This window comes from Perspicuibacillus lycopersici (assembly GCF_025660475.1).
Taxonomy (GTDB): Bacteria; Bacillota; Bacilli; order Bacillales; family Caldibacillaceae; genus Perspicuibacillus; species Perspicuibacillus lycopersici.
This window is the reverse complement of the sequence record NZ_JAOUSF010000003.1, coordinates 692,059-749,729: the sequence shown is the minus strand read 5'-3', so window position 1 is coordinate 749,729 and position 57,671 is coordinate 692,059. Positions and strand designations below refer to the sequence as shown.

At 35.6% G+C, this 57,671-nt stretch carries 52 protein-coding genes and 1 other annotated feature (1 of these 53 running past the window's edge); of the genes, 39 read left to right on the top strand and 13 right to left on the bottom strand.

Going from position 1 to position 57,671, the window contains the following annotated elements:
* Window positions 1–43 precede the first annotated feature (43 nt).
* Complete coding sequence (locus OEV98_RS11835) at window positions 44–973, top strand: diacylglycerol/lipid kinase family protein (protein WP_263073493.1); 930 nt, start codon at window positions 44–46, stop codon at window positions 971–973.
* 279 nt (window positions 974–1,252) lie between these two features.
* Window positions 1,253–2,026, top strand: coding sequence for a phosphotransferase family protein (locus OEV98_RS11830; RefSeq protein WP_263073492.1), 774 nt, complete (start codon window positions 1,253–1,255; stop codon window positions 2,024–2,026).
* Window positions 2,027–2,094: 68 nt separating this feature from the next.
* Here OEV98_RS11830 and OEV98_RS11825 read toward each other — a convergent pair whose 3' ends face one another.
* On the bottom strand, window positions 2,095–2,373 hold the full coding sequence (locus tag OEV98_RS11825) for a YtzH-like family protein (protein WP_263073491.1): 279 nt from the start codon (window positions 2,371–2,373) through the stop codon (window positions 2,095–2,097).
* 181 nt (window positions 2,374–2,554) lie between these two features.
* Between OEV98_RS11825 and trmB the strand changes: the two genes are divergently transcribed.
* The 3 genes from trmB to OEV98_RS11810 all read left to right on the top strand — a co-directional run bounded on the left by trmB (window position 2,555) and on the right by OEV98_RS11810 (window position 5,323).
* The gene (gene trmB, locus OEV98_RS11820; RefSeq protein WP_263073490.1) at window positions 2,555–3,199 is read left to right on the top strand and encodes a tRNA (guanosine(46)-N7)-methyltransferase TrmB; all 645 of its coding nucleotides are present in this window, start codon (window positions 2,555–2,557) and stop codon (window positions 3,197–3,199) included.
* A gap of 186 nt (window positions 3,200–3,385) precedes the next feature.
* Window positions 3,386–4,255 carry a YitT family protein gene (locus OEV98_RS11815; protein ID WP_263073489.1) on the top strand — a complete coding sequence of 290 codons (870 nt, stop codon included), beginning with the start codon at window positions 3,386–3,388 and terminating at the stop codon, window positions 4,253–4,255.
* 225 nt (window positions 4,256–4,480) lie between these two features.
* Window positions 4,481–5,323 (top strand): YtnP family quorum-quenching lactonase, encoded by an 843-nt coding sequence (locus OEV98_RS11810; protein ID WP_263073488.1) that lies wholly within the window; start codon window positions 4,481–4,483, stop codon window positions 5,321–5,323.
* 108 nt (window positions 5,324–5,431) lie between these two features.
* Here OEV98_RS11810 and OEV98_RS11805 read toward each other — a convergent pair whose 3' ends face one another.
* Entirely contained in the window at window positions 5,432–5,743 is a 312-nt protein-coding gene (locus OEV98_RS11805; protein ID WP_263073487.1) for a PepSY domain-containing protein, read from the bottom strand.
* Between the two features lie 197 nt (window positions 5,744–5,940).
* Here OEV98_RS11805 and OEV98_RS11800 point away from each other — a divergent pair, with 197 nt between their 5' ends.
* From OEV98_RS11800 to murC, 8 genes are all read left to right on the top strand, one after another.
* Window positions 5,941–7,014, top strand: coding sequence for a M42 family metallopeptidase (locus OEV98_RS11800; RefSeq protein ID WP_263073485.1), 1,074 nt, complete (start codon window positions 5,941–5,943; stop codon window positions 7,012–7,014).
* A gap of 126 nt (window positions 7,015–7,140) precedes the next feature.
* The gene (locus OEV98_RS11795) at window positions 7,141–7,659 is read left to right on the top strand and encodes a DUF84 family protein (protein WP_263073484.1); all 519 of its coding nucleotides are present in this window, start codon (window positions 7,141–7,143) and stop codon (window positions 7,657–7,659) included.
* A 194-nt stretch (window positions 7,660–7,853) separates the two neighbouring features.
* Window positions 7,854–8,375: a hypothetical protein gene (locus OEV98_RS11790; RefSeq protein ID WP_263073483.1), complete on the top strand. Its 522-nt coding sequence runs from the start codon at window positions 7,854–7,856 to the stop codon at window positions 8,373–8,375.
* Window positions 8,376–8,722: 347 nt separating this feature from the next.
* The gene (locus OEV98_RS11785; protein ID WP_263073482.1) at window positions 8,723–9,043 is read left to right on the top strand and encodes a thioredoxin family protein; all 321 of its coding nucleotides are present in this window, start codon (window positions 8,723–8,725) and stop codon (window positions 9,041–9,043) included.
* A gap of 36 nt (window positions 9,044–9,079) precedes the next feature.
* Entirely contained in the window at window positions 9,080–9,889 is an 810-nt protein-coding gene (locus tag OEV98_RS11780) for a DUF1444 domain-containing protein (protein ID WP_263073481.1), read from the top strand.
* Window positions 9,890–9,893: 4 nt separating this feature from the next.
* Complete coding sequence (gene ytpR, locus OEV98_RS11775) at window positions 9,894–10,502, top strand: YtpR family tRNA-binding protein (RefSeq protein WP_263073480.1); 609 nt, start codon at window positions 9,894–9,896, stop codon at window positions 10,500–10,502.
* Window positions 10,503–10,654: 152 nt separating this feature from the next.
* Entirely contained in the window at window positions 10,655–13,405 is a 2,751-nt protein-coding gene (locus OEV98_RS17790; protein ID WP_317633810.1) for a DNA translocase FtsK, read from the top strand.
* Between the two features lie 274 nt (window positions 13,406–13,679).
* Window positions 13,680–14,996: a UDP-N-acetylmuramate--L-alanine ligase gene (murC, locus tag OEV98_RS11765; RefSeq protein WP_263073479.1), complete on the top strand. Its 1,317-nt coding sequence runs from the start codon at window positions 13,680–13,682 to the stop codon at window positions 14,994–14,996.
* Between the two features lie 64 nt (window positions 14,997–15,060).
* On the opposite strand, the gene OEV98_RS11760 is transcribed toward murC, so the two are convergent.
* Both OEV98_RS11760 and OEV98_RS11755 read right to left on the bottom strand, forming a co-directional pair.
* On the bottom strand, window positions 15,061–16,176 hold the full coding sequence (locus tag OEV98_RS11760; protein ID WP_263073478.1) for an aminopeptidase: 1,116 nt from the start codon (window positions 16,174–16,176) through the stop codon (window positions 15,061–15,063).
* Window positions 16,177–16,394: 218 nt separating this feature from the next.
* Window positions 16,395–18,323, bottom strand: coding sequence for an endonuclease MutS2 (locus OEV98_RS11755; protein WP_263073477.1), 1,929 nt, complete (start codon window positions 18,321–18,323; stop codon window positions 16,395–16,397).
* 609 nt (window positions 18,324–18,932) lie between these two features.
* Between OEV98_RS11755 and OEV98_RS11750 the strand changes: the two genes are divergently transcribed.
* The 5 genes from OEV98_RS11750 (at window position 18,933) to ccpA (ending at window position 23,232) form a co-directional block, all read left to right on the top strand.
* Window positions 18,933–19,394, top strand: coding sequence for a DUF948 domain-containing protein (locus OEV98_RS11750; RefSeq protein ID WP_263073476.1), 462 nt, complete (start codon window positions 18,933–18,935; stop codon window positions 19,392–19,394).
* An 11-nt stretch (window positions 19,395–19,405) separates the two neighbouring features.
* Window positions 19,406–19,831 carry a YtxH domain-containing protein gene (locus OEV98_RS11745; RefSeq protein WP_263073475.1) on the top strand — a complete coding sequence of 142 codons (426 nt, stop codon included), beginning with the start codon at window positions 19,406–19,408 and terminating at the stop codon, window positions 19,829–19,831.
* Window positions 19,832–19,868: 37 nt separating this feature from the next.
* Complete coding sequence (ytxJ, locus tag OEV98_RS11740; protein WP_263073474.1) at window positions 19,869–20,195, top strand: bacillithiol system redox-active protein YtxJ; 327 nt, start codon at window positions 19,869–19,871, stop codon at window positions 20,193–20,195.
* Between the two features lie 125 nt (window positions 20,196–20,320).
* Entirely contained in the window at window positions 20,321–21,847 is a 1,527-nt protein-coding gene (locus OEV98_RS11735; protein WP_263073473.1) for an FAD-dependent oxidoreductase, read from the top strand.
* A gap of 380 nt (window positions 21,848–22,227) precedes the next feature.
* Window positions 22,228–23,232, top strand: a complete 1,005-nt coding sequence (ccpA, locus tag OEV98_RS11730; protein ID WP_263073472.1) for a catabolite control protein A — start codon at window positions 22,228–22,230, stop codon at window positions 23,230–23,232.
* Between the two features lie 93 nt (window positions 23,233–23,325).
* On the opposite strand, the gene OEV98_RS11725 is transcribed toward ccpA, so the two are convergent.
* A complete protein-coding gene (locus OEV98_RS11725) occupies window positions 23,326–24,486 on the bottom strand; it encodes an acetoin utilization protein AcuC (protein WP_263073471.1) in 1,161 nt (386 codons plus the stop codon).
* A 167-nt stretch (window positions 24,487–24,653) separates the two neighbouring features.
* A complete protein-coding gene (locus tag OEV98_RS11720; RefSeq protein ID WP_263073470.1) occupies window positions 24,654–25,286 on the bottom strand; it encodes a GNAT family N-acetyltransferase in 633 nt (210 codons plus the stop codon).
* A 185-nt stretch (window positions 25,287–25,471) separates the two neighbouring features.
* Between OEV98_RS11720 and acsA the strand changes: the two genes are divergently transcribed.
* On the top strand, window positions 25,472–27,187 hold the full coding sequence (gene acsA / locus OEV98_RS11715) for an acetate--CoA ligase (protein ID WP_263073469.1): 1,716 nt from the start codon (window positions 25,472–25,474) through the stop codon (window positions 27,185–27,187).
* A gap of 146 nt (window positions 27,188–27,333) precedes the next feature.
* On the opposite strand, the gene OEV98_RS11710 is transcribed toward acsA, so the two are convergent.
* A complete protein-coding gene (locus tag OEV98_RS11710) occupies window positions 27,334–30,165 on the bottom strand; it encodes a transglycosylase domain-containing protein (protein ID WP_263073468.1) in 2,832 nt (943 codons plus the stop codon).
* A gap of 188 nt (window positions 30,166–30,353) precedes the next feature.
* Window positions 30,354–30,593 (top strand) — a binding site (T-box leader).
* Window positions 30,594–30,678: 85 nt separating this feature from the next.
* Here OEV98_RS11710 and tyrS point away from each other — a divergent pair.
* The 4 genes from tyrS to OEV98_RS11690 all read left to right on the top strand — a co-directional run bounded on the left by tyrS (window position 30,679) and on the right by OEV98_RS11690 (window position 35,000).
* Window positions 30,679–31,941 carry a tyrosine--tRNA ligase gene (gene tyrS / locus OEV98_RS11705; protein ID WP_263073467.1) on the top strand — a complete coding sequence of 421 codons (1,263 nt, stop codon included), beginning with the start codon at window positions 30,679–30,681 and terminating at the stop codon, window positions 31,939–31,941.
* A gap of 194 nt (window positions 31,942–32,135) precedes the next feature.
* A complete protein-coding gene (locus OEV98_RS11700; protein ID WP_263073466.1) occupies window positions 32,136–33,191 on the top strand; it encodes a fatty acid desaturase in 1,056 nt (351 codons plus the stop codon).
* Between the two features lie 86 nt (window positions 33,192–33,277).
* Complete coding sequence (locus OEV98_RS11695; RefSeq protein WP_317633809.1) at window positions 33,278–34,384, top strand: sensor histidine kinase; 1,107 nt, start codon at window positions 33,278–33,280, stop codon at window positions 34,382–34,384.
* Between the two features lie 16 nt (window positions 34,385–34,400).
* The gene (locus tag OEV98_RS11690; RefSeq protein ID WP_263073465.1) at window positions 34,401–35,000 is read left to right on the top strand and encodes a response regulator transcription factor; all 600 of its coding nucleotides are present in this window, start codon (window positions 34,401–34,403) and stop codon (window positions 34,998–35,000) included.
* Window positions 35,001–35,063: 63 nt separating this feature from the next.
* Here the strand turns inward: OEV98_RS11690 and rpsD are convergent, their stop codons facing one another.
* Window positions 35,064–35,666, bottom strand: coding sequence for a 30S ribosomal protein S4 (gene rpsD, locus OEV98_RS11685; RefSeq protein ID WP_263073464.1), 603 nt, complete (start codon window positions 35,664–35,666; stop codon window positions 35,064–35,066).
* Between the two features lie 532 nt (window positions 35,667–36,198).
* Here rpsD and OEV98_RS11680 point away from each other — a divergent pair.
* Window positions 36,199–38,049, top strand: a complete 1,851-nt coding sequence (locus OEV98_RS11680) for a sensor domain-containing diguanylate cyclase (protein WP_263073463.1) — start codon at window positions 36,199–36,201, stop codon at window positions 38,047–38,049.
* Between the two features lie 65 nt (window positions 38,050–38,114).
* Here the strand turns inward: OEV98_RS11680 and OEV98_RS11675 are convergent, their stop codons facing one another.
* On the bottom strand, window positions 38,115–38,603 hold the full coding sequence (locus OEV98_RS11675) for a GAF domain-containing protein (RefSeq protein ID WP_263073462.1): 489 nt from the start codon (window positions 38,601–38,603) through the stop codon (window positions 38,115–38,117).
* Window positions 38,604–38,787: 184 nt separating this feature from the next.
* Here OEV98_RS11675 and refZ point away from each other — a divergent pair, with 184 nt between their 5' ends.
* The 14 genes from refZ (at window position 38,788) to OEV98_RS11605 (ending at window position 53,804) form a co-directional block, all read left to right on the top strand.
* The gene (refZ, locus tag OEV98_RS11670; protein ID WP_263073461.1) at window positions 38,788–39,393 is read left to right on the top strand and encodes a forespore capture DNA-binding protein RefZ; all 606 of its coding nucleotides are present in this window, start codon (window positions 38,788–38,790) and stop codon (window positions 39,391–39,393) included.
* Between the two features lie 267 nt (window positions 39,394–39,660).
* Window positions 39,661–41,367 (top strand): septation ring formation regulator EzrA, encoded by a 1,707-nt coding sequence (gene ezrA, locus OEV98_RS11665; protein WP_263073460.1) that lies wholly within the window; start codon window positions 39,661–39,663, stop codon window positions 41,365–41,367.
* A gap of 234 nt (window positions 41,368–41,601) precedes the next feature.
* The gene (locus OEV98_RS11660; protein ID WP_263073459.1) at window positions 41,602–42,747 is read left to right on the top strand and encodes a cysteine desulfurase family protein; all 1,146 of its coding nucleotides are present in this window, start codon (window positions 41,602–41,604) and stop codon (window positions 42,745–42,747) included.
* A 2-nt stretch (window positions 42,748–42,749) separates the two neighbouring features.
* Window positions 42,750–43,958: a tRNA uracil 4-sulfurtransferase ThiI gene (gene thiI, locus OEV98_RS11655; RefSeq protein WP_263073458.1), complete on the top strand. Its 1,209-nt coding sequence runs from the start codon at window positions 42,750–42,752 to the stop codon at window positions 43,956–43,958.
* Window positions 43,959–44,122: 164 nt separating this feature from the next.
* A complete protein-coding gene (locus tag OEV98_RS11650; RefSeq protein ID WP_263073457.1) occupies window positions 44,123–44,323 on the top strand; it encodes an alpha/beta-type small acid-soluble spore protein in 201 nt (66 codons plus the stop codon).
* A gap of 214 nt (window positions 44,324–44,537) precedes the next feature.
* Window positions 44,538–46,136 (top strand): amidohydrolase, encoded by a 1,599-nt coding sequence (locus tag OEV98_RS11645; protein WP_263073456.1) that lies wholly within the window; start codon window positions 44,538–44,540, stop codon window positions 46,134–46,136.
* A 21-nt stretch (window positions 46,137–46,157) separates the two neighbouring features.
* The gene (sppA, locus tag OEV98_RS11640; RefSeq protein ID WP_263073455.1) at window positions 46,158–47,168 is read left to right on the top strand and encodes a signal peptide peptidase SppA; all 1,011 of its coding nucleotides are present in this window, start codon (window positions 46,158–46,160) and stop codon (window positions 47,166–47,168) included.
* 10 nt (window positions 47,169–47,178) lie between these two features.
* On the top strand, window positions 47,179–47,739 hold the full coding sequence (locus tag OEV98_RS11635) for an RDD family protein (RefSeq protein WP_263073454.1): 561 nt from the start codon (window positions 47,179–47,181) through the stop codon (window positions 47,737–47,739).
* A 354-nt stretch (window positions 47,740–48,093) separates the two neighbouring features.
* A complete protein-coding gene (locus OEV98_RS11630) occupies window positions 48,094–48,780 on the top strand; it encodes a DUF2953 domain-containing protein (RefSeq protein ID WP_263073453.1) in 687 nt (228 codons plus the stop codon).
* A 15-nt stretch (window positions 48,781–48,795) separates the two neighbouring features.
* Entirely contained in the window at window positions 48,796–49,278 is a 483-nt protein-coding gene (gene ytfJ, locus OEV98_RS11625) for a GerW family sporulation protein (protein WP_263073452.1), read from the top strand.
* Between the two features lie 224 nt (window positions 49,279–49,502).
* A complete protein-coding gene (tpx, locus tag OEV98_RS11620) occupies window positions 49,503–50,003 on the top strand; it encodes a thiol peroxidase (RefSeq protein ID WP_263073451.1) in 501 nt (166 codons plus the stop codon).
* 154 nt (window positions 50,004–50,157) lie between these two features.
* A complete protein-coding gene (locus OEV98_RS11615) occupies window positions 50,158–51,147 on the top strand; it encodes a class I SAM-dependent methyltransferase (RefSeq protein ID WP_263073450.1) in 990 nt (329 codons plus the stop codon).
* Between the two features lie 385 nt (window positions 51,148–51,532).
* On the top strand, window positions 51,533–52,723 hold the full coding sequence (locus OEV98_RS11610; protein ID WP_263073449.1) for an acetate kinase: 1,191 nt from the start codon (window positions 51,533–51,535) through the stop codon (window positions 52,721–52,723).
* 241 nt (window positions 52,724–52,964) lie between these two features.
* Complete coding sequence (locus OEV98_RS11605) at window positions 52,965–53,804, top strand: EcsC family protein (RefSeq protein WP_263073448.1); 840 nt, start codon at window positions 52,965–52,967, stop codon at window positions 53,802–53,804.
* Between the two features lie 193 nt (window positions 53,805–53,997).
* Here OEV98_RS11605 and OEV98_RS11600 read toward each other — a convergent pair whose 3' ends face one another.
* The 3 genes from OEV98_RS11600 to OEV98_RS11590 all read right to left on the bottom strand — a co-directional run bounded on the left by OEV98_RS11600 (window position 53,998) and on the right by OEV98_RS11590 (window position 55,735).
* On the bottom strand, window positions 53,998–54,171 hold the full coding sequence (locus OEV98_RS11600; protein WP_263073447.1) for a DUF2197 domain-containing protein: 174 nt from the start codon (window positions 54,169–54,171) through the stop codon (window positions 53,998–54,000).
* Between the two features lie 21 nt (window positions 54,172–54,192).
* Window positions 54,193–54,822 (bottom strand): TetR/AcrR family transcriptional regulator, encoded by a 630-nt coding sequence (locus OEV98_RS11595; RefSeq protein ID WP_263073446.1) that lies wholly within the window; start codon window positions 54,820–54,822, stop codon window positions 54,193–54,195.
* Between the two features lie 463 nt (window positions 54,823–55,285).
* Complete coding sequence (locus OEV98_RS11590) at window positions 55,286–55,735, bottom strand: universal stress protein (protein WP_263073445.1); 450 nt, start codon at window positions 55,733–55,735, stop codon at window positions 55,286–55,288.
* Window positions 55,736–55,951: 216 nt separating this feature from the next.
* Here OEV98_RS11590 and ald point away from each other — a divergent pair, with 216 nt between their 5' ends.
* A complete protein-coding gene (gene ald / locus OEV98_RS11585) occupies window positions 55,952–57,073 on the top strand; it encodes an alanine dehydrogenase (protein WP_263073444.1) in 1,122 nt (373 codons plus the stop codon).
* A gap of 55 nt (window positions 57,074–57,128) precedes the next feature.
* Here the strand turns inward: ald and OEV98_RS11580 are convergent, their stop codons facing one another.
* Window positions 57,129–57,671, bottom strand: partial view of a M24 family metallopeptidase gene (locus tag OEV98_RS11580; protein WP_263073443.1) — the final stretch only. The gene runs 555 nt beyond the window's last position; the window shows 543 of its 1,098 coding nt (coding positions 556–1,098); the start codon falls outside the window, past its right edge; the stop codon is at window positions 57,129–57,131.

The following is a 57,671-nucleotide window of genomic DNA, read 5'->3' as shown; positions in this document are numbered from 1 at the left end:
GTGGCCATGTAATTTATTTTATAGAAGAAGTTGAGTTGATTATATGAATCTATATTTTATAGTAAATCCAGCTGCAAAAAATGGGCAGTCGATGAAAATATGGAAAAAAATCGAACAGAGCGTAAAATCCAATCAAATTCCCTTCGAGGTATATTTTACAAAGCAACGCGGGGATGGAAAAACAATTGCAAGAAGCATTCTGGAAAATACCAATAATCCAGTCACTATTGTTCCTGTTGGTGGAGATGGGACAGTAAACGAAGTAGTAGATGGGATTCATCCGTTCAATCACGGTATTCTAGGGTTTATTCCGGCAGGATCAGGTAATGATTTTAGCCGAGGCTTTTCCTTGCCAAATCATCCAAAACAAGCATTTCAGCGGTTATTACTTTCTATAAAAAATCATTCAGAGAAGAAATATGATATTGGACAATTCACAATTGACCAGAAAAAAGGGATATTTATCAATAATTTAGGCTGTGGTTTCGATGCGCAAATTGCGATTCATGCGAATCAATCGAAGCTAAAGCAACGATTAAATCGTATTTTTTTAGGAAAGCTTGTATATGTTTTTTATTTGATAAAGGAGCTATTAACATTCCAACCTTCTAAATTAACAATTCAAGTGGATGGCAATACTACAGCCTTTGACAAGGCGTGGTTTGCAACGGTTTGTAATCATCCATTCTTTGGTGGAGGAATGAAAATATCGCCAGCTTCGAAACCGGATGATGGTCAATTCGAAGTCATTGTCGTTCATAATATTTCACGAATGAAAGTATTAAGTGTATTTCTTACCGTTTTTTGGGGTGGGCACACGAAAATGAAAGAAGTCTCTATTTTAAAAGGAAAAAAGGTAACAATTCTTAATGAAGCTTCCTTTCCAGTCCATGCAGATGGTGAGGAAATTGGTAAATCGACTATTGCCATTAGCATTCATTCGGAGGCAGTATCGATTCTAGTAAATGAATGATTCTTCTGTTTTAACGTTTTAAATTCTCATAAATAATAGATAACTAGAAGAAACGTATTTTTACCTTGACGTAACGGTTTTTAAAATTATACAATCAAAAAGTCACTATTTATTTTTTTGAAATGAAAATAATTCGATGTTTACTATCTATGAAGTTGTCATCCTGTATTATAATGGTATTAGTTGGCAATTTTTCCATTAAGTTTTTTTTACAGATGCAATGGATTGTGGAACAATAAAAGCTATTAACAACATGTAAGCTAATTGAAGGTGAAAACGGTGAAGCATATGCTGGACAATGGTTGGGAAATTTATCCTGCTGGCGGTGTAACAGGAGAAGCATTTTATGCTTTTCATGACAATCAAAAATTATTTTTAAAAAGGAATTCATCCCCATTTTTAGCGGTGCTTTCTGCAGAGGGTATTGTGCCAAAATTAGTTTGGACAAAACGTTTAGAAAGTGGAGATGTAATTACTGCACAACAATGGATTACAGGTAGGAAACTTGAGCCAAACGATATGAATGGTGAAAAAGTTGCAAAGCTGTTGAAAAAAATCCATCAATCCCAACCCCTATTATCTATGCTTCGACGACTAGGAAAAACACCGGTTCATCCTGATATGCTTTTAATCGAATTAGAAAACCAAATGGATCAAGCGCTTCAATTAAACGATACCATTGCGAGAACTATCCGATATTTAAATAAACTGTTACCAACTGTTCAGCGAAATACATTGACTGTGTGCCATGGGGATGTAAATCATAATAATTGGATGCTTACCGATGAAGGACAGCTTTATTTGATTGATTGGGAAGGTGCAATAATTGGCGATCCAGCAATAGATATTGCTCCATTATTGTATTGGTACATTCCAGAAGATGAGTGGGAAGGCTGGCTTCACAATTATGGGATTACACTGAATGACCAGTTACAAACTAGGCTAAAGTGGTATGTTTTATACCAAACGCTTTGCTCAATTCAGCTCTATAATGATAAAGGGAAGCTTGAGGAAAGTCTCTTTTGGATTCAATATTTGGAAACATTACTATAAAATTGTTTACAGCACTTATAAAAAGTAATGATATTTATAAAAAAATGCCCACGTGCGTGGGCTATTTTTTATGAATATTGTCCGATGGTATCTACCCAATCGGAAAGCTGATCCTGGTGCGATTCAATATGTGTATTTAAATCTTGTGTATACTTTCCACTTTGTCCGTAGGAATAGACTTGATTTAAGATTGATTTAGCTTCGGTGCTTACATTTTCGTTTACCATTAATGATTTCACAAGACGTTCGATCTGTTCACATTCGGAAACAGAGCCACAGCAATCTTCTTGATGATTCTGTAAAATATCTTTCAATAAATTCAATTGGTCCGTATGATTTATAGGCATAGTCATCACCTCTTATTTTTGTTACAATTCTATATTGTGGAATGAATGATATTTTATACTTATAATCAAGAAGAAAAACATGCTATCGTGTGAAGCTTTAACTAAATCAACCAATTTATTGTGTAAATATAGTTATTATAACAGTAGCATTGTTGTGCAAAATAATTAATGAGGTGGAAAGATGCGTTTACGATATAAACCAGGGGCAAAAGAAAGATTAATGAGTTATCCCCAATATGTCATTTATAATGTGCAAGAAAGAAAAGGGAAATGGCAAGAATTATTTGGTAATGACCATGAAATTCATGTGGAAATAGGTACGGGAAAAGGCAAATTTCTTACAGAAATGGCAAAAGCTAATCCGCATATTAATTATATTGGAATAGAAGCTTATGATAGTGTCATTATCTCTGCGTTAGACCGTCTAATTGAAGCAGATCTTCCCAATTTGAAATTATTAAATTTGAATGCGAATAAACTAGAGGATTACTTTGCATCTGGGGAAATTTCACGTATTTATTTAAATTTCTCCGATCCATGGCCAAAAAATAAACATGCAAAGAGAAGATTAACCTACAAGAGCTTCTTAAAAATGTATGAAAATGTGCTCGTGCCTCAAGGAGAAATTCATTTTAAAACCGATAATCAAGCACTTTTTGAATTCTCACTCGTAAGCTTTTCACACTATGGAATGAAGTTGAATTATATAAGCTTGGATTTGCATAATAGTGATTTTGAGGGGAATATAATGACCGAATATGAAGAAAAGTTTTCATCCATGGGTCATCGAATTTATCGCTGTGAAGTTCAGTTTCCGAAAAAATAGTAGTTGAATGAGAAAAACAACGGTAGAAGCTGACCGTTGTTTTTTTTTGTGAAAAAAAAAGACAACGGTTGGAAAAGATAAACAATTCCAGAATAATGTTTAGAAATGAGCACTCTGCTTTCCTTATCAAGAAATTTAGTATTTAATAGTAAATAGAAAGTATTTTTTTAGAAAGTAGGAATTTATATGGTAGAAAACTTTGATGGAAAAAGTAAACCTATTGAAATCTTCCGTAATTATTTTTTTATTACTGTTGGAGCATTGATATTTGCTTATGGTTTAGAAGCTTTTCTAGTCCCTAATCAAGTCATCGATGGTGGCGTTGTTGGTATTTCCCTAATATTACAAGAAATTACAAAGCTCTCTTTTAGTATTTTTCTTGTGTTATTAAATTTACCGTTTTTATTTATCGGTTATAAACAAATCGGAAAGTCTTTTGCATTTCAAAGTTTGTACGGCATTGTTTTAGCCGCTATTTTTACTGAATTACTCCATCATGTGCATCCGATTACAGAAGATCCACTACTTGCAGCAGTGTTCGGAGGAGTCGTACTCGGTGTTGGGGTAGGGATTGTTTTAAGAAATAATGGTGCATTAGACGGTACCGAAATATTAGCAACTTTAATTAGTAGTAAAAGCTCTTTTTCGGTTGGACAAATCGTAATGTTCTTCAATTTGTTCATTCTCGGAAGTGCAGCATTTGTATTTAATATTAACAGTACATTTTATTCACTTATTGCATATTTTATTGCATTTAAAATGATTGATATCGTAATCGTTGGTTTAAATGAGTCGAAGGCTGTTTTAATTATTAGCGATCATTATCAAAGCATTGGCGATGCGCTATTAAGTAGATTGGGTCGAACGGTTACTTATTTGGCTGGAGAGGGTGCATATAGTGGCGAAAAGAAAAAGGTCATTTATTGCGTTATCACTCGGCTAGAAGAAGCGAAATTACGAGCTATCGTCCATCACTTTGATCCCGGTGCCTTCCTTGCTACCTCAGATGTTAGTGACGTTAAAGGCGGGCAATTCAAGAAAAAAAATATTCACTAATACGAACACATACAGAAGAATACCTTTTAGTAGAGGTATTCTTTCTTTATGTATTTGCTACTAGATATAGCTATTAGAGTAGGAGGTATTCAATTAACTTTATAAATTTGCATATATTGCAGGAATTTTTATGTAAAGAGAAGAAAATAAACGATGCACAATATTTTTAGTAAAGGAATGAATCCTTTAGATATATTATTTTACTACAATGGAGGGGAAGAGCACTTGGAATCTTTACAAATAGGGAAAATTAAATTGACGTGGTTAAATGGTGGGGTCACACATTTAGATGGTGGTGCAATGTTTGGTGTAGTACCGAAACCATTATGGACAAAAAAATATGAAGTAAATGATAGAAACCAGATTGAGCTTCGAACAGATCCGATTTTAATCGAAGTAAATGGTAAACGGTTTCTTATTGAAGCAGGAATTGGGAATGGAAAGTTATTGGAAAAGGAAAAACGCAATTATGGCGTAACAGCTGAATCAAAAATTCATGAATCGCTTCGTGAATTAAATTTAACTGTGGAAGATATTGATGGAATCATAATGACACATTTACATTTTGATCATGTCAGTGGTTTAACGACTCCGCAGGATGATACATATGTTGCAACATTCCCTAATGCAAAAATCTATTGCTCCAAAATTGAATGGGATGAAATGCGAAATCCAAATATTCGATCAAAAAGTACTTATTGGGTAAGAAATTGGCAAGGAATCGAAGAACACGTCATTCCATTTGAGGAGGAAATCGACATTTATCCTGGCATCCGAATGGTTCACACCGGTGGACATAGTGATGGACATGCTATTGTTATTATCGAATCAGAAGGAGAAATGGCTGTTCATTTAGCCGATTTACTACCAACCCATGCACATCAAAATCCATTATGGGTCATGGCATATGATGACTATCCAATGAAATCTATTGCGGAAAAACAAAAGTGGATTCCGTTTGCCGTTAATAAAAATGCTTGGATAACATTTTATCATGATGCAGTATATCGAGCGTTAAAATGGGATCAAGCTGGGAGAATTACCGAATCAATAGCGATACGAAAATAATCATGTTATCCTTTACAATACTCCCCTTAAGTACAGCTATGAATAGGGAAAATACAGTAGCATTTTAGGGGAGTTTTATGCTGATTGGATAATTGTCGTCAAAATTGTTTAAACTTCTGAGAGCTCTAGAATACTGCCTGATTTTGCATCTATTACAAACTCATAATCGGTTTGTCTGTTTTCATCTTCTCGTGTAATACCGCCTCGGTAAACTTGATAAGCGGAAGCATTTTTTTCGAGTGTTTCTGGTTTAGTCATAATCCAAGATCCAATAATTTTTCCATTATCTTTTAACATATTTTTCATATTTTGTAAAACTTCTTCGGATGAAAATAGATGGTTCCTTGCAACTATAGACTTTGTTAATAAGCTAGCTGCAACACCTGCTGCAACACCGATAATAAGACCTTTAAACTTCATAAAAATCCCTCCTCGTTCGAGTATAGCAAATTCATTACAGTTTTAAAATACAATGATTAGTTAATCAAATTTCCTGGCAGGTATATATGGATTGATGCGTAAGTTCATACGATTTTATCTAGCGAAGTTGACAAAAGTTCTGTAAAATAAAAAATGTACATACTATTTCGGATATCTAAAGGAAAAGAGGGAATCGCGTGAATCAAGAAACTTTAGAGTTGTTTAAGACGCTAACGGAATTACCTGGAGCTTCTGGTAATGAGCATTTAGTTCGTAAGTTTATGAAAGAACAGCTTAGTAAATATGCAGATGAAGTCATACAAGATGGATTAGGTAGTGTTTTTGGAGTAAAACGTGGATCTGAAAATGGTCCGACTGTAATGGTTGCAGGACATATGGATGAAGTTGGATTTATGGTAACCTCCATTACCGAAGCAGGTTTACTTCGTTTTCAACCATTAGGTGGCTGGTGGAATCAAGTTCTTTTAGCACAAAGAGTACAAATTATTACAGATAACGGACCAATTTATGGAGTCATTTCATCCATTCCGCCACATTTATTGGATGAAGAGACAAGAAAACGGCCGATGGACATTAAAAATATGTTAATTGATATTGGAGCAGATGATAAAGCAGATGCACAAAAAATCGGTATCAAACCAGGGCAACAAGTTGTACCTGTTTGTCCATTTACCCCTCTTGCCAACCCGAAAAAAATTATGGCGAAGTCTTGGGATAACCGTTATGGCTGTGGTCTTTCCATCGAGTTACTAAAAGAATTACAAGGTGAAACACTTCCAAATACATTATATTCTGGAGCTACTGTTCAAGAAGAGGTTGGCTTACGTGGGGCAAGAACTTCTGCTTACATGATTAAACCAGATATTTTCTTTGCATTAGATGCAAGTCCTGCAAATGATACGACTGGAAATAAAAATGAATTTGGTCATCTTGGTAAAGGTGCGCTACTAAGAATTTATGATCGTTCCATGATTACTCACAGAGGTATGCGTGAATTTATTCTAGATACTGCCGAAACCAACAATATTAACTATCAATACTTCATTTCACAAGGTGGTACAGATGCAGGTCAAGTTCACCTAGCAAATGAAGGTGTACCTAGTGCAGTAATCGGTATTTGCTCTCGCTATATTCATACAGCTGCATCGATTGTTCATGTGGATGATTACGCAGCAGCGAAAGAATTATTAGTGAAATTAGTAAAATCATGTGATCAAACAACCGTAGATTCCATAAAACAAAATGGTTAATAAAAATATATAGACATATGCAGAGGCAATCGGTGTATCTGATTGCTTTTGTTATGAGAGATTATATGCACCATATAATGTTATCCACGGATTGTAGAAAGATAAAAGAATGAAAGAGGAAGTAATATGAAAATTGCTGTTGGTACAACAAATGAAGCAAAACTGCAAGCGATTCAAAATGTCTTTTCATTAACAGATTCCATTTTCGAATGTAAGGTTGCATCCAATGTCAGTGAGCAACCATTTTCCGACGAGGAAACGATTACTGGTGCAATCAATCGTGCCAATAATGCGTTGCTTGAGGTTGGAGGGGATATCGGTATTGGCTTAGAGGGTGGTGTTACGGAAACCTCTTTTGGGTTAATGCTTTGTAATTGGGGTGCACTCGTTCAAGCAGATAATTCAAAAGCTCCGATTATTGCTGGCGGGGCAAGAATTATTTTGCCTGAAGAAATTAGTACCCGTTTACGTAATGGAGAAGAACTAGGACCAGTGATGGATGATTTTTGTCAAAAAGAAAATATTCGTTTCCATGATGGGGCAATCGGTATATTTACGAATGGACAAATTAACCGAATATTGATGTTTACCCAAGTAGTACAATCTTTAAAGGGACAATTCGAATATCAAATAACAAATAGCTAATAATAATGAATAAGCGTGCGAAACGAAAGCACCAAGACCTACGGGATATCATTTTCGAATGTTGGTTTGTTATGCAAAAATAATAGTAAAATGATGTTAAGAAAATTTAATTTTTACTTGCTACTATTGCTTAATAGAATGTATTATGGAAATGGTGCTTATCCTCTAAGGTGGAGAAAGAGAGGGTAGATGTTATGTTTAAAACAAAAAATACTATTTATTTACTTGTACTATTACTATTACTAATATTGACCGCTTGTTCTGCCACTATTTCAGAGGAACAAGATAAAGCAAAGGAAAATGCAGTAGAAGCGTTTGAAGCGAATAATATCAATCCAAATAATTCTATCGAAAATTTTTCAGTATACCTGCCATCAGGTATGGATGTTGACGAATCGGATCCGAACAATATTGTATTAAGCAATGGATCCAAGCTTTACTTATTATTTATTAATCCGAACGAAAATGAATCTAGTAAGGTAATTTATGAAACCACCTTAAACAGTACCGAAAATATCCGTCTCAAAGAAACCTTTGAAAAGGATAATAGATTTGGATTCATTATTATTAATGATGTAAGTGAAGATTTATACGAGTTAACGGTCGGAATCGGTGGAACGAAATTAACAACCGAAACAGATGCCGCAAACATTGCACATGAAGCAAAGCTAATGATGGAAATCGTTTCTTCGATTGAATTTGACAAGGCAGAGTAATCTAGCTAATGCAATGTATTCGACTTAAACAATAAATTATCATTAGGAAAGGGATGTCTCTTAGTAGTAATTACCTAGGACACATCCCTTTCTTTTGGAGATAAAAACTAAGTTCGAGAGAATTTCTAATATTGCGTCAGGTTAAAACTATAGGAAAACTCTATCTTTAATATATTAATTCGTTTCTGTGGAAACTCAAGGAAACGTTTGTTACTATCAGTATAGTATCAGTAAAGGGAAGCTTATTTGAACTCCCTTTTGTCTTGTATTAAATAACAGCCTATATGAAATAGACGAAACGAAAGTACTGACTATTATTCAAATAATATATTTTGGAGGGATTTATTGTGGAACAACTAACATCAATGGAACAATTTGAAACATTAAAAAATGAAGGAATCACTGTGTTTGTATTTAGTGCAAACTGGTGCTCCGATTGTCGCTTTATGGAACCATTTATGCCAGAAGTAGAAGCGAAATTTAACCAAATGAATTTTATTAAAGTGGACCGAGATCAATTCATCGATTTATGTGCGGATTTATCTATTTTCGGAATCCCTAGCTTTGTTGCATTCCAAAATGGAAAAGAAGTTGGCCGGTTTGTTAGCAAAGACCGTAAGACACAAGAAGAAATCGAAAGCTTCTTGAACGATTTAGAAATTCAATAAGCTTCAGTATGTCAGAGAAAAAAGTGGTGAATTCTAGTGAAAATGACAGTTACAAAGTTAAGAAAGCTTCTGGAGGAACGACTCGAGCAGGATGATCGAAATCTTGTATTTGACCGGGAAAAAGAGAGCTTACGAATTGAAGATAAGCAATCGAAAAAAGGACTAACAGTTTCCTTACCACCAGTTATCGCCAAATGGGAAAATCAAAAGGATGCTGCCATTGAAGAAGTAATTTATTACGTAGAAGAAGCATTGAAAGCAATGAATGGAACGCAAACACTAGCTGGTAAGGAAAATAAAATTTTTCCTGTCATTCGTTCGACCTCCTTTCCGAAAAAAACAGAAGCTGGAGGAAAATTATTAATCGATGAACATACGGCAGAAACTAGAATTTATTATGCAGTAGATTTAGGAAACACCTTTCGATTAATTGATGAAAAAATGCTAGAAAAGGAAAAATGGGATGCACAAGAAATACGGGAGATGGCTAGGTTTAATGTTCGCTCCCTACCTTGCCCGTTAAAAAAAGATACAGTAAGTGAAAATGATTTTTATTTCTTGAATACGAATGACGGTTATGACGCAAGTCGTATTTTAAATGAGTCATTTTTAAATGAAATGAAAGAGAAAGTAGAAGGTACATTAGCAATTTCAATCCCACATCAGGATGTATTAATTTTTGCAGATGTAAAAAACCAAACGGGATATGATATATTAGCACAAATGAGTATGAGCTTTTTTACAAACGGACATGTTCCGATTACTTCTCTATCATTTTATTACGAAAATGGCAAATTAGAGCCGATTTTTATATTGGCAAAAAATAGACCTTCCAGGAAGGAGTAAACAAATGAATATATTTTACAATAAAGAAGGCGTTGGCGATACATTGCTAATCAACATAGCTTCTGCTGATCAAGAAAGCATTTCACATGAAAAACACGGGGATGTTGTCCGGATATTCCATGAGCAAACAAAGGAAACGGTAGGTTATAATCTGTTTCAAGCAAGCAAGTATGTGGAATTAGGGAATGTTAATGGCCAAGTTGAATTAAGTGAAGAACTAGTAGAGCAAATTAATACCGTTTTACAAGCCAATGATTTTACAGAAAAATTAGTGGCAGATTTATCACCTAAATTTGTTGTTGGACTTGTAAAGGAAAAAGAAAAGCATCCAAATGCGGATAAATTAAGTGTATGTAAAGTCGATATCGGTGCCGAAACATTGCAAATCGTTTGCGGCGCTCCAAATGTGGAGGCAGGGCAAAAGGTTGTCGTAGCTAAAATTGGTGCTGTTATGCCAAGTGGATTAGTAATTAAACCTGCAGAGTTAAGAGGGGTGGCATCTAGCGGAATGCTTTGCTCTGCTCGAGAATTAGAATTACCAAATGCTCCACAAGTTAAAGGTATTTTAGTACTAGCAGACGATGCTCCGATAGGTCAGCCCTTTCAATTTTAGCCTATATGAACCAATTTGTTTTGCTTAATATCATACAAAATGTATAACAGCCTCGCTTTTATGCGAGGTTCTTTTTTGCTTATTTTTCTTTACATGTATTTATAGTAAAATAATGATACATGTTTTTTGAGGATAGAAAGAGTGGTAATTATATGGATTGGAAAAAGTGGTTCTCTTTTCACAATGAAGATGAGAAAAGAGAAGAACATGAGAATACAAAAAATACGAGTCATAAAGAAATGGAAACAAGGATTGCCTATCAGTACCCGAAAGGAAAATATTCTATTTCCATGGATACAGATATAGAAGAACGAAAAAAACGAGTGATGAATAGTCGAACAAATGCGAGCTATCATCGGGGCAACAACAATATGCGAGGGGAAGCACAAGAGATAAATAAATTATTAGAAAAGAGAAGAGAAAAAAGACTAGATCAACCTTTATCCCATCCGCTAGTGGAAGAAATAGACAAGCAAACGGAAGAACCACTTCCTATTTCACTAGAAAAGAATAAAGAAATTGTAAAGCAGCAAGGACCGAAACGTCCATTTCGCCCAACAGAAATTCCGTCACCTATTTATGGATTTAAGCCTCGAAAACGGCAGAGAAAAGAAATCGTCGAATATGAATTGACAACTTTTACCCCAGAAGCAAAAAGAGAAGAATCGCGAGAAGTTCCTAACACAGTATTTGTTCCGGAGAGCGCTTATGAAAATATTGCGTTTCGTAATATAAATAAAAAAGAACAAGAGATTATGGGGCGAAAGCTATCTACTGAATCGTTCCTGGACGATACAGAAAATAGGACAAGTGTTCTAGAAGAAACTGCTCCTCCTATCGATTTTGAGATACCAGTAGAAACGACGCAAAGCTCGATGCTTTCCAATACAAAAGAACATGAAACAGAAGCTGTAACAAAAATAGAGTACATAAACGATAATCCAATAGCTGAGGAATCTCCCGAAAGTATAATGCTTCCACAAGATGATGGGGAAAATCGTCAAACAAACTTACCTTCCGTTGCTTTGGATTCAAAAGTAGAGGAACTTCCTGCGGTTGCTGAACAAATCGAACAAAAGCAGGAGGAGCAAGTTGATTCATTACCAATAGTAGAAGAAAGTAATTTCAAAGAAGAAGCACCTCATCCTCGTCGAGAAAGAAAACATGTTCCGTTTAATGTGCTCATGCTAAAAAAAGACAGAGAAAGCTTACAACGTAAGACTCAGGAAAATAATGTGCCTATAAAACATAAGAACAATCGAACACTGTCAGAACTAGCGGCTACAGTGGAGGAGAAGCCACAGGATATTATAAATCGGGTAGAGTCTCGTGAGAATCGTGAGGATGATTCCATAAACAAGCATCTGAAAGAAATGAATGCAAAGGATCTGAGCATATTTGGAAATGAACAAATAATACCTCCTTTGGATAATGCTATGCCCGTTGAAGCAAATACTATAGCTGCTCAAGAAAAGACACTGCTTGTAAATGCACAACGAAATTATCAATTTGCAGAACATACTTTATTAGAGCAGCCGATAGAGCGAACTTCAAATGAAGGTTGGTTAAACAGTCAGGCTGAAATTTTAAATAATACACTACACAGTTTTAACGTTGGTGCAAATGTGGTAAGTGTATCTGAGGGACCAACTGTTACACGTTTCGAGGTCTCGCCAGATTTAGGTGTAAAAGTAAATAAAATTACTAATTTAACCGATGACCTAAAATTAAGTCTAGCTGCTAAAGATATTCGTATGGAGGCACCAATTCCTGGTAAGCATACGATTGGCATAGAAGTACCGAATAAAGTGAGTAGACCAGTTTATTTACGGGAAATAATTGATCAAGATATATTTACGAAAGCAGAATCTCCATTAACGGTCGCCTTAGGATTAGATATTGCCGGAAAACCAGTCATTACTGATTTGAAGAAAATGCCACATGGATTGATTGCTGGTGCAACAGGTTCTGGTAAAAGTGTTTGTATTAACACCTTTATCGTTAGCTTATTATATAAAGCAAGACCAGATGAAGTGAAATTATTATTAATTGATCCAAAGATGGTGGAGTTAGCCCCATACAATGATATTCCACACTTAATCAGTCCTGTAATTACCGATGTAAAAGCAGCAACTGCTTCGTTAAAATGGGCTGTTGAAGAGATGGAAAGACGATACGAATTGTTTGCAGCAGCTGGAGTTCGGGAAATTGGGAAATATAACGAAAAAGATGTAGAAGGAAAGCATCAGCTTCCATATATTGTAATAATCATTGATGAATTAGCTGATTTAATGATGGTTGCTCCTGCAGATGTTGAAGAAGCCATTTGCCGAATTGCCCAAAAGGCTCGAGCTTGTGGGATTCACTTATTAATTGCTACCCAAAGACCTTCTGTTGATGTTATTACTGGCTTGATTAAAGCAAACGTACCGACACGAATTGCGTTTTCGGTTTCTTCGCAAATTGATTCACGTACAATAATTGATATTAGCGGAGCGGAGCGATTACTTGGGAAAGGCGATATGCTGTTTTTAGATAACGGAACTTCGAAACCGACACGCTTACAAGGACCATTCATTTCCGATGAGGAAATTGAAAAAGTAGTGGAACATGTTCGCGGACAGGGTAAACCACAATATTTATTTGAGCAGGAAGAATTAATTAAGAAAAGTGATTTTTCTGAAACTGATGAGCTGTTATTAGAGGCTTGCGAATTCGCCTTTCAACAAGGGAATATTTCCACTTCTAGTTTACAAAGACACTTCCGAATTGGGTATAATCGTGCCGCACGGTTAATTGAATTAATGGAAGACAAAGGAATGATTACCGAATCAAAAGGTAGTAAACCACGTGATGTATTACTAACTGAACAAGACTTAGAAGAGCTTCAAGAATTAATGTAGAAAGCAGCGATTTTTCTAGAAATATCGGGTAGTTTTTTAGCTATTTAACAGAAGTTTGCAACATATTTGTCATATAGGTGACTATATATAGTAAGGGAATTTGCATAGTTTTTTTTTACAGAAAATGCTATAATGTTTAAATGTGAACTGGAAAATATGTAGAAAAAGAACTAAATTTACATGAATTTATGAAAATGTCATAAGGCATTTGGGCACATGATTCATATAATACATTTATAAGGTTATATAGTGACTTTGTTGGAGGTTTTAACATATGACGATTTATCATTTTGTTGGGATAAAGGGTTCTGGTATGAGTCCTTTAGCACAAATTCTTCATGGTATGGGATATACAGTCCAAGGATCCGATATAGAAAAACATATATTTACACAAGTAGCATTAGAAAAAGCAGGGATACCGATATTTCCCTTTTCAGAAGACAATATAAAACCAGGAATGACCATTATTGCGGGAAATGCTTTTCCAGATACTCATGAGGAAATTCAAAAAGCATTAGAATTAGGACTTCCAGTGATTCGTTATCATCGTTTCTTAGGAGACCTTCTTCAAAGATTCACAAGTATTGCTGTGACAGGCGCACATGGGAAAACATCGACAACAGGATTGTTATCCCATGTAATGGAAGCTGCAAAACCAACCTCTTATTTAATTGGTGATGGTACTGGAAGTGGGGAAAAGGATGCAGATTATTTCGTTTTTGAAGCATGCGAATATCGTAGACACTTCTTATCGTACTATCCTGATTATTGCATTATGACCAATATCGATTTCGATCACCCTGACTATTATGCAAATGTAGAGGATGTCTTTTCAGCTTTCCAAGAAATTGCCTGGCAAGTGAAGAAGGGAATCATTGCTTATGGTGATGATGAACATCTGCAAAAGATTCAAGCAAAAGTACCGGTATTATTTTATGGATTTGGTGAGGAAAATGATTTCCAAGCAAGAAATGTGGAGGTTACTCCGGAAGGAACAACCTTTGATGTTTTTGTAAGAAATACATTCTACTCCTCCTTCTTTATCCCGACATTTGGAAATCATAATGTATTAAATGCTTTAGCAGTTATCACCATCTGTCATTATGAAAATATTGATGTTGCCATCATCCGTGAACAATTAAAAACGTTCCATGGCGTGAAAAGACGCTTTACAGAAAAGCAATTTGGTTCACAAATTTTAGTGGACGATTATGCACATCATCCAACAGAAGTGAAGGCTACAATTGATTCAGCGAAACAAAAATATCCAAATAAAAAAGTGGTTGCAGTTTTCCAACCACATACGTTCACACGTACGCAAACTTTCTTGAATGAATTTGCGGAAAGCTTAAGAAATGCGGATCAAGTATTTTTATGCGAAATTTTTGGTTCTGCTAGAGAAAATCACGGGAAATTATCTATTAAAGATTTACAAGAAAAAATTGAAGGTGCACAAATATTGGATGAGACAGATCCATCCCCACTTGTAGCATATAAAGACAGTGTATTGCTATTTATGGGAGCAGGGGATATACAAAAATTCCAAGAAGCGTACGAACAATACGTAGAAAAAGAAAAAATAGATATATAAACAAAAAAGGACTTAGCAATGCCATTTATTATGGATGCTAAGTCTTTTTTAGAATACAAGAATGTTATTTTAGATTTTCAGGATTTAATCCTTCTAATTCAGGGATTACGAATAATCCGTCTTTACGAATGAGAATATCATCGAAATAAATTTCTCCACCACCATATTCTGGACGTTGAATTAATACCATATCCCAGTGAATATTGGAATGGTTTCCGTTATAGGCATTTTCGTAACATTCTCCAGGCGTGAAATGAATACTTCCAGCAATTTTCTCATCAAATAAAATATCCTGCATTGGCGTTAAAATATATGGATTTACCCCGATGGCAAATTCCCCAACAAAACGTGCGCCTTCATCTGTATCGAAAATTTTGTTAATCCGTTCTGTATCATTTGCAGTAGCTTCGACAATTTTTCCGTCTTTAAAGGTTAGTTTTACATTTTCAAAGGTAAAGCCTTGATAAGGGGATGGCGTGTTATAGCTTATTGTACCATTAACCGAGTTACGTACAGGAGCGGTATACACTTCGCCGTCTGGAATATTTGCCTCGCCAGCACATTTAATTGCAGGTATATTTTTAATGGAAAACGTTAAATCTGTTCCAGGTGATATAAGGCGAACTTTGTCCGTTTTATTCATTAAATCCACTAAACTGTCCATAGCTTTACTCATTTTTGCATAATCAAGATTACATACATTAAAGTAAAAATCTTCAAATGCCTCTGTGCTCATTTTTGCAAGCTGTGCCATATTGGAAGTTGGATAACGTAACACGGTCCATCTTGTTTTTGGTACACGAATTTCTCGATGTACTTTTTTGCCAATAGTATTTCCTTCGATCTTCATTTTTTCATCAGGAACATCTGCTAATTCATTAATATTGTTACCTGCACGTAGTCCGATGTAAGCATCCATTTCGGACATTACATTCGCTTCAAATGCAGCCATCAACTCATATTGTTCCTCTTGTGCACCTAGTAAAAGGCTACGATTTACTTCGTGGTCCTTTAGGGATACAAATGGATAGCCACCTGCTGCGTATGATTCTTTAACAAGTGCAGTTACTAGCTCTTTTTGTAAACCAAAGTTCTCAATTAATATTTTTTCCCCTTTTTGTAAACCGATGGAGTAATTAATTAAATTTTTTGCGAGTTTTTCTATTCGTGGATCTTTCATAATATCCCTCCAATTATGTATTAATAACTATAAGTGTTCCCAATTACGAGAAACCACTACTATAAACAACCATAACGCGAAATATTATTACTTGCAATATTATTTTGATAAGTACAGTTTCAAAATTACAAAGTATGGGTATTCATTGTGAAATTGAGTAAGAGATGGATGCCCCACGTCCATCTCCTTACTTGAGGGAAATCAGTCGAAATGGATTCCTATTCCTCCTCTAACCAAACATCTTCCACATATTTTCTTTTTAGTTGCTTGCTAATTTTCCGATATTCTTTTGATTTAAAAATAATATCAAAATCATAATCTTCAGGATAAAGCTCGGTTCCTTTTATGAATAGTTTTAATCGTTTGTGACTAATGGTTCTTTTTTCTTGACGAACCTGTACAACATATTTTCCATATGCATCAGGTCCTTGATAAATAATTCCTGTTTCATTTGTCTCTGTTAGAATTACATTATCTCCTTGCTCAAAAATGGAGTCATGAACCGGAGGAAGATCCACCGTTTTTTTTGCTAATGATTTTCTAGCATATTTATTAACCGCAATTTGTTGCTGAAAATAAGCATCAGTTACCTTTTGATCATGGTGGAAATTTCGACAGGTTTTATATGTGATTTCATGAGCTTTTTCAATTAGCTTCGGGTGTAGTCCAAGTTTGCTTGCAATTTCAAACGCTTGGCTCCTTCCGCTTTGCCCTAATAAAAGCTTATATGTCGGCCGTAATGTATTTATATCAAATTCCATTGTTCCATTTAAAAAGCCTTCTGTTTGATCAGCGAATTCCTTCATCTCACTATAATGGGTAGTTGCAAATAATGTAGCTCCCTTTTGATAAAGCTGTTCTAAAATGACAATGGCAAGTGCCATTCCTTCTCCGGGATCGGTACCAGATCCAAGCTCATCAAGCAATACAAGGGAGCGATCATTAGTAGCTCGTAATATATCAATAATGTTTACTAACCGTGAGCTAAATGTACTTAAATTTTGTTCGATGCTTTGACCATCCCCAATATCTACAAATATATGCTGATAGATCGCTATTTTGCTACCTGCTTCGGCAGGGATCGGCAAGCCTGCTTGTGCCATCATCGTTAATAAACCAATTGTCTTCAATGTTACTGTTTTTCCGCCTGTATTTGGGCCGGTAATTACTAATGCACGATGTTCTTCTCCAAATAAAAGGGTCAAAGGAACTGCGTTTTCCTTAAGCATCGGGTGTCGTGCCTCTTTTAAATGAATAGTATAATCCTCTGTTAATATTGGAGGCTTTGCATCAATACTTCTACTATATTTTGCTTTCGCAAATAGAACATCATAGTAATGCATCGTCTCGATTGCCAGATTTATCGCCTCTTCATTTGCTAACAGCTTCTCTGTTAATTCAAATAAAATTCGTTCCACCTCTTCTTCCTCTGCTACCTTCATTGTTTGTATTTCTTCTTGCATATCAGCAAGCTCGATTGGTTCAATAAATACAGTTGCTCCAGAAGCAGAGGTATCTAGTACATTTCCTTGGATTTTCGTTCGGTATTCTCTTTTTACAGAGAGCGTTAAATGACCACTACGCTCTGATACAATTTTATCTTGAAGATAATCTGCATACTTTTTGGATTTCATCAATTGGTTCGCTTTTTCTTTTACTTTATCTGTAAGGATGGATAGCTGCCTTCTTAAATAGGCTAGCTCACTGGAAGCATAGTCATCAACATTACTATGTCGAATACACCTCGCTATTTCATCTGTAAGCTCCTTAACGTCTGGGACCGATTGGACATAGAGCGCGACATTAGGAGCAGCATATTCCTTATCACGCATAAACTGTTTAAGTTTTGTACAATGCTCTAAAAAGGAAATGACATACGAAAATTGATCTGCTCGAATATAAATCCCTTTTTTCGCTTGGTTTAGGAAAAGGGTCATTTCGTCTAATGTATGGATGGGTATACTACTGGATATTTTTAATATTTTCATTGCTTCTTCAATTTCTTTTATTGATTGCTCAATTCTTCTTTTTTCCTGCATTGGTCGTAGTCTTTGGATTGTTTTTTTCGCCAAATTAGTTTTTGCATAGCATTCGATTTCTGTTAAAATCTTATAAAATCCTAATACTTCAAATGTCTGTTGATTCATTGTATACATCTCCTGTTTCTATAAAATAGAAAAAGCTAGCGTGAACAAACGCTCACACTAGCTTTTTCGAGGCAAACCTTTTCCGCTTTTATGCGGCAATAGGAAATCCTTTGCAATAAAATAAAAAAGCTATGACAAATATGCCATAGCTTATATCTTCTATTGCTTGCTATGAGGCTTATTCTTAACCTTCCTTGAAATGCGCATGCTAAATAAACGGGTATAATCCCACTTTTTTAACAAAATTCAAGGCCGTATAAAATTAACGGTTAGTTAAGAACATTCACACTCATAAAACAGTCTCCTTAAAAGGGCAAATAGTATTTACATCCTTTATTCTATCTATAATCATTTCTATTTGTCAACATTTTCAAAAATTTTATCAATTCTTTGTTAAGCTGGTATGTGGAGTAATGGTATAACCTCTTTTAAGAAAACACTGTACTCTAGCGTTACAAGGATATATGGCATTAAAAAGTATTTCCTTATCTTAATAAGAAAAAATTGAAAAAACAAGGAGGATTGCTCGATTCTTGTCTAAAAAAATGGTTTAATGGTAATAGAATTATCAGTAACAGAAATTTGGCAGCTTGAAAGGAGAATAGCTTTATGGAAGTTATTTTGTATATAAGTGTAGGCATAATTGCTATTGCTTTCTGTTTTTTAGTCGGATATTTAATTGTAACATTAAAAACCTTATCAAAAACCTTACATACTATGTCTGTCACCATCACGAGTGTCGACAATCAATTAAAAGGGGTTACTCGAGAAACGGAGCAATTGCTTCAAAAAACAAATGCTTTAGCTGATGATTTAAAGCAAAAATCAGAAAAACTTAATAGCGTAGTGGATTCTGTTCAAGATGTCGGTAATACTATTCAACAATTTAATCGCTCGTTAGTTGGGATATCTGATTCAATTGTTCATCAAGTGGAAAAAAACCAAGAGAAGGTTTCACAAATAGTTCAATTAGGAAATATTTTTGTTGAATTAAAGGACAAATGGGACGAGGTTCGCTCCCGTAAAAAACGCGAAAAAGAAGCAATGATTATTAAACAACAATCTAATTAGGAGGACCGAATATGGACGAAAGAAATCAAACGCAAAATGAATCAACTAGTATGAAAAACTTTTTAACTGGAGTCGTAATTGGCAGTGTTGTTGGTACGATTACAGCATTATTATTCGCTCCAAAATCTGGAAAAGAATTACGCAATGATTTAAATGAACAAGTTTCTTTAGTACTAGAAAAATCGGAATATGTAAAGGACTCCGTGCTTCAAAAGGGGAATGAACTTCGTAACTTTACAAATAATACAAGAGTTAAGCTTTCGAATGTTGTACAGGAACAGACGAAGGATTTAGTAGAAAAAGTCCAAGCCTTTACAAAAAATACCGAAGAAGATGTGGAAGAAACATTAGAGGAAGCACAACTTGCGATTTCAGAGCTGGCAGATGAAATTGACAAAAAGCTAGAAGAGCTAAAGGCTTCTGACAATTTAAAATAACTGAGGTATCATTGTCTGAAAAAATAGGGGGATTTGTATGTCACTAAAAAAAGTTTCTGAAGAAAACGAGTTTCAATCCATTTTAGCAAATGAAGGAGCTTTTTTATTTTTTAAACATAGCTTAACTTGTCCAATTAGTGCTGGTGCATATGAGGCATACCAAGCATATTTAGCGGATCATCCGAATGTACCTGCCTATTATCTTGCAGTTCAAGAAAGCAGACCACTATCCAACTACATCGCAGAGTATTTTGCCGTTAAACATGAATCACCACAAATTTTTTATATTGTTGATGGGCAAGTAAAATGGCATACATCCCATCAAAAGATAACGAAAGAAAAGCTAGAAGAAGTGGTAGAGTAAAAAATAATAGCAAGGAATAAAGAAAGAGCTGATAACAATTGATATCAGCTCTTTTTCTGTGGAATATTTCATTATTTTTTCGGGGAATCTACTGTAAAATATGACAAAAAAAGGAGAACGTCTGAATGAAGCAACTTCCACAATTTCCACAGGCATATTGGTTAGATTCCGTTAAAGTTCCATCATTTCCATCATTAACCGAGGATTTAGAAGTAGATGTAGCTGTAATTGGAGGGGGAATATCAGGTATTACGACTGCTTATTTATTATTACAGGAGGGCTTAAAGGTTGCCTTAGTGGAGGCAGATACGTTATTAAATGGAACGACTGGTCATACAACAGCAAAGTTAACTGCACAGCATGGTTTAATTTACGATGAATTGATTCAACATTTCGGTGAAGAAAAAGCGAGATTGTATTATGAAGCAAATCAGGAAGGTATGGAGCTAGTTAAAACAATAATCGATAAACATAACATTGAATGTGATTTATCGCTAGAGGATGCCTATGTATATGCACAGGATGAAAGCAGCATTCAAAAGATAGAGAAGGAAATGAAGGCATATGAAAAGCTTGGAATCGCAGGGAAGGTGGTAGAAAAAACACCTTTACCTTTTGATGTACTATCTGCCATTATTATGAATAAGCAGGCACAGTTTCACCCGTTAAAATATTTACAGGTGCTCGTTCAGGAGCTAGAGAAGATGGGTGGCTATATTTATGAGCAAACAACTGCATCCAAGGTTGAACTGGAGGAAAAACCGAAAGTAATCTTACGAAATGGGCATTCCATTACTTGTCAATATGTGATAAGTTGTACTCATTTTCCATTCCATGATGAAGGATTTTATTTTGCCAGAATGTATCAGGAGCGATCCTATGTAGTGGCAGCTTTAACGGAAAAGGATGTAGCAGAGGGGATGTTCATTAATGCGGAACAACCAACTAGATCGATTCGATATACACCATACAATGGAAAAAAGCTACTCCTCTTTAGTGGAGATCATCATAAAACAGGACATGGAGTCCCTACACATAAGCATTATGAAAATCTACAAACATTTGCAGAAAATACTTTTGGTGTCAGTGAATTTGTCTATCGCTGGTCAGCACAAGACCTATCAACTTTAGATAAAGTCCCATATATTGGCTACATTACAAATACGAATAAAAAAATTTTAGTTGCTACCGGATATCGAAAATGGGGAATGGCACATAGTGCAATAGCTGCATTAATGTTTCGCGATATCATAATGGATAAAGAGAATAAGTACTTAGACCTTTATACTCCATCGCGATTTGAATCAGACCCATCCGTAAAGAAATTTCTTAAGACCAATGCGGATGTTGCTAAGCAATTAATTCAAGGTAAAATTGAACGACCAACGAAGACAGTGCAAGATTTGAAAAATGATGAAGGCTCTGTCATTCAATTTAATGGAAAACGAGCTGGCGCATACAAGGACCCAAACGGAAAAGTATTTGTCGTGGATACTACCTGTACGCATATGGGCTGTGAAGTAAAATGGAATAGTGGAGAAAGAACTTGGGATTGTCCTTGCCATGGTTCGCGCTTTGATATTCAAGGGGACGTTATGGAAGGGCCAGCAGAAAAGCCATTAAAACGATTAGCAGGAGAAAATGAACAGTAGAGAAAATAGGTTAGTAATAGCCAAACTTCTTACATTCACCAATAACTATGGCGAATGTAAGAAGTGTTTTTTTCAATAATAGAGTTTTATTAGGAACTTTGAAAAAGACAAGATCATTTTTACCTATTTTCGACAAAATAGAGGTTTTTCGTGCAAATATACGGCAAAAAATGAAAATATTATACTTAGTTATTCAAACTTATGCTATAATTAAACATTATTATCCCTTTTGTTCATGTTTGAGCAGAAGGGATTTTTAAAAAAATATTAGCAAAATAAAACGAATGGACAAGGTACATAGGTTAAAGAAGAGAAAAAAGAATCCTTTCCATGAATACAGTAAATTATATATTTAAAGGCTATAGAAGGAGATGTAAAAAGTGAATATAACAATTTATGATGTCGCTAGAGAGGCAAATGTCTCGATGGCTACCGTATCACGGGTTGTCAACGGAAACCCAAATGTGAAGCCAGCGACACGAAAAAAGGTTCTTGAAGTAATTGATCGTTTAGGATACCGTCCGAATGCGGTTGCACGTGGCTTAGCAAGTAAAAAGACTACAACAGTAGGTGTTGTTATTCCGGATATTTCCAGTTCCTTTTTTGCCGAATTAGCACGTGGAATTGAAGATGTTGCAACAATGTATAACTATAATATTATTTTAAGTAACTCAGACCAAAATAAAGACAAAGAGCTTCATTTATTAAATACAATGCTAGGAAAACAAGTGGATGGTATTGTATTTATGAGTGGGAATGTAACAGAAGAGCATGTAGAAGAATTCGAAAAATCTCCTGTGCCGATTGTATTAGCTGGATCTATTGAGCAAACGGGTAAAATTCCTTCGGTCAATATTGATTACGAAAAGGCTTCTTTTGAAGCAATTCAAACGTTTATTGATAGGGGACATAAAAATATTGCCTATGTTATCGGACCGTTACATGAACCAATAAACGCGGTGAAAAAGCTTTCCGGTTATAAGAAGGCATTAGAAACAGCAAATATTCCATTTAATGAGGATTACGTTGTCGAAGGTGATTATACGTATGATTCCGGTATTGAAGCCGCAGAAAAATTATTAGAATTAGATGAAAAGCCTAGTGCAATTTTAGTAAGTACAGATGAAATGGCAGTAGGAGTAGTTCATGGTCTTCAAGACAAAGGCTATTTGATTCCTGATGATTTTGAAGTGATTTCTGCCGATAATACTCGCCTTTCAGTAATGGTTCGCCCACAATTAACATCTGTTGTCCAACCGTTATATGATATCGGTGCTGTTGCCATGCGATTACTTACAAAATATATGAATAAAGAAGAAGTAACTGAAAATGTGGTTATTCTTCCACACCGAATGGAATTTAGAAATTCTACTAAGGAAAAATAAAAAATAGTAAAGAAGCATTCGTCTACTGAAATACCATTAACTATTAGTCTTTAATAGTTACGGGCTGCTCAAATGAACGAATGCTTTTTGTGTTTAAGATGAATGATTATGGATAATTTGTAATACTGTTTCTACCGTTTTTTTGTTTTTTTGCTCGATTTCGTTTTTTCTTGGAATTGCTGGATATAGTGGTGTTGGATCCTCCCAATTGGTAGGGAGTGCAACAGGTGCTTCCGGTTGCCAACGATGGAGCCAATCTGCTGGAATTTCACCAGTTATATTCCGTTGATCGTTCATTTCAAACCAGAGATAAGACCATGCTCTTGGAACAACTCTCCATATATCATAGCCACCACCTCCAACAGCCACCCAGCGCCCTTCACAATAACGATGAGCAATTTCATGGGCAAATTTTGGGATTTCACGATAAATGGCAATTGTAGTGGATAAATGTGTCAGCGGATCATAATAGTGGGCATCGACTCCATTTTGGGTAAGTAAAATATCTGGTTTAAAGTAGTCGGCAACCGCTGTTAGAACAGCAGAATATGCTTCTAACCAAGAATCATCCTCTGTAAATGCATCTAATGGTACATTAAAAGTATACCCATAGCCATGCCCGTGCCCGCGCTCATAAATCGCACCTGTCCCTGGGAACAAATACCTTCCTGTTTCATGAATGGAAACAACACATACATTCGGATCATCATAAAAAGACCATTGCACACCATCCCCGTGATGGGCATCGGTATCAATATAAAGTACCTTTGCGTTATACTTTTTTCGAAGGTATTGAATTGCAACTGCACAATCATTATAAATGCAAAACCCTGATGCTTTTCCAGGTAAACTATGATGGAGACCACCGCCTAAATGAAGCGCATGGAGGCTATTGCCACTCATAACCGCATCAACGGCTGTTAATGTTCCACCTACGATGAGTGAGCTTGCTTCATGCATTTTAGAGAAAATCGGTGTATCCTCTGTGCCTAAGCCGAACTTCTCCCAATCGCTTTGCTTTAACAATCCTTCCCCTGCTTTTTTTACAGCTTCAATATAGCGGCCGTCATGGATAAGTAATAATTCCTCTTCCGTTGCATAGCGTGGTGCTACAATATTTTCTTTAGCAAGGAAATCGAGTGAGTGGAGTAAATCTACTGTTAACAGCAATCGTTTTTGATTAAAAGGATGGTTATCCGCAAATTTATAGTGTAATAGTTCATCTGAATAAATAAATACTGCATTATCCTTCATGAAACTGCTCCCATTAAATGAAAGCTAGTATAAGCTCTTCCCCTTGTAATAAAGCATCTAATTTTTAGAATATTAAAATCTTTGGTCACCATCATTTGCTTTACTAGCAACCAAATCCCCCCTTGTTTGTACCATCCTTTAAATGTTTAACGTTTCTTCACCTTGTGTTAATACATAAACCGATTGATAAAGCGAATTCGGTCAAATTTTTCAATGGAATCCCGGTCTACTCGATTACCAATTCTTGCCATTAAGCAATTGGCAGGATGGGAGCATATTTCTGGGTCATCTGTTGCATACCAGACAAGTCCACCAGCGCCCATCATTTTTTCCATGATTTTGCGATATTCCCATACATTTAAGCCAGTCCCTTTTAAATCCCAATGCCAATAATATTCTGTCGTAATAATGATATAATCTTCCATTGCATCATCGAGCATAGACACTTGAAGCAGCTGTTTTCCAATCGATAAGCCACGGAATGGTGCAGCCACTTCAATTGCACCTAATTCTAGCAAATTCTCCATGTTACTTTCAGACCAGCGTTCAAGTGGGTCAGGATATAGGAAGGTAACATAACCGATCATAATATTTTCTACCCTTGCAATAATGATTCTGCCTTCATCTAAATCAGCTATCCCAATTAAAGCCTCTCGTTGTTCCTGTGGCGGACGAAATGCGCTTAAACCATCATGGAATTGATAACTAGCCAATTCTTCGGAACTAATTGGCCCTTCAATGATAACGGTCGCATTTTTCGTGAACCATTCTCGCTTGTAGTAAGTTTTCTTATGCTCCAAGTCATCACCTCTTTTTCATTTTTCCTTGATAGGAATATTATAACGAATTTCATAGCTTGATAGGATATGAATATTTTTAAAATTTATTAATAAACTTAGGGTGAAACGTAAATGTGAATAAAAATTGAGAATAAATAAAAAACATAGTATAATTTACTATATTCATAAGCAAAGGGGGATATCTTGTGAAATTGGAGGCGTTACCAGTTAAAGGTGGGGAATTTAACTTAACGGATTATGAAAAAGCCTATCATTCCTTTCAATGGGAGGAAATGGAGAAAAACTTTTCTTGGCATCAAACAGGTAAAGTAAATATGGGGTATGAGGCAATTGATCGTCATGCCGAGGGGGTTCGGAAAAATAAGGTTGCACTTTATTATCGGGACTCCAAGCGGGATGAAAAGTACACGTTTAAGGAAATGAAGGAATGGTCGAACCGAGCAGGAAACGTATTTCAAGATTACGGGGTGGAAAAAGGGGACCGTGTGTTTATATTTATGCCCCGTTCACCAGAGCTCTATTTTGCTTTACTTGGCGCAGTAAAATTAGGTGCAATTGTCGGGCCATTATTTGAGGCGTTCATGGAAGGAGCGGTACGCGATCGTCTAAGGGATAGCCAAGCGAAGTATCTTGTCACTACTTCAGAATTACTGAGCAGAGTACCGGAGCAGGATTTACCAGATTTAGAGACTATTTTTGTTGTCGGTGATAATATAGAAAAAAATGATCATTATGTAGATTTCAAGAAAAAGCTGCATGATGCTAGTAAGTATTTAACACCAACATGGGTAGATCGTGAGGATGGATTAATTCTCCATTATACTTCTGGATCCACAGGCAAACCAAAAGGTGTATTACATGTTCATAACGCTATGATTCAACATTATGCAACGGGGAATTGGGTGCTTGATTTACAGGAAGAAGATATTTATTGGTGTACTGCAGATCCAGGATGGGTTACTGGAACCTCGTACGGAGTGTTTGCTCCTTGGTTAAATGGAGCAACGAATGTGATCGTTGGTGGTCGATTTAGCCCAGAGGAATGGTATAAAACGATTGAAGAATTTGGGGTTACCGTATGGTATAGTGCGCCAACTGCTTTCCGGATGCTGATGGGTGCAGGTGATGAGGTTGTCAATGAATTTGATTTAACCTCCTTACGTCATGTACTAAGTGTCGGAGAACCGTTAAATCCAGAGGTTATTCGTTGGGGTGCAAAGGTGTACGGTCATCGAATTCACGATACATGGTGGATGACAGAAACTGGAGCACAGTTAATTTGCAATTATCCATGTATGGAAATTCGTCCAGGATCTATGGGGAAACCAATTCCTGGTGTTGTTGCTGCAATCGTTGATGATCAAGGAAATGAGCTGCCACCAAACCGAATGGGAAATCTCGCGATTAAAAAAGGCTGGCCATCGATGATGCGACAAATTTGGAATAACCAAGCAAAATATGATTCCTATTTTATGCCGAATGGCTGGTATATTTCAGGTGATTCTGCTTATATGGATGAAGACGGTTATTTTTGGTTCCAAGGAAGAGTTGATGATGTTATTATGACTTCTGGTGAGCGTGTCGGTCCTTTTGAAGTAGAGAGTAAATTAGTCGAGCATCCTGCTGTTGCAGAGGCAGGTGTCATTGGTAAACCAGATCCAGTTCGGGGAGAAATTATTAAAGCATTTATTGCTTTACGAGCAGGGTATACACCATCAGATGAATTAAAAGAAGAAATTCGTCAATTTGTCAAACTAGGTTTAGCAGCACATGCGGCACCTAGAGAAATCGAATTCCGTGATAAACTGCCAAAGACGCGCAGTGGGAAAATTATGCGTAGAGTATTGAAATCGTGGGAATTAAATTTACCAACAGGTGATTTATCGACAATGGAAGACTGATACATTGAATAATATGGTAGTCTTTATGATTTCCATTTTGTTAAATATATTATAAATGAGTAATAGCTAATTAAATGTAAAAAAGCATAAAAGAACCGAGTTCTCATAATCGAGTAACTCGGTTTTTTTGCGATTTGTTTGCTTTATTATTCGTTCTTTTCATCGCCAGGTGGTAATACAGGAATAATGATGCCCCTATCGCCACCATCTTTAGGTGGTGGATCAATCGTTATACCATCGTTGACAATGTTGGAAAGTGCCGATTCTTTTCCAGCGATATCAACTGCTGTAACCGCATATTGGCCATTTCCTGGTAGTTGATAGGAAAGAGAGGAATCGATGGGAATACTTCCGATTCTTTCACTCTTTTGTCCATTATTGATTCGGTATACATAATATCCAATGACGTCTGTTTCGGAATGTTTATTCCATTTAATGGAGCCGTTAGCTAGTGATATGGTTATCGCTGCTGGGGACTTTCCATTGTCCTCTATTTTGGCGTCTGGCACAATAATTTTCGACCATTTACTACCATCATGGATTAATTGACTGTAATCCTTTAGATTCGGTGCTATTTGTTTAATAAAATCTGGATTTAATATAAAGCCAGTTTTGGCAAATTCGTCTGGTGTAGAATCTAATGCTAAATAGCGTTTTTTATTAATCGTGACATATTTGCCTTCCACTAAGCTATTATCCTTTTCCTTTGGTGCAAATTCAGATATGAAATAATCAGTAGCAGTCAGCCCTGCTTTTTCACATGTATCAGAAGCTAGCATACCTGAAACAGAACAATAGGTTCTTTGAACAATCCCACCAGGCATATTAAATCGTTCACTTGCATTAATCAAATCAGGATTAACGTCATAGGCTGCATTCATTAGCTGTGCCCATAATTGTAAATGTGCCCTCGTATCACTCGTAATTTCTTTTGGTGTGTCGTATCCCATCCATATTCCCATTGTCACGTTTGGATTAAAGCCTACAAAGGAAATATCCTGAGTATTTTGCGATGTACCGGTTTTACCAGCAAAATCACTGGAAAACTTCAATAAACCTGGAATCGTTTTTGCTGTTCCACTCGAGATAACATCTCGCATCATATCAATCGTCAAATATGCTGCTTGCTCGGAGAACACTTCTACTGGCTCGCTCTCATGCTGGTACACAACATTGCCATCACCGTCGACAATCTTTTCAATCATGTAAGAATCGACAAATTTACCGCCATTTGCAAAGGTTGCATATGCATTCGTATTTTCTTCCACTGTCACATTAGGTGCACCAAGTGCAGCAGATAAATATTTATAATCTTGCCCTTGTAAGGAAGTTATCCCCATTTTATCTAAGTACTCGAACGGATCACGGTCGATCGTCTGTTGCAATAAATTTACAGCTGAGACGTTATAGGAATTAGTGATTGCCTCCCTTGCCGTTACTAGACCATAATATCGATTACTAAAATTGTTTGGCCAAGGGTCTCCGCTATCTCCTTTTAAGCCAAGGTCGACATCGGCGATAACCTTTCCAGGTGATGCAAGTCCCATATCAATTGCAGGTCCGTATACAAGCAAAGGTTTCATCGTTGATCCATTTGGACGGCCACCTTGAGTCGCATGATTTTGGTTTTGTTTCTCAAAATCACGTCCACCAACAAAACTGATAATTTTTCCGGTGTTATTTTCAATTAGCATCGCACCAACTTCCATTTGCTGTTGCATGACTGTTACTTTACCGGTTTCCTCATCAGTCATCTCTTGCGGCTTATCTGGTCCATAATTTTTAAATTTCTCGACAATTTCTAAATGCTTCTCATAAACGTCTTTATCAATTGTTGTATAAATTTTATAGCCGTTTTGTCGTAAATTTTTATATGCTATTGAAGAATACCGTTCCTTCAATAGCGCGCTACCTGCAATATCTTCTTTGCTGTAGCCATCTTTTTCATAAGCTATTTGCATTAGTATTTCAATTGCTCTTCGTTCACTTTCCATAGTTAGGTATGGATATTTATCCAAAATCGTTTTTTGTGGGGGGATAAAATCTTGGACAATATCATATGCTAATGCATCTTCGTATTCTTGCTTTGTAATATCCCCATGCTCGTACATTCTCGATAATACTACCTTTTGTCTATCTAATCCAGGTTGTAAATATTCCGCTTCCTTAACGGTAGCATCCCTTGTAAAAGGAGTGTATCCATTTGGGCTTTGTGGAAGTCCAGCAATATAAGCCGCTTGTGGTAAATTTAAATCCTTTGCTTCTACCCCAAAGATTCCTTTCGCAGCAGCTTGCACACCAGCAATATATTGTCCGGAAGAGTTTCTACCAAAACTGGAAACGTTTAAATATGCTTCAAGAATCTCATCCTTGTCAAAAAACTTTTCTAATCGTAGCGCAATTAAAATCTCATTTGCTTTCCGTTGAAAGGAAACTTCATTCGTTAAGATTTGGTTTTTGACTAATTGCTGTGTTAAAGTACTACCTCCAGATTGGACTGCTGAATTCGTAAATTCTTGAAATAGTGCACGAAATACAGCCTTTGGAACAACACCATTATGTTCTCGAAAATTTTCATCCTCTGTGGCAATAATTGCTTTAATTACATAATCAGAAACATCCTCTATCGATACTTCTTCACGTATAATATCGGATCGGAGCGTTCCTAGCTCTACATCATTTGCGAAATATAGCTCCGATGGTGCTTCATAGTTATATATATCTTTTTTTAATTCATCATATGTCCGCGGCTCCTCGTCCTTCACAAGAGACGCGAAATAGCCTGCACCAACCCCGGCACCTAGTGACAAACCTAAAACAAATAATATCGAAAAAATTAATATAAGATTCCAAATTACTGAATATGTTATGCGGAAAGCTTTTGCTGTTTTTTGATTTAGGATTGCATCTTTAATAGGTTTGATTTTTTTAAAGATTGGTTTGACTTTTTCAGAGAAATTTTCCCAGTTATTCTTCATTCACATACCTCCCAGAATCACATATTATTATAGCATACAATGTTTTTGATTCCTCTACTTTTTTCATCCGACAATACTTATGAATGGAGAACTAGAAGAAGAAAATCGATAGGATAGATTCCATACGTATATTGATATTTGACATGTCTATTGTTATGTGTTAAAAATATGATTAACAATTTCATAACATTTTAGCTATGAAAGGAATCAGTAGTTTTTCTATCCCTGTTTCAGAGAGCTGGTGGTTGGTGCAAGCCAGTACAAATAGATAAGACGAATTACCTCCTGGAGCTTTCACTGGGAACATTGGGTATATACTTGGATTTTTTTCCAGACCATTAGTAGCAGTGAACGGAAAACCGTTAACGAATTAAGTGGAGGAAGTAATTCCTCAAGTTGGGTGGTACCGCGATTTAATCGTCCCTTCGAACATTGTTCGAGGGGACTTTTTGTATTTTCGAAACTTTTTTGTTTCGCGAAAAAAATTAAGGAATAGTAAGGAGTATAACAAACATGAATTTATTAAAGGATTTAGAATTTCGCGGCTTAATTAATCAAATGACAGATGCAGAAGGCTTAGATAAGCTGTTGAATGAGGAGAAGGTAAAGCTATATTGTGGATTTGACCCTACTGCAGATAGCTTACATATTGGTAGCTTATTACCAATTCTTACTCTCCGTCGTTTTCAAATGGCAGGACATCATCCTATCGCACTTGTGGGTGGAGCAACTGGTTTGATTGGAGACCCAAGTGGTAAAAAGGCGGAGCGGACGTTAAATTCGAAGGACATTGTCGTCCATTGGAGTGAACGAATTAAAGAACAATTATCACGTTTCCTAGATTTTGATAATAGTGAAAACCCTGCAATGATAGCAAACAATTATGACTGGATTGGCAGCATGGATTTAATTACCTTTTTACGCGATATTGGAAAGAATTTTGGCGTAAATTACATGCTTGCGAAGGATTCGGTACAATCGAGAATCGAGTCAGGTATATCCTTTACCGAATTTAGTTACATGATTTTGCAATCATTGGATTTCTTAAATCTATATGAAAAGCAAAATTGTCGTTTGCAAATTGGTGGAAGTGATCAATGGGGAAATATTACAGCAGGTCTTGAACTGATTAGAAAAACAAATGAGGATGCAAAAGCTTTCGGGATGACAATTCCATTAGTTACGAAATCTGATGGTACTAAATTCGGGAAAACAGAAGGTGGAGCAATTTGGTTAGATGCAGAAAAAACATCTCCATATGAATTTTACCAATTTTGGATCAATACCGATGACCGCGATGTAATTAAATACTTAAAATACTTTACGTTCCTATCCGAAGAGGAAATTAACACATTGGAAAAAGCTACACAGGAAGCACCTGAACAACGACAAGCACAAAAGGCGCTAGCAGAGGATTTAACAAAGCTAGTTCATGGGGAAGAAGCATTACAGCAAGCTATCCGAATTTCAGAAGCTTTGTTTAGTGGAAATATTAAAGAGTTAACGGCTGCTGAAATTGAGCAAGGGTTTAAAGACGTACCTGCCTATACAAATGAAGAAGAAACCGTGAACTTAGTAGAATTGCTTGTCCAAGCAAAAATCTCTCCATCAAAACGTCAAGCAAGAGAAGATATTCAAAACGGTGCAATTTACATTAACGGAGAACGCATAACAGACTTGCAGCATGTACTATCAGAAAATGATAAAATTGAAAATAAATATTCAATTATCCGAAGAGGAAAGAAAAAATATTTCTTAATTAAATCTGTTTATTAATAGGAAAAATCTGTCAAGGTGAACCAACTACTTTGGCAGATTTTTTTTATCATGCTTATTTTTACTTCATTAGCGTTTAAAAAATTATAAACTATATGACAATTGTCATATAATCTCCTTGACGTTTATGACTTATAATCCTAAAAAAATCTGCCTAAAATAGAAAATATAGTAATGTTTTTTAGGAGGAAAATATGAAAAAAGATAAAGAAAAAACAGCGTTGTTAAGAAAAAGTGTTGCCCCTTTTGCCAAATCTGAAACAAAAGCAGGTATTATCCAAATGATAAACTCCGTCGTCCCATTTTTTCTTCTTTGGTTTCTTTCATACCAAAGCCTGTCCATCTCAATTTGGCTTAGCTTAGTGCTATCTGTCATAGCTGCTGGCTTTGTAGTAAGGATATTCATCATTTTCCATGATTGCACCCACATGTCGTTTTTCAAAAACAAGAAGGCAAATAAGATTGTAGGCACAATCACTGGTATCATCACTCACTTTGCTTTTGAAAAATGGAAACGGGATCATACCATTCATCATGCTACCAGCAGTAACCTCGATAAACGGGGAACTGGAGATGTTTGGGTAATGACAGTTGAAGAATATATTTCTGCATCACCAATGCTTCGATTAGGATACCGCTTCTATCGGAATCCGATTGTAATGTTTGGATTTGGTCCGCTATATTTGTTTTTATTACAAAATCGGTTTAATCGTAGAGGGGCTAAATTAAAAGAAAGATTAAACACATATTTAATAAACGTCTCGATTGCGGGGATCTATACGTTATTAATCATGACAATTGGCTGGCAGGCGTTTTTAATTGTTCAGCTTCCTATTATGCTTGTGGCTGGTTCACTCGGAGTTTGGCTATTTTATATACAGCATACATTTGAGGATTCATATTTTGAAAATGAAGAAGAATGGGATTATGTAAAAGCAGCTGTAGAGGGAAGCTCTTATTACAAGCTTCCAAAGGTGTTAGAATGGATAACCGGAAGCATTGGTTACCATCATGTTCATCACTTAGCTCCAAGGATCCCTAACTATCATTTGGAAAAAGCACATGAATCTACACCACCTTTGCAAAAAGCAACAACCATTACGTTGTCATCAAGTTTGAAATCCATTCGTTTCCGTTTGTATGATGAGGCAAATAAGATGTTTATTAGCTTTAAAGAATTTCAGGAACTTGAGCGGAAGAATAAATCTGTCAGTATTCACACAAACCGTCCAAATCTGCAGGAAAAATAATATGGTTATGAAAACCCCTTCAATGTAAATAGGGAGGGGTTTTTTGCTATACTTAGAAAAAGAATGAATGGAATTGGGGGAATATTGTGCAAAATTGGTATTATTTATTTACAAAAAGTACAGGGCTAACGATTTATGCTTGGGTTATTTTTTGCTTTCTCCCTTTTTACTTTGTTATTCGAACTTCATCATCGACAGAAATTATCATTGGAATCGCTTTGATTGCATTGTTCTTTTTGACCTATCGATTAGCGTTTGTTAAAAAGGGATGGACAGTTTATGTATCCATCGTAATTGAAATGATCATATCGATAGGAATGACTCTTTATTTTGGCTATGTGTATTTTTCTCTCTTTTTAGCCTTTTTTATCGGGAATGTACAGCAGAAATCAGGATTTATTACATTATATGTTGTTCATCTTGTGACTATAGTTGTTTCTATTATTTTAGGTTTTTTCACTCATGAGCAAATCTTTTTGTCGCAGCTACCATTTATTATTATTAGCTTTATTGGCGTCATTTTATTGCCTTTCAGTATGTATAATCGGAACAAACGTGAAAAACTGGAAAAGCAGTTGGAGGATGCAAACAAGCGGATTTCTCAGCTTATGGTGATTGAGGAGCGCGAGCGTATCGCACGTGATCTTCATGATACACTAGGTCAAAAGCTTTCTCTTATCGGTCTAAAAAGTGATTTAGCCGGAAAGCTGATAGAAAAACAACCTGCCAGAGCGAAAAAAGAAGTGAGGGATATTCAACAAACAGCTCGAACGGCACTAAAAGAGGTACGAGAAATGGTTTCGACAATGAAAAGTACGAAATTAAAGGATGAAATCATACGGGTTAGGCAAATGATAGAAGCAGCAGAAATGACTTTGAAAATTGAGGGGAAACCAAATATCGATTCAATTCCATTATTTGTTGAACACGTGCTTTCGATGTGCTTAAAGGAGGCTGTGACAAATGTAGTAAAGCATAGCAAAGCAACTTTTTGCGAAGTACAATTTATGCAGTCTCCTAGCGAAATCATCATTAATGTTATGGATAATGGAATTGGGATTCCGGAAACAACGGATTCTTTTATAGGGAATGGCATTTCTGGAATTAAAGAGAGACTGGAATTTGTTAATGGCAGTCTAGAAATTGATTCGTCGAATGGAACTGCAGTCACGATAAAAGTTCCTCGTGTGTAGGAAGGGAGCGTAAAATATGATACGAATCGTTATTGCTGAAGATCAGCGTATGCTGCTTGGAGCTTTAGGCTCCCTGCTAGACTTGGAAGATGATATGGAAGTTGTAGGAATGGCTAAGAACGGAGAAGAAGTCATCCGGCTCGTGAAGGAAGAGAAGCCTGATGTATGTATTATGGATATTGAAATGCCTGTCATGAGCGGACTGGATGCAGCAGAACAGTTAAAAGATGATAAATGTAAAGTGATCATTTTAACAACGTTTGCTAGATCCGGATATTTTGAACGGGCTAGGAATGCAAAGGTGAGCGGTTATTTACTAAAGGATAGCCCAAGTGAGGAACTGGCAAATTCGATTCGGATTATAATGGATGGAAGAAAAATATACTCTCCTGAACTAATCGATCTTGCCTACGAAGAGGAAAATCCGTTAACCGAACGAGAAGAGCAAGTAATTAAGCTTATTGCGGATGGAAAGACAACGAAGGATATAGCGAAAGAATTATATATTACGACAGGGACTGTCCGAAATTATGTATCCGTTATACTAGATAAACTTCAAGTAAGCAATCGAATCGAAGCAATCACAAAATTTAAGGAAAAAGGCTGGTATAAGTAGAATAAAATAAAAACCCTAGAATTTTCTAGGGTTTTTAAAATGGCTAAAATTAACGGTTTAATATTAACGAGAGTAGAACTCAACGATTAGAGATTCGTTAATTTCAGCTGGTAATTCAGAACGTTCTGGTAAACGAGTGAAAGTACCTTCTAATTTATCTGCATCAAATGTTAAGAAATCAGGTACGAAGTTATTTACTTCAACAGATTCTTTAATGATTTGTAGGTTTGCAGATTTTTCACGTACAGAAATTGTTTGACCTGGTTTTACAGAGTAAGATGGAATATCTACGCGACTACCATCTACAAGGATATGACCATGGTTAACAAGTTGACGTGCTTGACGGCGTGTACGAGCCAATCCTAAACGGTAAACTAGGTTATCTAAACGAGATTCTAGAAGAACCATGAAGTTTTCACCGTGAACACCTTTCATTTTACCTGCTTTAACGAAAGTGTTATGGAATTGACGTTCGTTTAAACCGAACATATGACGAAGTTTTTGTTTTTCTTGTAATTGCAAACCATATTCAGAAAGTTTTTTCCGTTGGTTTGGACCATGTTGCCCTGGGGCATATGGACGTTTTTCTAATTCTTTACCAGTTCCGCTTAGTGAAATACCAAGACGGCGGGAAATTTTCCAGCTTGGACCTGTATAACGAGCCATGAATAGCTCCTCCTTTAATGTTTTTATTTTGGTAAAATAAAAACAGATGTAAACATTATTTACTGCCATTTTGTTTTCCTGTACCATCGCCCTAGCAGCAGAGGGTTACACGATACAACATTGAATAAAGGAAGGAATAACTCCTTAAGGAAACTGTTACGTGACAAACGGTAGCCACGTCTTCATTCAAGTAAACAAAATGTACAAATAAACTGTATACATAGGCTGCAATATTTTACACAAAGAATATTATATGAAATTATTGCAATAAAGTCAACTCACTACAAAAATATTAATCGCCTTTTAAAAAATAGCAAGGAAAAATATATCCAATAATCAAACAAATACGGGAAATCTTCATTTTATTATGGTATAATATAGAGGTCTTTTTGAAGATTTACTTAAAGTATGTTATTTATGTTTGCATATCTACTAATTTTTCCTCTCTATATATGGAAAACGTTTTACATAGAATAAATCGCGTGTATATTTTTATTACTGGCCGTACTAAACGAATATAGGTGATGCAAAAATGGATCAATTCGAATCATATTTATTACTACAATTTAAAAGTGAAATATTCGAAAAGTTAGACATATATAATGAAGGTATTTTGCTAGAAAAAAATGTTCAAAGTTTAATCAAGCTAATAGAACAATATTTTCATGTGGAAAACGTTCAAATCTTAGTGAATCGAAAAACATTAAAAGAAAATCAACAGCTTTTAATGTCGAATGCATTAAACGCATTATCGTTTTTTGATGAATGGCAGATGGAAAAGTTTTTTACGGTCCGCGATGATATTGAAGATCAATATCTAATTAGTCATCATGCAAAGTTTAATAAAAAATTACTCTTAAAAAATAGTAAAGGAATTATAAAAGGTGTCCTACTACTACAATGTCCACAAGAGCAATTAACATATTCTGCGCAATTTTGGGATATTCTAGCCCAATCCATATATCAATATTTAAAAAAACTACTGCAGATCATGTTCATGGAATATGAGAAAAAAAAGTATAAGCAATTACAGCAATTCACTAATTTATTTCATTCTTCAATGGATATAAATGCAGTACTTTCGGAAATGAACCGATCATTAAACGAAATTTATCCATCCTTCGAATATTTATTTTTACTAGCAAATGATCACGTATCGGAAAGAAACTTACCAATTCAACCGTTAGATTATACGAAAAATGATACTGCAGCTATGGAGGCATTTTTAACAGGTACCATTCGAATAGAAGATGATATGGAGAAAAAGCAAACGCTATTATATTTCCCGCTAAAAGGAAGACAGGGAATTTACGGTGTCCTTAAATTAACTGCAAAGGATTCGATTATGATAGCAGATACTGATATCGATTTTATTTCAATCCTAGCCCAAACAGCAAGTAATGCTATTGAAAATGCCCATTTGTATCAGCAATCGGAACAACTAGTCGTAGACTTACGATTAATTTCAAAAGTTTCAAAAGAGCTTAATTCTAATTTGCGCTTGTCCGAAATTGTCCGTTATATTGTCGAAGTTATGCGCGAATCGTTTAAAGCAAATGAGGTTGCGTTTGTTCTATTAAAAAATAATAAAATGAATGTATTCCCTGAAAGCACTACATACTTTAATCAGCCAGAGTGTAAAGGGATATTACAATTTATAAAAAACCATTTTGATACGCTTCAAGAATCCGTGTTTATAGGTAATTTTCATTTACAGGAAAATAATGATACAAGAAAATACTCCTCTATTATGGCAGAACCGCTGAAAAAGGATGGGGCTGTGATTGGCTTTGCAATGGTAGTGCATGAACAACCTTATTATTTTTCTTTTAATACATTTAAACTATTTCAATCATTGACACATCACTGTTCCTTAGCCTTTACGAATTCTCTTCTACGGGAAGAGCTAGAGGAGCTTGTAATTACGGATTACTTAACAAAGCTGTATAGTAGGGAATATTTAGACGTAAATATTAAAAAATCTTTAGAAACAGATGAAATGGGAACATTCCTGTTATTGGACATTGATAATTTTAAAATTATTAATGATACTTATGGTCATCATGTTGGGGACGATGTGTTAATCCAAATTGCAAAAGTGATTAAGGATAATTTGCAGGAGGGAGACATAGCGGCACGATGGGGCGGAGAAGAAATTGCCATTTATTTAGCTAATCGATCGCTAGATGAAGGGTATATGTTCGCTAAGCAACTGGTTGATTTAACAACGAATTTTACGAATCCAATTGTCACGATATCGTGTGGTGTGTCCTATTGGGATAAGGAATGTGCTGATACAGCATTAAATATTTTTAAACGTGCAGATGAAGCACTTTATGAAGCAAAAACAGGTGGGAAAAATCAAGCGGTAGCTAATCGATAAATCAGAATGATTAATATTAAAAAAGCGGGCATGTGGAATAGACCACTGCTCGCTTTTTGTCTGATTTAGTTATTTATATAATTGATTAAAATTCCAACAAATTTTTCTAAATACGCTTTATCGATTTCATCAAAACGATTTTTTTCCGGACTATCGATATCTAGTACACCAATCACTTTATCGTTTTTAACAAGCGGTACAACAATTTCAGACTGACTTGCCGCATCGCAAGCGATATGACCAGGAAATTGATTGACATCTGCAACGACAACTGTTTCTCTCGTTTGTGCAGCTGTGCCACAAACACCTTTTCCAAATTTGATACGTACACATGCTGGTAAACCCTGGAATGGTCCGAGCACAAGTTCATCTTGCTCATCGGTTAAGTAAAATCCAACCCAATTCACACGATCCAAAAATTGATTTAAAAGTGCGGAGGCATTACTTAAATTAGCAATCATATTTTTTTCATCTTCAATTAATGCTTGTAGTTGTTTTAATACTAATTGATAATTTTCTTCTCTTTTTCCGGAATAGTTTTCGACTGCAAACACGTGAATTCCCCCTAATCTTCTATTTTTCATCCCATTTTAGCAAAAAACGGTAGAAACTGTCGATATTTTTTTAAAGGATAGAAAAAATGCGTACCGAATTATTTCTATTATATAGGAACTTTCGTAAATGTATAAGTAAATGCTCTTATGAATTCATCAAAAAGGAGAGAAAGGGGAAGCTTACGTGACGAAACCAACGATTGTAAAGGACAAAATTTTTGAAGCAGCTATTTCCTTATTCAATTCAAAAGGATATGCGGATACATCGATACGTGATATTGCGGCTAGTGCTAAGGCAAATGTTTCAACAATCTCCTATTATTTTCATAATAAACAAGGATTATTAGAATATAGCTTTGTCACCTTTTTTGAGCCATACACTCAATTGCTAGAAAAAGGTTTAGAGCAATTAGAGGTAGATGGGGCATATGTTTGCCTAAAAAATACGGTGAATAAGCTAATGGAATATCAGTATAAACATTTTACCTTAACTCGCTTTATTTGGAGAGAGTTATCAATTGATAAACAAATTGTCCGTGAACTGATGTCAACTTATTTTATGAGAGAACGCCATTATTTCCAAAAGATAATGGAAGCTGGTGTCCAATCAGGTGAATTTAAAAAAATTTCTTCACGATTGTTCATTATTCAACTAAAAGGAATGATGACCATGCCTTTCTTAAATAGTATTTATATGGCAGAGGTCTGGAGCGTCTACTTTCAAGAACGATATTACTTTGAAAATTATAAAAAACAAATTAATGATTGGATAGAAAGTCTTTTAGTATAAGTACGTTTGTTATTTTGAAATTGCTGGCTACCGTTATACAAAAAATGTCATTCGATATTTAAAAGGTAGAGAATTGGGAAACCAATTCTTTTTCTATTGGAGAAATTTTTCGACATGGGAATCCAAGATTTTAAGAAAAACTAGTAAAAAAATGAAAATTATAGTCAAAAATTGTCGTTCTCATGGTATCATATAAGCATTAATAAGATTTTACATACCAAAAGTGGTAGTAGATATAGTGTCAGGTTATGGAACAGGGGGCAGTTTATGGAATACGTAATAGGTATTATCCTTTTTATTATTGCATTAATTATCATCGGATTTTTTGTAAAAAAGAAATATTATTCGGTGATTGATCGGCTAGAATCGTGGAAAATTGAAGTAATGAATCGCCCTGTTCTGGATGAAGTAGGTAAAATAAAACAACTCAATATGTCGGGTCAGGCAGAGGAATTTTTCGAACGGTGGCGAAAGACTTGGGATTCTGTGGTAACGGTTGAGCTTCCAAATGTAGAAGAATGGTTATTTGATGCAGAGGAATATGTTGATAAATTCCGTTTTAATAAAGCGAAGGAAGTTTTTTTACAAATTGAAACAACGTTAAAGCAGGCGGAAGCAAAAATAGATGAAATGGTAGTAAAACTAAATGAGCTAATCGGTAGTGAAGAGAAAAACCGTGAAGATATTTTAGAATTGCAGGAGCTCTTTAAAACGATGAAGAAAAATCTGTTAGCTCATCGTCATGCATATGGGAAGGCAGCAGGACCGTTAGAAGAAAAGCTGTTGAACACTAATAATTTATTTGCCGGATTTGAAGAATCAACAAATGCAGGAAATTATTTAATAGCAAGAGAAATTGTTCTACAGCTTCGTGAAGAATTAACGATTATCCATGAACGATTAGAAAAAATACCGTTCCTATTAAATGAAACGCAAAATATTATTCCAACAAGCTTAAGGGAAATTAAAGATGGTATTAAGGAAATGACCGAATCCGGGTACCAATTAGACCATCTAGGTATCGAAAAAGAAATGGAACGGTTAGAGAAGCAGCTTGTTTCTTATCGCGAATTAATTGCAAAGACAGAAATTCATGAGGTTGTCGAAGGCATAGACGATATGAAAGATAGTCTCGATATCATGTATGACTTATTAGAAAAAGAAGTCGATGCAAAAAAATTTGTTACAGAAAATAGCCAGGAAGTACAAAATTCTGTGACTAAATTACTCACTACTCATGAGCACTTGCAAAATGAAGTAAATATGGTAAAAATGAGCTACCATTTATCCCATGCAGATGAAGAAATTTTAGAAGAAATGAATAAGCAAGTTGAGTCATTAAAAAATTCATTAGCGATTATTTTTCTTCAAAATGAGGATAAAGCATTAAATGCATATTCAGTGATAAAAGAAAAATTAGAAGTAATGATTGCAGAAATAACGGAACTGGATAAAGAACAACAACGATATATGGAAATGTTAAATGATCTTCGGAAGGATGAAATTGATGCACGCGGGAAAATATTAGAGTTGAAAATGAAGGTTCAAGAGACAACTCGCTTAGTTAACCGGAGCAATGTCCCGGGGATCCCCAATAATGTTGAAATCCTGTTTTTAGAAACAGGTGAAGCAGTGCAAGAATGCTACCGGTATTTAGACGAAAAGCCGCTATCCATGCCTGCAGTTAGAGAGGCGTTAAATAAAGCAGAGACTAATGTCGAGAAGCTTTATAAACAAGTAGAAGAAATGATAGAAAATGTTTACTTTGTGGAGAGAATTATTCAATACGGTAATCGTTATCGAAGAGATTACCAGCATATCGACGAAAGATTAAGCAATGCGGAAGAGGCGTTTCGCCGGTTTGATTATCATCTTGCACTGGAAGAAGCGGCAGCAGCAGTAGAGTCTGTTGAGCCAGGTGCATTAAAGCGTATTGAATCCATTTTAAATGAGGAAATGAAGCAAACAGTTTAAATGAATGAATAGAAAATGGGATAATCACCACTTAGGGATATCCCATTTTTCTTTGCGTAAAGTTCATTGAACAATGCAGTTATATTTCAACATAACGGATTCCATCCATTGATACTAAGTTTTATTATGGAGTTATTTGCAATTTTTCTGTATAATGTTCCAATGGAAAAAAATTACGAGAGAAAATTCCGCTAAGGAAATGATAGTATAACAATGTTACGGGGAGGGAAACACATGATTTATTTTGATAACAGTGCAACTACGAAGCCAAAAAAAGAAGTAGTAGACACATTTACAAAGGTTGCAACAGAATATTATGGAAATCCATCCTCCATTCATAGTATCGGTTTGCAAGCAGAAAAGCTTTTAATGCAGTCAAGAAAGCAAATCGCCACATTATTAGGTGTGAAAGACCATGAAATTATCTTTACTTCTGGAGGAACAGAAGGAAACAATATGGTTCTGAAAGGTGTAGCTAGCCAATTTCAAGGAAGAGGAAAACATATCATCACATCTGCTATCGAGCATCCTTCGGTTTCGAATGCATGTGAGCAATTAAAACGAGATGGTTTTGAAATTACCTATTTACCGGTAGATAAAAATGGACGAATCCATGTAGAAGATGTAAAGAAGGCAATCCGTCCTGATACAATATTAGTTTCGGTCATGCATATTAACAATGAAGTTGGTACGATTCAACCAATTGAAGAAATTGGAAAATTATTAGCGAATTATCCGAGAATCCTTTTTCATGTTGACCATGTTCAAGGAGCAGGAAAAATACCACTAGCTTTCCATGATATTCCTATCGATTTTGCAACATTATCAAGTCATAAATTTCATGGTTTAAAAGGTACTGGTGCAATATATATCCGAGACGGAGTAAAGCTTGACCCATTATTAGCTGGAGGAAATCAGGAAAGAAATATTCGCAGTGGTACAGAAAATGTTGCCGGTATCGTGGCAATGGCAAAGGCTCTACGTATATCAATGGAAAAGCTGGACGAAAAAGTAGCGAACATGCAAAAAATAATTGCTTATTTACGGAATGAATTGGCATTAATAGATGATGTTGAGATTCATACGCCAATCGAATATACTGCACCACATATACTAAATTTTTCTGTTCTAGGTTATAAGGCAGAAGTACTTGTTCACGCTATTGCCAATCATGAGGTTTATGTATCTACGACAAGTGCTTGCTCGTCTAAACGAAATGAACCATGTAAAACATTGCTTGCAATGGGTGTAGATGAAGAGCATGCATCTTCTTCCATTCGGATTAGCCTATCGTTTGATAATACGATGCAGGAAGCAAAGGAAGCTGTAGAAGCAATAAAAACGAGTATAGAAAAGCTGAAATTAGCAATGAGGAGATAAACATGATATATGATCAAATATTAATACGTTATGGCGAAATTTCCACGAAAGGGAAAAATCGTACGTTCTTTGTGGATAAATTAAGAAGAAATTTAAAGTATGTTTTAAATGAATATAAAAATATTAAGATCCGTGCAGATCGTGATCGTATGTATATTCAGCTAAATGGAGAAGAGTGGGAAAATATTGCAGGTAAATTGCAAAAGGTATTTGGTATTCAATCCTTTAGCCCAGTAGTAAAAGTTAGTAAAGATATTGAACAGGTGAAAGAGCAAGCATTGATCATCTTTCAAAAACTACAAGCATCAGGAAAAACATTTAAAGTATCCACGAAACGATCAGATAAAGAGTATCCATATGATACAAATGAGTTAAATTATTTACTCGGTAGCCATTTACTACAAAATATTGATTCATTAACAGTAGATGTGCATCATCCTGATTTAGAATTAAAGGTCGAAGTCCGCAAAGATGCCATTTATTTAACCTGTGAGGTTATTAAAGGTGCTGGTGGTATGCCAGTTGGTTCTAGCGGAAAGGCAATGCTCATGCTGTCTGGTGGTATAGATAGCCCTGTTGCTGGATATTTATCGATGAAACGTGGATTGAAATTAGAGGCAGTACATTTTTATAGTCCACCATTTACTAGCGAACGTTCCAAACAAAAGGTATTAGATCTTGGGAAGAAATTAGCTCAAGTTAGTGGGCAATTTATTATTCATATTGTTCCATTCACCGAAATCCAACAATTAATTCAAGAACATGTGCCAGAAAATTATACGATGACAATCACAAGAAGAATGATGCTTCGAATTACAGAAGAAATTAGACATAGACAAGAGGCGCTTGCAATTGTAACAGGAGAAAGTTTAGGGCAAGTGGCGAGTCAAACATTAGAGAGCATGTTTACCATTAATGAGGTAACAAATACGCCAATTATTCGACCGTTAGTAACAATGGATAAGAATGACATTATCGATGTTGCACGGGAAATTGATACATTGGAAATATCCAATCGCCCGTATGAAGATTGTTGTACCGTTTTCACACCAGCACAACCAAAAACAAAACCAAAAAGAGAAAATGCCCATAAGTATGAAGGCTATATGGATTTTGAAGCTTTAATTAAAAAGGCAGTAGAAGGCGTTGAAACAATTATTGTAAATGCAGGTGATAGCTTAGAGCAATCAGAATTCAGCGATTTATTTTAAATCAGTCCTGAAACTGGAGGAAAAAAATCGCCATTTTGTACGGATTCCCTATGAAAAAGATAGGAATTGTTTTTCTTTGCCGTTGTTGCTAACATTTTCCTAGCTATGTTGTGAATGATTCTTGTGGATTTGCACATTCTAATATCACAAGGAGGTGATACAACATGGCAAACAGCAACAACAGTAATCAATTACTTGTACCAGGAGCAGAACAAGCTCTAGAACAAATGAAATATGAAATCGCATCTGAATTTGGTGTAAACCTAGGTGCTGAAACAACTTCTCGTGCTAACGGTTCTGTTGGAGGAGAAATTACAAAGCGTCTAGTATCAATGGCTCAACAATCTTTAAGTGGTAAATTCTAATTAAAATATATGATGGATTATCGGACGGGGGTTTTTCCCCGTCCATTTTAATTTTTACAAAAAACCGCAACAATTATTCTCCTCTATTTTCCATCTACATCTAATAAAAACAAAAATTTTCATCCTGTTTTAAAGTAGCTTTGTTCATTGTTCTCTTAATGGATAACTGTTAAAATTTTATTTAGTTGGTAATTTTCTAAAAAGAGGTGGAGACATGGCACAGTTATGGTTCAACGGGAATATTTATACGATGGTAAAACCAGGGGAAAGGGTAGAGGCAATTGTTACAAAGGATGGTTTTATTGTCGCTACAGGAAATAAACAATCGCTTGAGCAGCAATTTGGTGCAACAATCGACCAATATATGGATTTAAAAGGAGCCACAATGCTTCCAGGATTTGTGGATAGTCATATGCATTTAATTGGCTATGGGGAATCACTGTTACGCTTAGATTTATCAAAAATGACATCGAAGAAGGACATTTTAGCAGCGGTAGCAAATAAAGTTAGTACTCTAGAGGAGGACGAATGGTTAGTTGGAGAAGGCTGGAATGAAAATCTTTGGGAAGATAAGACGATTATTACAAAGGAGGAGCTTGATGCCGTATCCGGTAATCATCCAGTTGTATTAAAACGGGTTTGTCGCCACGCATTGGTAGGTAATTCCAAAGCTTTAAAACTAGCTAATATACATAATGAAACTACAAATCCGTCAGGAGGAATAATCGTAAAGGATGCCTCAGGGAATGTGACGGGGTTTCTAAAAGATGCAGCACAGGATCTTGTTTTAAAAGTAATGCCTGCATACACGATAAACTATTTGAAAAAATTGTTGAAAACCGGGATCGAGCATTGCTATCAATTAGGATTAACAGGAGCACATACAGAGGATCTTAACTATTACGGTAGTTTTCAAAATACATATTCCGCATTTAAAGAAGTAATAGAGGAGAATGAAGTATTATTTCGCTCACATTTATTAATTCATCATGGGGTAATAGATGAATGGAAAGAAAGCGGACATACATATTTAAGTGGGAGTAGCTTTGTCCAATTTGGACCAATGAAAATTTTTTCTGATGGCTCGTTCGGTGGGAGAACAGCACTATTAAGTTTTCCATATGCTGATGATCCATCTACTAATGGGGTCGCAATTCATACATATGAGCAATTACAGCAATTAGTGAAAAAGGCTAGAGAATATAAAATGCCAGTTGCGGTACATGCGATTGGAGATTTATCGTTCCGGTGGGTATTAGATGCTATTGAAAAGCATCCGTTAACAATAAATGGTCGTGACCGTTTAATTCATGCGCAAGCATTACAAAAAGATATGATTGAACGGATGAAGCAGTTGCCAGTTGTGTTAGATATTCAACCACGGTTTTTAGCATCTGATTTTCCTTGGGTAATGGATCGAGTAGGTGAAGGAAACATAGATTATTTTTATGCATGGAAGACATTAATTGATGCGGGCATTCATTGTGCCGGTGGGTCTGATGCCCCTATTGAAGATGCTAACCCACTGTTAGGTATTCATGCGGCAGTTACTAGAACGATTCCAGAAGATTCTAGTGCTACAATTTACGGTCCAGAGGAAAGATTATCCATGTATGAGGCAGTATCATTATTTACGACAGGCAGTGCCTATGCGGTATTAAATGAACAGCAGCAAGGATTAATAAAGAGTGGCTATTATGCGGACTTTACGATTTTAGATAAAGATATTTTTACGATTTCAGCTAGCGAATTGTTAACAGCGAATGTACAAATGACAGTTATCGCTGGAAAAATTGTATATCAATCAAAATAAACTAGGCTTTGGGGGTCAATTATGAATGGAAAACGTTGGGCTGCACTCGGAATAGCTGCAGCTGTACTATTAGTATCTGTAGTAGTTTCAGCTTTTAGCTCTTTTTTCTTAGGAAATGGAAAAAACTCTTTAACTGCATTAATGGATTCTGATTTGCCATTTTCCGAGGAAATAGTAGAGGATGGTGATTTGCAAAGAAAGATCGTAGTCCTTGAATTAAATGGGACGATACAAGATACAGGAGATTCAGATGCCCTTTTTAGCGCTGGTGGCTATAATCATCAGCTATTTATGGAAAAGTTAAATGCGATAAAAGACGATCGTACGGTACGAGGGTTAATTTTAAAAGTAAACTCACCAGGTGGTGGAGTCGTAGAAAGTGCCGAAATTCATGATAAATTAGTAGAAATTATTGAAGAAAAGCAAAAGCCGGTCTATATTTCAATGGGCTCTATGGCTGCTTCAGGTGGCTATTATATTTCAGCACCAGCAACGAAAATATTTGCTAGTCCAGACACTATCACAGGTTCACTTGGTGTAATTATGGAAAGCTATAATTATGCAGAGCTTGCGGAGAAATTAGGAATTGATACAGTTACGATTAAAAGTGGTCCATATAAGGATATTATGAGCGGTTCAAGAGAGATGACTGCTGAAGAACGGGCAATTTTACAAGAAATGATTGATAATGCCTACAATGGATTTGTAAAAGTAATAGCAGACGGCAGGGAAATGACAGAGGAAGCGGTTCGACAAATTGCAGATGGAAGAATTTATGACGGTAGACAAGCATTAGAAATTGGGTTAATCGATGAATTCGGATATTTAGAAGATGCGATAGCTGCAATGAAAAAGGAAGAAAAACTAAATAATGCGATGGTAGTTAAATATCAAGATAGTACTCTTGGTTTAGGGTCATTATTATCCTTCGCAGCAAAAAATATTACCGGAAAAGATGCAAATAGTGCACTAGTTGAAGCATTAATGACGCAACGGAATTCTCCAAAATTAATGTACTTGTATTCGGAATAGGAGGGGAAGTATGGATAATAACAAAAATAATGAATCAAGTAATCCCACCACCCCGAATGTGCCACTGGCTAATGAGGTCCTTACTGATTCCATGACGATGAAGTATCCAGACAAGACCGCTACGGCATCTAACCTTGATATAACGGTGTATGCAGGCTTTTGGATGCGTATTTGGGCATATATCATCGATTTAATGATTATCGCAGGATTATCTGCAATTATTGTAAAACCAATCGCAACAATTCTCAATTGGCCAACATCAGCTGGGATATTTTCACTATATAATATTGCGAATGCGATGGTGTTTTATAGCTATTTTGTTTTCATGACAAAAGGCTTCCAGCAAACACTTGGGAAAATGATTTTCGGATTAAAAGTAATCCCATTAAAAGAAGAAAAATTATCTTGGGCAACGGTCATTTTTCGCGAATGGATTGGGCGCTATCTTTCCGTATCGATATTTATTTTATATATTCTTGTAGCATTTTTACCAAAAAAACAAGGATTACATGATATATTTGCAGATACAACTGTTATACATGAACAATATATAAAGAAGGCTGTTATTTAAAGGGAATTTTCTAAAGGATTGCCGTTATTCAGTGATTAAAAATATTGAATGAACTGCAGAGCAGACAGAAGACACGGAGACTCCACGAAAACAGAAGCGTCAGATTAGTCCCTATGCTCAGCAACTGGCCAAACAAGAAAACAGAGGTATTCAGTCTGCAAACATACATAGCTATAATCAATACGAAGCTGTCTCACTGCTGTTAGTAGAACATTAACGGTAGTGAGGCGTTTTTTTTCATGCATTCATTTCCCATCACTATTAAAGAAGTTATACGTTATCATTTCTGTACCCAATCAGGTTTATTATTCTTTTTCTGTGACGATACTAGATGGCTGAAAGGTTGTGGGAAACTTGATAATATATTGGATCATTTCAGTACTCATTTTATTACTCCTACTTATCGTCTTATCAAAAGTAAAAGTGGAAATAGTCTATACCTTTAAATCTAAAGAAAATCATTTAGAAATCAAAATGAAAGCATTGTTTGGGCTGGTTCGAATCCAAAAGAAGTTACCATCCGATAAGCAAGCGGAAAATGGAAATAATGGAGAGGAGAAGGAATCTTCCCACAAATATACTACTATTTCGGATAATAATGACATTACAGAGGATGAATCATTAAAATCGATAATGGGTGTAAATGGGATTATCGAACATATTCCGAAACTTTATCGAATCATAAAGAAATTATTAAAAAAGGTACAAATTAAACATTTTGAATGGATGTCTACCATTGGTACAGGTGACGCAGCCAATACTGGAGTAGTTGCTGGACTTGGTTGGGCAATTAAAGGAAGCTCCCTAGGAATTATTAGTAACTATATGACATTCCGGACGAATCCAATTATCAATATTACGCCAAATTTTCAACAAAAAATTTCTGAAACATATTTAACATGCATGTTTCAGCTCAGAATAGGGCATGCTATTGTCGCAGGAATAAAGCTTTTTAAATATTGGTTTACGAAAATGCGTAAATCCAAGGCAAACAATCATGCAAAGGTAAAAGATTTGCCGAAGGAAGATCAATCAGTGTAAACAGGAGGGATTCATATGTCTGATCATCCGATACAAGGACTAATGACAACTGCGATGGAAAATTTAAAAGAAATGATTGATGTCAATACGATTATTGGCGATCCAGTAGAAACACCAGACGGTAGTGTAATACTAACTGTGTCTAAAGTAGGCTTTGGATTTGCTGCAGGGGGATCCGAGTTTAGTGTCGAAGGATCTCATTCTGGTGAAAATAGCAAGCTTCCTTTTGGTGGCGGTAGTGGTGGCGGTGTTTCGATTACACCAATTGCCTTCTTAATTGTAAACAGTCAAGGTGTTCGTATGCTACACTTAGACGAAAATATCCATTTGTATGAAAAAATACTAGATGCTGCTCCAACTGCAATGGATAAAATTCAACAAATGCTTTCAAAAAATAAAGGAAACAATTCATCTAATCAAGATAATCAGAGTGGTGGAAACCAGACACAAAACGGTTCCAATGCCAATTCTGGACCAAAGGAAGAATTTAATATTTAATCGAACTTCTCATGATTTCTATAAATGTTCCATTTTCCGATGCATGTTTAGCATCGGTTTTCCTATGTATAGACATATACAGTTACCTACTATGGAAAGACTAAATGGTTTTTATTACGTAAAAATTGCAATAGTAAAGCTGATATTTTTGCAAATTGCGATAAGAATTCGTATGATAATGATATACATAGTAAAAGTGTTAATTAATTTAGGAGGGAAATCATATGACAGCAGTTACTTTTAAAGGCAACCCAGTAACATTAGTAGGATCAGAAGTAAATGTAGGAGATAAAGCACCAAGTTTTACCGTATTAGCAAATGACTTAACAGAAGTTTCACTAGAGGATTCAAATGGTTCTGTACGGTTAATTAGTGTAGTACCTTCGATTGATACAGGTGTATGTGATGCACAAACTCGTCGGTTTAATGAAGAGGCTTCTAAGCTCCCTGGTGTGAAAGTATTAACGATAAGCTGTGATTTACCATTTGCACAAGCACGTTGGTGTGCAGCTGCAGGAATTGATAATCTTCAAGTGTTATCCGATCATCGTGATTTATCATTTGGAGAAGCATATGGTGTACACATGAAAGAATTACGTCTACTAGCTCGTTCTATATTTGTAATTGATTCATCTAATACAATTACATATAAAGAAATTGTTAGCGAAGTCGCTACTCATCCGAATTACGAAGCAGCAATTGAAGCTGCTAAGCAAGCGAAATAATCCGCCTTTCTTAAAGGTGAAAGCTTAAATGCTTAAAAACCTCGAAATTTCTCGAGGTTTTTTCACTTTACTAGAGAAAAAAGGAAAGTTACTTGTACAGATAGATAAAACATACTACAATTATCTATTAGGGATTAGCGTTAGGAGGATTACAATGAATGCAACACCAGTTGAATTATTATTTAAAGCAATAGATGAGAGTGCTACTATTTTAAAACAAGAATTGGACATATCCTATTTAGAAGCTTTGGCTGATAGTGGAGAAAATATTTTTCAAGACGAGGTAGTGGAAGCAGTACACGTAAGTGAGTTAGCTAAGAAAAAATTAAATAAGCTTTATTATGAAATAAATAAAATGGCATTTTCCCGAGAGGATATGCGAAAAGCATTTCAACTTGCTTGCTTGAAAGGAATGCGAGAAAATGTTCAGCCGAACCATCAAATGACCCCAGATACGATTGGAATATTTCTAAGTTATTTGATCGGCAAATTTATGGAAAATACTTCTGCCTTTACACTTTTAGATCCAGCAATTGGAACGGGGAATTTAGTTACAACGGTGCTCAATCATCTGGAACATTCCGCCATTGAAACGTTTGGTGTGGATGTTGATGATTTGTTGTTAAAGCTTTGTTATGTAAGTGCCAATTTACAGGAGCACTCGCTGCATCTATTTAACCAAGATAGCCTTGAACATCTTCTCGTTGATCCAGTCGATGTCGTTATTTGTGATTTGCCTGTTGGCTATTATCCAAATGATGTGCGAGCAAATGATTATGAACTAAAAGCAGAAACCGGTCATTCCTATGCCCATCATTTATTCATTGAGCAAAGCTATCGGCATACGAAAGATGGTGGCTATTTATTCTTTATTATTCCTAATGGATTATTTGAAAGTCCAGAGGCACCGAAGCTTCATAGCTTTATTAAAGACAATCTTGATATTCAAGCCTTAATTCAATTACCAGAATCGATGTTTAAAAATAAAAATGCGTCGAAAAGCATTTTTGTGTTGCAAAAGAAAAAGGATGGGGTAAAGCCACCTAAAGAAGTATTATTGGCTAATTTACCATCGCTAAGCAATAAACAAGCAATGCAATCCATTATTTCCAAAATTGATTTGTGGATAAAGGAAAATAAATAATCGTAGCTAGCCTATTTAAATGATATTTTTTTAGAAAATGAACTCCTTAATTAATTTGACCGTTCTATACATATTGTTGTTTTTGTATTCAGTCTGTTGTAGCGGAATATACAATTATTCCCAATTTCATTACATAACAACAATATTTTAGCAAACAGCCATTTTTATTAAGGAGTCCTTTTTGTTTAAATAGTTAGAATATATTTACTTTGTTTGTGATAACGTTAACAATTCATGAAAACAATTGAAAATTAGTGCAACCAGTGTTTTAATGAAACATTGAGAGGGTTATTTGCATAATTTTTCACATAAAACCTATTTCATATAATTTCACGCTTAGGTCATAATAAGCAAAAAGTAAAATATTTATTGAGGAGCGAAACAGATGTCAAAGATTTTATCGATTAATGCTGGTAGTTCATCATTAAAGTTTCAATTATTTGAAATGCCTGAAGAGAAGGTAATTACAAAAGGACTTGTTGAACGAATTGGATTAAATGATGGTATATTCAGTATTACGGTTAATGGCGAGAAGAAGGAAATCATTCAAGATATTCCAAATCATGGGGTAGCCGTTAAATTATTATTAGATCAATTAATTACAACTGGAATTATTAAATCATTTGATGAAATAAACGGAATTGGTCACCGTGTAGTACATGGTGGAGAAACTTTTGATGACTCTGTCATTATTACTGAAGATGTTTTACAAAAAATCGCTGATTTGTCAGAATTAGCTCCATTACATAATCCTGCACATGTTATCGGGATTAAAGCTTTCCAAGAAGTTCTACCGAATGTTCCAGAGGTAGCTGTTTTTGATACAGCATTCCACCAAACAATGCCTGAAAGCTCCTATTTATATAGTCTTCCATATGAATACTACGAAAAATATGGAATTCGTAAATATGGTTTCCATGGAACTTCTCACAAATATGTATCACAACGTGCAGCAGAATTACTAGAACGTCCAATTGAACAATTGCGCTTAATTTCTTGTCATTTAGGAAATGGTGCAAGTATTGCTGCAATTGAAGGTGGTAAATCCATTGATACATCGATGGGATTCACTCCACTTGCAGGAGTTACAATGGGAACACGCTCTGGTAATATTGACCCCGCTTTAATTCCATATATTATGGAAAAAACAGGAAAATCAGCAGAGGAAGTAATCAATGTATTGAATAAAGAGAGTGGTTTGTTAGCACTTTCTGGATTCTCTAGTGATTTACGCGATATTATTGAAGCGGCGGAAGCAGGAAATGAACGTGCAGAGCTTGCATTATCTGTATTTGCAAATAGAATCCATAAATATATTGGATCCTATGCAGCACGAATGAATGGTGTAGACGCAATAATCTTCACAGCAGGTATTGGTGAAAACAGTGCCCCTGTACGTTCAAGAGTATTAAAAGGCCTTGAATTCATGGGAATCTACTGGGATCATGAAGCAAATCAAGCTCGTGGCGAAGATCGCTTCATTAGCTATCCATTCTCTCCAGTTAAAGTACTCGTTATACCAACAAACGAAGAAGTAATGATTGCACGTGACGTTGTAAGACTTGCGAATGTTTAAGGTGTATAAATTCCTTTCTTAGTTATATATCGGAATGTTCAAAGCAACCTTTTCTCAAAATGATGGAAGTAGAAAAGGTTGCTTTTTCTATTTAACGTCGCCAGCATTAACGGTCAGTTTTTTTCATAAAGATTCCTCATTTTTTGATTGCAAGTTGCTATGATATACTAAAAAATAGAGAACACTAAAATTTGAAATGAACTTAAGAAAATAGGTGTATTGACGATAGGGGGGCGTGCGGATGCTAACAAACTCAGAAAAAATAATATTAACGCAAATGAAGGAATGGGAAAACGAACAGCTACAAATTATTCCAAATGATTTTTTACGAACGTATGATACATGGATAGAAGATGCCTTCACAAAACTACCTGAGAAAGCTCAAATTAAATTTTTCCATGAACTAGATTCCTGGTTATTTTATATTCATGCTGCTATCCAGCAGTCGAAATCGTTTGATGAACGGGTAGAGCATATATTAAACGAAGCAAGATTAACCAATGAATCTATTCAATACATAACCGATTTAAAATACCTACCAATTAACCGGCTAAATTATTACGCAGATCGCCAAATCTCCATGCATAAGCTATTTTCGCTAATACAAGGGGGAGTTTCTGGAGCCGGAGGTACACTCTTTTTAGGTCTAGATATTCCATCTGTACTCGTGATTAACTTACGTGCCATTCAATTAATTGCAACAACTTATGGATATGACACGAAAAATCCATTTGAAATGATGATATCACTGAAGCTTTTCCATTGTGCAACGCTTCCGAAACGATTCCAAAAGCAAGCATGGGATAGCCTATTAGAAGAAGTGAATAATGGGGAAGAAAGCTTCTTTTATGAAGGAAATGAACAAATTTCAGATGTTGCTTGGTTAAACCAACCGCTTCTTCAAATCTTAAAAATTTGGACCATTCTGTTGTGTAAAAAGAGAAAGCAGCAAAATATTCCATTCGCCAGTATGGCAATAGGAGCTAGTTTCAATTATTCGATGACAAAAAATATAACGCAATTATCGAAACGCTTTTATCAATACCGAAATCTATTAGAAAAAGCAAAGGATGAGGAATAAAGAAAAAAGCTTGGATATATATAAATAAATAGTTCAGTAACGTGGAGAAAATCTAAAATCGCCATTTAAATAACATACGTTTTCGTAATAGAAATAACAAGGCAAATAACATACAAAAAGCTTGAGGGAATTTTTACAACCCGCAAGCTCTTTTTTCTTTAATTTAATGCACTAATTACACTAAAGCCCCCCTTTAGTTTAAGTATCTAAAGAAATTTTTGATTGCATCAATGCGTATCTTATGACTACAATCTTCGCAACAAAAAAACTTAGTCTTCTTTTCCTTAAATAGTTTATAGTTTAGTGAACCTTCGTATACTCTAAATACTTTTCTACAACTAAAACAGGTTACCTCATAGTAAAACATATCGTCCTCCAAAATGACTCTTTACTTTTTAGTTGATTTATCGAAGATTGTAACTAATTCTCTAGTATACTCCTGAACATCTAAATGAGGATTTCTAGTTAATTCAAGGGTGAATCCGTCAATGGCACTTCTTATTGTTAAAGCCATCACCCTTGCTGATGATTTGGTGAATTCCCTGAAAACTCCTTCTTGTATCCCTTGGGTCAGAATACTTTCAATTGGAAGTAAAATAGCTTCATCATGGTCTGCTGCAAACTGAAGTTTACCATCATCCGTTCTCTTATTAGAAACCGTTTCTATTACAGCGAAAACATGCTGACGATTTTCATCTATAAATGCAAGGTTGGCTTCAATATACACCTGGAGCTTTTCTTTAGGAGACTTTTGAGCTTCTATTCTTGGAGTAATATAGGCTTGCCAAGCCAAATAGTATTCGATAGGAATTTGCTCTAATAATTCCTCTTTATTTGCAAAGTGATAAGAAATAACCCCCTTACTAATATTTGCACGTTTGGCAATTTGTCCTAAAGAGGCTTGAGCATAACCTACTTCTGCGATTGTTTCAATCGCACACTTCACAATTTGAGCTCTACGGGCTTTTTCTATGAATGACATTTCTTTTTGTTTAGTTGATTTATTTTTTTTATTCATGTATTTATTTTAGTACGAATGTACAAAAAAATCAAACAAAAACCATTTAGAGAAGATTATCTAATTGGTTTATGATTACCTTTATTCAACTCTACTGCTCATAGTTCAAGAACTGAATCTTTGTAATTTTTAACTATATTTTACCATACGGTCTTATAGAATCCTTGAAGATTTTCGAACAGGATAAAAATGATATACCAAATAACAAGTGAAATAGCACCCCTATTCACACGATGACATTATATATTGTCAAGATGCTATTTGGGGTGCTATTTTTTTATGCCTTTATGGATGTGTTTTCTTACAAAACATTGATATATCAACAAAAATGGTCTGCTAATTGCTATGCTAAAATGGATGTGAATTCATATGCTATTTACAGTGTTTCCCCACAAAACGGAACTACTTATTATATAAATCCAAGCTTTTTTATCGGGAGCATGTTTATTTATATGAATGGAAATTAAATTTCTTTATTCGAACGAATGACTAAAACATCACACGTTGCGTGACGGACAATGTATTCAGAAACACTGCCAATGAGAAATCGTTCCATAGCATTTAAACCAGTTGCACCACATATGATGAGGTCTGATTTCAATTTTTGGGCAAGATCCTTTGCAATTTTCACCTTTGGGGGGCCATACTCAATGATGATTTGCGGTTCACGAATTCCAGCAGCTAGTGCATCGGTTTTGTATGCTGTTAACATCTTCTGTACATTTTCCTCTTCACGTATTAATACCGTTTGGTCATACGCTGGTAGTGTTGCGAATGGTCTTCTATCAATAATATGTGTAAGAAATAAATTACTATCGTTTCGTTTTGCAATATTTACAGCTTCTTTAAATGCCCACTCTGCTTCTTTGGAACCGTCGATGGCAACAATGATATTTTTATACTTATTTGTCATTGATATCCCCTCCTTATACGTTTAGTATACTCCTTTCATTGCACAAGGTAAGAGTTGAAATTTTACAGAATAAAGAACTATTGAAAACGCTTGCATTTATATATGTTTTTTATTATATTAAAATAGAAAACAATGATTTTTAATTTGACGAATAAATAAAAGATTTGTAATGTTAGATTAGCAGGAAAAATTAATACAAGTTAGGTGGATGTCCGAATGAAGATTGGTATACCAAAAGAGGTAAAAAATAATGAAAATCGTGTTGCCATTAGTCCAGCTGGTGTTACTCAATTAGTTAATAATGAGCAGGAGGTATTCATCGAAACGGGAGCAGGAATTGGCTCGGGTTTTACAGATGAAGATTACAAATTGGCTGGTGCAAAAATCGTCGCCACTGCTAAAGAGGCATGGGATACAGAAATGGTTTTAAAGGTAAAGGAACCACATTTTAGTGAATATCAATATTTTCGAGAAGGACTTATTATTTTTACGTATTTCCATTTAGCGAATGAGCCGGAACTAACGAAGCAATTAATTGATAAAAAGGTAATTGCCATAGCCTATGAAACGGTACAGCTTGCAAATAATTCATTACCACTGCTTACACCAATGAGTGAGGTTGCCGGAAGAATGTCAGTACAAGTTGGTGCCCAGTTTTTAGAAAAGGTATATGGTGGAAAAGGAATATTACTTTCAGGTGTTCCTGGTGTTCAACGAGCGAATATTACCATTATTGGCGGTGGCGTGGCAGGTACAAATGCCGCGAAAATGGCGATAGGCTTTGGAGCAAATGTGACGATACTAGATATCAATATCGAGCGATTACGGCAGCTTGATGATTTGTTCCATAAAGAAATTACCACGTTAATGTCTAATTCCTTTAATATTGCGGCAGCAGTAAAAAATGCAGATTTAGTCATTGGTGCTGTCCTAATACCAGGTGCAAAAGCTCCTAAATTAGTTACAGAAGAAATGGTAAAAGAAATGAAAAATGGTTCGGTAATCGTAGATATTGCTATTGATCAAGGTGGTATTTTTGAAACGACAGATCGTGTGACAACCCATGACAATCCGACCTATACGAAACATGGTGTTGTGCATTATGCCGTTGCGAATATGCCTGGAGCCGTACCACAAACTTCTACACTAGCATTAACAAATGTAACAATCCCATATGCCGTTCAAATTGCATGTAAAGGATATAAACAAGCGTGTATCGATAGCGAACCGTTGTTAAAAGGGATAAATACAATCAATGGCTGTGTCACCCATAAAGGTGTTGCCGAGGCGCATGAATTACCATTTTACGATGCAAAGTCATTGTTAATCAATGAATAATAATCAATAAAAACAGCCTAGTTGTCTTTTAAAAGACAGCTAGGCTGTTGTGATTTTATTTTACGATTTGTAGTTGTTTTGGATATTTTGTTAACACTTCTGCACCTTGCTCTGTGATGTGAACATCGTCCTCGATGCGTACGCCGATATTTCCAGGAATGTAAACTCCAGGTTCAATAGTATAAACCATTCCTTTTTGTAAAACTAAAGGATTCGTTTCTGTTACAGAAGGATATTCATGAATACTAATACCTAAACCGTGGCCAAGTCGATGGGTAAAATAGTCACCATAGCCAGCATGTTTAATAATGTCTCTTGCGACAGTGTCAATATGGGCACAAGTAACACCAGGAAGACTTGCAGCAATCGCAGCCTCTTGTCCTTTTAAAACTGCTTCATATACACGTATCTGTTCATCTGTCACATCTTGATAAGCTACAGTTCGAGTAATATCAGAGCAGTATCCTTCATATACAACTCCTAAATCAAATAGTACAAAGTCTCCCTTTTGTACTTTAGTAGAACCAGGACTACCGTGTGGAGAAGCAGCATTTGCACCAGCTAAAACAGTGGTCGCAAATGACATTTTTTCAACGCC

Excerpts from the sequence above, each read along its gene's own strand:
- OEV98_RS11595 (WP_263073446.1), bottom strand. The coding sequence starts at position 54,822 with ATGAATAAAAAAAATAAATCAACTAAACAAAAAGAAATGTCATTCATA.
- OEV98_RS11725 (WP_263073471.1), bottom strand. The coding sequence starts at position 24,486 with ATGAAGGATAATGCAGTATTTATTTATTCAGATGAACTATTACACTAT.
- OEV98_RS11710 (WP_263073468.1), bottom strand. The coding sequence starts at position 30,165 with ATGAAGAATAACTGGGAAAATTTCTCTGAAAAAGTCAAACCAATCTTT.
- murC (WP_263073479.1), top strand. The coding sequence starts at position 13,680 with ATGACGATTTATCATTTTGTTGGGATAAAGGGTTCTGGTATGAGTCCT.
- OEV98_RS11760 (WP_263073478.1), bottom strand. The coding sequence starts at position 16,176 with ATGAAAGATCCACGAATAGAAAAACTCGCAAAAAATTTAATTAATTAC.
- tyrS (WP_263073467.1), top strand. The coding sequence starts at position 30,679 with ATGAATTTATTAAAGGATTTAGAATTTCGCGGCTTAATTAATCAAATG.
- OEV98_RS11755 (WP_263073477.1), bottom strand. The coding sequence starts at position 18,323 with ATGAATCAACAGACATTTGAAGTATTAGGATTTTATAAGATTTTAACA.
- thiI (WP_263073458.1), top strand. The coding sequence starts at position 42,750 with ATGATATATGATCAAATATTAATACGTTATGGCGAAATTTCCACGAAA.
- OEV98_RS11735 (WP_263073473.1), top strand. The coding sequence starts at position 20,321 with ATGAAGCAACTTCCACAATTTCCACAGGCATATTGGTTAGATTCCGTT.
- OEV98_RS11805 (WP_263073487.1), bottom strand. The coding sequence starts at position 5,743 with ATGAAGTTTAAAGGTCTTATTATCGGTGTTGCAGCAGGTGTTGCAGCT.
- ytxJ (WP_263073474.1), top strand. The coding sequence starts at position 19,869 with ATGTCACTAAAAAAAGTTTCTGAAGAAAACGAGTTTCAATCCATTTTA.
- OEV98_RS11660 (WP_263073459.1), top strand. The coding sequence starts at position 41,602 with ATGATTTATTTTGATAACAGTGCAACTACGAAGCCAAAAAAAGAAGTA.
- OEV98_RS11605 (WP_263073448.1), top strand. The coding sequence starts at position 52,965 with ATGCTAACAAACTCAGAAAAAATAATATTAACGCAAATGAAGGAATGG.
- OEV98_RS11635 (WP_263073454.1), top strand. The coding sequence starts at position 47,179 with ATGGATAATAACAAAAATAATGAATCAAGTAATCCCACCACCCCGAAT.
- OEV98_RS11745 (WP_263073475.1), top strand. The coding sequence starts at position 19,406 with ATGGACGAAAGAAATCAAACGCAAAATGAATCAACTAGTATGAAAAAC.
- OEV98_RS11610 (WP_263073449.1), top strand. The coding sequence starts at position 51,533 with ATGTCAAAGATTTTATCGATTAATGCTGGTAGTTCATCATTAAAGTTT.
- OEV98_RS11680 (WP_263073463.1), top strand. The coding sequence starts at position 36,199 with ATGGATCAATTCGAATCATATTTATTACTACAATTTAAAAGTGAAATA.
- OEV98_RS11790 (WP_263073483.1), top strand. The coding sequence starts at position 7,854 with ATGTTTAAAACAAAAAATACTATTTATTTACTTGTACTATTACTATTA.
- OEV98_RS11700 (WP_263073466.1), top strand. The coding sequence starts at position 32,136 with ATGAAAAAAGATAAAGAAAAAACAGCGTTGTTAAGAAAAAGTGTTGCC.
- OEV98_RS11690 (WP_263073465.1), top strand. The coding sequence starts at position 34,401 with ATGATACGAATCGTTATTGCTGAAGATCAGCGTATGCTGCTTGGAGCT.
- rpsD (WP_263073464.1), bottom strand. The coding sequence starts at position 35,666 with ATGGCTCGTTATACAGGTCCAAGCTGGAAAATTTCCCGCCGTCTTGGT.
- OEV98_RS17790 (WP_317633810.1), top strand. The coding sequence starts at position 10,655 with ATGGATTGGAAAAAGTGGTTCTCTTTTCACAATGAAGATGAGAAAAGA.
- trmB (WP_263073490.1), top strand. The coding sequence starts at position 2,555 with ATGCGTTTACGATATAAACCAGGGGCAAAAGAAAGATTAATGAGTTAT.
- OEV98_RS11645 (WP_263073456.1), top strand. The coding sequence starts at position 44,538 with ATGGCACAGTTATGGTTCAACGGGAATATTTATACGATGGTAAAACCA.
- OEV98_RS11650 (WP_263073457.1), top strand. The coding sequence starts at position 44,123 with ATGGCAAACAGCAACAACAGTAATCAATTACTTGTACCAGGAGCAGAA.
- ald (WP_263073444.1), top strand. The coding sequence starts at position 55,952 with ATGAAGATTGGTATACCAAAAGAGGTAAAAAATAATGAAAATCGTGTT.
- ytfJ (WP_263073452.1), top strand. The coding sequence starts at position 48,796 with ATGTCTGATCATCCGATACAAGGACTAATGACAACTGCGATGGAAAAT.
- OEV98_RS11815 (WP_263073489.1), top strand. The coding sequence starts at position 3,386 with ATGGTAGAAAACTTTGATGGAAAAAGTAAACCTATTGAAATCTTCCGT.
- sppA (WP_263073455.1), top strand. The coding sequence starts at position 46,158 with ATGAATGGAAAACGTTGGGCTGCACTCGGAATAGCTGCAGCTGTACTA.
- ezrA (WP_263073460.1), top strand. The coding sequence starts at position 39,661 with ATGGAATACGTAATAGGTATTATCCTTTTTATTATTGCATTAATTATC.
- tpx (WP_263073451.1), top strand. The coding sequence starts at position 49,503 with ATGACAGCAGTTACTTTTAAAGGCAACCCAGTAACATTAGTAGGATCA.
- OEV98_RS11600 (WP_263073447.1), bottom strand. The coding sequence starts at position 54,171 with ATGTTTTACTATGAGGTAACCTGTTTTAGTTGTAGAAAAGTATTTAGA.
- OEV98_RS11590 (WP_263073445.1), bottom strand. The coding sequence starts at position 55,735 with ATGACAAATAAGTATAAAAATATCATTGTTGCCATCGACGGTTCCAAA.
- OEV98_RS11835 (WP_263073493.1), top strand. The coding sequence starts at position 44 with ATGAATCTATATTTTATAGTAAATCCAGCTGCAAAAAATGGGCAGTCG.
- OEV98_RS11825 (WP_263073491.1), bottom strand. The coding sequence starts at position 2,373 with ATGCCTATAAATCATACGGACCAATTGAATTTATTGAAAGATATTTTA.
- OEV98_RS11615 (WP_263073450.1), top strand. The coding sequence starts at position 50,158 with ATGAATGCAACACCAGTTGAATTATTATTTAAAGCAATAGATGAGAGT.
- OEV98_RS11750 (WP_263073476.1), top strand. The coding sequence starts at position 18,933 with ATGGAAGTTATTTTGTATATAAGTGTAGGCATAATTGCTATTGCTTTC.
- OEV98_RS11795 (WP_263073484.1), top strand. The coding sequence starts at position 7,141 with ATGAAAATTGCTGTTGGTACAACAAATGAAGCAAAACTGCAAGCGATT.
- ytpR (WP_263073480.1), top strand. The coding sequence starts at position 9,894 with ATGAATATATTTTACAATAAAGAAGGCGTTGGCGATACATTGCTAATC.